Origin of the sequence: Variovorax guangxiensis, from assembly GCF_003952165.1 — a bacterium.
GTDB lineage: Bacteria > Pseudomonadota > Gammaproteobacteria > Burkholderiales > Burkholderiaceae_C > Variovorax > Variovorax guangxiensis.
The window spans coordinates 394,540-452,210 of the sequence record NZ_RXFT01000003.1; the positions used below are offsets into that span (position 1 = coordinate 394,540).

General features: G+C 69.2%; 29 protein-coding genes (2 of these 29 only partly in view). 13 read left to right on the forward strand and 16 right to left on the reverse strand.

Going from position 1 to position 57,671, the window contains the following annotated elements; translation table 11 throughout:
• The 4 genes from EJP67_RS10290 to tcuC form a co-directional block, all read left to right on the forward strand.
• Positions 1-311: the end of an alanyl-tRNA editing protein gene (locus tag EJP67_RS10290; protein WP_126021719.1), read on the forward strand. 463 nt of this gene lie to the left of the window's left edge; the window shows 311 of its 774 coding nt (coding positions 464-774); the start codon falls outside the window, past its left edge; its stop codon occupies positions 309-311.
• Between the two features lie 103 nt (positions 312-414).
• The gene (locus EJP67_RS10295) at positions 415-2,598 is read left to right on the forward strand and encodes a protein-disulfide reductase DsbD family protein (RefSeq protein ID WP_126021603.1); all 2,184 of its coding nucleotides are present in this window, start codon (positions 415-417) and stop codon (positions 2,596-2,598) included.
• A gap of 133 nt (positions 2,599-2,731) precedes the next feature.
• The gene (locus tag EJP67_RS10300) at positions 2,732-3,424 is read left to right on the forward strand and encodes a thioredoxin family protein (protein WP_184634398.1); all 693 of its coding nucleotides are present in this window, start codon (positions 2,732-2,734) and stop codon (positions 3,422-3,424) included.
• 132 nt (positions 3,425-3,556) lie between these two features.
• Positions 3,557-4,894, forward strand: coding sequence for an MFS transporter (gene tcuC / locus EJP67_RS10305; protein ID WP_126021604.1), 1,338 nt, complete (start codon positions 3,557-3,559; stop codon positions 4,892-4,894).
• A gap of 10 nt (positions 4,895-4,904) precedes the next feature.
• Here the strand turns inward: tcuC and EJP67_RS10310 are convergent, their stop codons facing one another.
• The 4 genes from EJP67_RS10310 to EJP67_RS10325 form a co-directional block, all read right to left on the reverse strand.
• Entirely contained in the window at positions 4,905-6,449 is a 1,545-nt protein-coding gene (locus EJP67_RS10310; protein WP_126021721.1) for a TPM domain-containing protein, read from the reverse strand.
• A gap of 44 nt (positions 6,450-6,493) precedes the next feature.
• Positions 6,494-7,921: an aldehyde dehydrogenase family protein gene (locus EJP67_RS10315; RefSeq protein ID WP_126021605.1), complete on the reverse strand. Its 1,428-nt coding sequence runs from the start codon at positions 7,919-7,921 to the stop codon at positions 6,494-6,496.
• A 28-nt stretch (positions 7,922-7,949) separates the two neighbouring features.
• Positions 7,950-8,966, reverse strand: coding sequence for an alpha/beta fold hydrolase (locus tag EJP67_RS10320; protein ID WP_126021606.1), 1,017 nt, complete (start codon positions 8,964-8,966; stop codon positions 7,950-7,952).
• Between the two features lie 188 nt (positions 8,967-9,154).
• Positions 9,155-9,877, reverse strand: a complete 723-nt coding sequence (locus tag EJP67_RS10325; RefSeq protein ID WP_240650583.1) for an SDR family oxidoreductase — start codon at positions 9,875-9,877, stop codon at positions 9,155-9,157.
• 85 nt (positions 9,878-9,962) lie between these two features.
• On the opposite strand from EJP67_RS10325, the gene EJP67_RS10330 reads away from it, so the two are divergent.
• From EJP67_RS10330 to EJP67_RS10340, 3 genes are all read left to right on the forward strand, one after another.
• Complete coding sequence (locus EJP67_RS10330) at positions 9,963-10,898, forward strand: LysR family transcriptional regulator (RefSeq protein ID WP_126021607.1); 936 nt, start codon at positions 9,963-9,965, stop codon at positions 10,896-10,898.
• Positions 10,899-10,931: 33 nt separating this feature from the next.
• Entirely contained in the window at positions 10,932-12,041 is a 1,110-nt protein-coding gene (gene hemE / locus EJP67_RS10335; RefSeq protein ID WP_126021608.1) for a uroporphyrinogen decarboxylase, read from the forward strand.
• 453 nt (positions 12,042-12,494) lie between these two features.
• A complete protein-coding gene (locus EJP67_RS10340; RefSeq protein ID WP_206169486.1) occupies positions 12,495-14,594 on the forward strand; it encodes a primosomal protein N' in 2,100 nt (699 codons plus the stop codon).
• Between the two features lie 34 nt (positions 14,595-14,628).
• Here EJP67_RS10340 and EJP67_RS10345 read toward each other — a convergent pair whose 3' ends face one another.
• Complete coding sequence (locus EJP67_RS10345) at positions 14,629-14,838, reverse strand: hypothetical protein (protein ID WP_126021610.1); 210 nt, start codon at positions 14,836-14,838, stop codon at positions 14,629-14,631.
• 238 nt (positions 14,839-15,076) lie between these two features.
• Here EJP67_RS10345 and EJP67_RS10350 point away from each other — a divergent pair, with 238 nt between their 5' ends.
• The gene (locus tag EJP67_RS10350; protein ID WP_240650585.1) at positions 15,077-15,763 is read left to right on the forward strand and encodes a hypothetical protein; all 687 of its coding nucleotides are present in this window, start codon (positions 15,077-15,079) and stop codon (positions 15,761-15,763) included.
• Here the strand turns inward: EJP67_RS10350 and EJP67_RS10355 are convergent.
• Positions 15,752-16,786, reverse strand: a complete 1,035-nt coding sequence (locus EJP67_RS10355; RefSeq protein ID WP_126021611.1) for an AEC family transporter — start codon at positions 16,784-16,786, stop codon at positions 15,752-15,754. The two genes, EJP67_RS10350 and EJP67_RS10355, sit on opposite strands and share 12 nt — an antisense overlap.
• Before the next feature lie 156 nt (positions 16,787-16,942).
• Between EJP67_RS10355 and EJP67_RS10360 the strand changes: the two genes are divergently transcribed.
• Genes EJP67_RS10360 through nadE form a run of 4 tightly spaced genes read left to right on the forward strand, consistent with a single transcriptional unit; the run spans position 16,943 to position 21,598 of the window.
• Positions 16,943-19,051 (forward strand): ATP-dependent helicase, encoded by a 2,109-nt coding sequence (locus EJP67_RS10360; protein ID WP_126021612.1) that lies wholly within the window; start codon positions 16,943-16,945, stop codon positions 19,049-19,051.
• Between the two features lie 14 nt (positions 19,052-19,065).
• Positions 19,066-19,551 carry a hypothetical protein gene (locus EJP67_RS10365; RefSeq protein WP_126021724.1) on the forward strand — a complete coding sequence of 162 codons (486 nt, stop codon included), beginning with the start codon at positions 19,066-19,068 and terminating at the stop codon, positions 19,549-19,551.
• Positions 19,548-20,735 (forward strand): phospholipase A, encoded by a 1,188-nt coding sequence (locus EJP67_RS10370; protein WP_126021613.1) that lies wholly within the window; start codon positions 19,548-19,550, stop codon positions 20,733-20,735. The genes EJP67_RS10365 and EJP67_RS10370 overlap by 4 nt, the downstream gene beginning before the upstream one ends.
• Positions 20,736-20,758: 23 nt before the next feature.
• On the forward strand, positions 20,759-21,598 hold the full coding sequence (gene nadE / locus EJP67_RS10375) for an ammonia-dependent NAD(+) synthetase (protein WP_126021614.1): 840 nt from the start codon (positions 20,759-20,761) through the stop codon (positions 21,596-21,598).
• Positions 21,599-21,622: 24 nt separating this feature from the next.
• On the opposite strand, the gene EJP67_RS10380 is transcribed toward nadE, so the two are convergent.
• From EJP67_RS10380 to EJP67_RS10415, 8 genes are all read right to left on the reverse strand, one after another.
• Complete coding sequence (locus EJP67_RS10380) at positions 21,623-22,891, reverse strand: tetratricopeptide repeat protein (RefSeq protein WP_126021615.1); 1,269 nt, start codon at positions 22,889-22,891, stop codon at positions 21,623-21,625.
• Positions 22,892-22,917: 26 nt separating this feature from the next.
• On the reverse strand, positions 22,918-24,297 hold the full coding sequence (locus EJP67_RS10385; RefSeq protein WP_240650587.1) for a beta-barrel domain-containing protein: 1,380 nt from the start codon (positions 24,295-24,297) through the stop codon (positions 22,918-22,920).
• Positions 24,278-26,401, reverse strand: coding sequence for a type I secretion system permease/ATPase (locus EJP67_RS10390; RefSeq protein WP_126021616.1), 2,124 nt, complete (start codon positions 26,399-26,401; stop codon positions 24,278-24,280). Before EJP67_RS10390 ends, EJP67_RS10385 begins: the two co-directional genes overlap by 20 nt.
• Complete coding sequence (locus tag EJP67_RS10395; RefSeq protein ID WP_240650588.1) at positions 26,398-27,825, reverse strand: TolC family outer membrane protein; 1,428 nt, start codon at positions 27,823-27,825, stop codon at positions 26,398-26,400. The genes EJP67_RS10390 and EJP67_RS10395 overlap by 4 nt, the downstream gene beginning before the upstream one ends.
• Complete coding sequence (locus EJP67_RS10400) at positions 27,822-29,357, reverse strand: tryptophan halogenase family protein (protein WP_126021617.1); 1,536 nt, start codon at positions 29,355-29,357, stop codon at positions 27,822-27,824. The genes EJP67_RS10395 and EJP67_RS10400 overlap by 4 nt, the downstream gene beginning before the upstream one ends.
• 74 nt (positions 29,358-29,431) lie before the next feature.
• A complete protein-coding gene (locus EJP67_RS10405) occupies positions 29,432-50,884 on the reverse strand; it encodes an Ig-like domain-containing protein (protein ID WP_126021618.1) in 21,453 nt (7,150 codons plus the stop codon).
• Between the two features lie 159 nt (positions 50,885-51,043).
• Positions 51,044-51,766, reverse strand: a complete 723-nt coding sequence (locus EJP67_RS10410) for a response regulator transcription factor (protein WP_165909598.1) — start codon at positions 51,764-51,766, stop codon at positions 51,044-51,046.
• Positions 51,767-52,091: 325 nt separating this feature from the next.
• Positions 52,092-54,032 (reverse strand): sensor histidine kinase, encoded by a 1,941-nt coding sequence (locus EJP67_RS10415; RefSeq protein WP_165909599.1) that lies wholly within the window; start codon positions 54,030-54,032, stop codon positions 52,092-52,094.
• A gap of 107 nt (positions 54,033-54,139) precedes the next feature.
• On the opposite strand from EJP67_RS10415, the gene EJP67_RS10420 reads away from it, so the two are divergent.
• Complete coding sequence (locus EJP67_RS10420; protein ID WP_240650589.1) at positions 54,140-54,880, forward strand: response regulator transcription factor; 741 nt, start codon at positions 54,140-54,142, stop codon at positions 54,878-54,880.
• A 38-nt stretch (positions 54,881-54,918) separates the two neighbouring features.
• Here the strand turns inward: EJP67_RS10420 and EJP67_RS10425 are convergent, their stop codons facing one another.
• Both EJP67_RS10425 and EJP67_RS10430 read right to left on the reverse strand, forming a co-directional pair.
• Positions 54,919-56,280: a sigma-54-dependent transcriptional regulator gene (locus EJP67_RS10425; protein WP_126021621.1), complete on the reverse strand. Its 1,362-nt coding sequence runs from the start codon at positions 56,278-56,280 to the stop codon at positions 54,919-54,921.
• Positions 56,281-56,287: 7 nt separating this feature from the next.
• Positions 56,288-57,671: the 3' portion of a sensor histidine kinase gene (locus tag EJP67_RS10430; RefSeq protein ID WP_126021622.1), read on the reverse strand. 479 nt of this gene lie beyond the right edge of the window; only the last 1,384 of its 1,863 coding nucleotides appear in the window; its start codon lies off the right edge, out of view — the gene reads right to left on this strand; it ends in the stop codon at positions 56,288-56,290.

Sequence of the window (57,671 nt, forward strand, 5' to 3'; positions counted from 1 at the left end):
TGGCCCGGCTGGTCGAGGCGGCCCATCCGCTGACGGTCGGCGCCATCACCGACGAGGAGCTCGACGCCAACCCGGCGCTGGTCAAGAGCATGAGCGTGCAGCCGCCGCGCGGCACGGGCACGGTGCGCACCATCCGCATCGGCGGAACCGGCGACGGCGAGACGGCTATCGACTTCCAGCCCTGCGGCGGCACGCATGTTGCAAACACCGCCGAGATCGGGGCGGTGGTGGTCACCAAGATAGAGAAGAAGAGCGCCAACAGCCGACGCGTGGTGCTGGGCTGGGGCTCGCAAGCCGCCACGGCGGCCTGAACCAAGCCCCGGAACTTCGCCCCCACCGATTGCTCCGACTGACGGCATGATCTTCCCGCGCATCCAATTCGCTACGCTTCTGATAGCAACAGCCGCAGCCAGCATGCCGGCGCTTGCGCAGTCGACGCCCGAACTGGCGTCCAAACCGGGCGCGGTGGTCACCACCCCCCACGTGCGCGCCGAACTCGTCGCCCATGCTCCCGACGGCGTGACACCCGGCGCCCCGGTCTGGGTCGGTCTGCAGATCGCGCACCAGCCCGAGTGGCACACCTACTGGAAAAACGCGGGCGACTCCGGCCTGCCCACCGAGATGACGTGGACGCTGCCGGCGGGCGTCTCGACCGGCGAGATCGCATGGCCAGCGCCGAAGAAGATCCCGGTCGGCAGCCTCGCCAACTACGGCTACGAGAACACCGTGCTGCTGCCGGTGCCGCTGGAGGTTTCCACGCTCTACAAGCCGCCGGTGGCGCTGGGCGGCACGCCGGCGATGGACATCCAGCTCAAGGCCTCCTGGCTGGTCTGCCGCAAGGAATGCATTCCCGAGGAAGGCACCTTCGCGCTGTCCCTGCCGCTGCGGGGCTCGACCGCGCTGCACAAGGCCGAGTTCGACACCGCCCTCGCCGCCCGCCCGCAGCCGCTGGCCAGGCCGGGCGCCATCGAGGTCGAAGGCCACAGCCTGAAGGTGCGGCTTGAGGGCCTGCCCGCCGCCGCGCAGGGCAAGACGCTGGAGTTCTTTCCCGAGACGCCCGAGGTGATCCGCACCGCGGCCGTCTCCGGCAAGGACTGGACCCAATCCTGGCAAGGCGACACCTGGACCGCCACGATGCCGCTGGCCGATCAGCGCAGTGCCAGCCCCACCGTCATGCCGGTGGTGGTGACGCTGCCCGAGGCCGACCGGCAGGCCGGCCAGCCGGTGGCATGGCGCGCCGAGGCGCCGGTTTCGGGCGCCTGGCCTGCGGCCGCCGCGCCGCGGGCAGCCGAGGTTTCACCAGCGCTGCAGGCCGCGCTCGCGGCCAATGCCGCGAATGCCGGTGCGGCAAAGGTCGCCGAACTGCCCGCCCCGTCTTCCACCACCTTCCTGGCCGCGCTGCTGGGCGCCCTGTTCGGCGGCCTGCTGCTGAACCTGATGCCCTGCGTGTTCCCGATCCTCGCGATCAAGGTGCTGGGCTTCGCGCGGCAGGCCGGCAACGCCAGCGCGCACCGCAAGGCGGGGCTGGCCTACACGGGCGGCGTGATGCTGTCATTCCTCGCGCTGGGCGGCGGCATGCTGGCGCTGCGCGCGGCCGGCGCCGGGCTGGGCTGGGGCTTCCAGCTGCAGTCGCCGGGCGTGGTGGCTGCTCTTGCCGCACTTTTCACGCTGATCGGGCTGAACCTCGCGGGCGTGTTCGAGTTCGGCCGCGCCGCGCCCTCTTCGGTGTGCAGCGCGCAGGCCAGGCATCCGCTGGCCAACGACTTCCTTTCGGGCGTGCTCGCCGTGGTCATCGCATCGCCCTGCTCCGCGCCGTTCATGGGGGCCTCGCTCGGTTTCGCCATCGGCCTGCCGGCGGCGCAGGCGCTGCTGCTGTTCGTGGCGCTGGGCTTCGGGCTGGCGCTGCCGTACCTGGTGGCCGGTTTCGTGCCTGCCGTTGCCTACCTGCTGCCCAAGCCCGGCCCGTGGATGGGCACGCTGCGCCGCCTGCTGGCCTTCCCGATGTTCGCCACCGTGGCCTGGCTGGTGTGGGTGCTCGGCCAGCAAAGCGGCATCGACGGCGCGGGCACGCTGCTGGCGCTGCTGGTGTGCATGGCCGCCATCGTCTGGGCGCTCACGCTGCGCGGGCGCACGCGGCTCGTGATCGCGGGCGTGCTGATCGCCTTCACCGCCGTGCTCACCGCCGCCATCGGCCGCAACGTGCTGCAGGTGGTGGAGCCCGCGAAGCTGGCATCGGCCGCCACGAAGGACGGGGCCGGTCAGCGCTGGCAGCCCTGGTCCGCCGAGCGCGTGGCGCAGTTGTCGGATGCGGGCCGGCCGGTCTTCATCGACTTCACCGCCGCATGGTGCGTGACCTGCCAGTACAACAAGAAGAGCACCCTGTCCGACGAGCAGGTGCTGGCCGACTTCGACGCCAAGAAGGTCGCGATGCTGCGCGCCGACTGGACCCGCCGCGACCCCGCCATCACCGCCGCGCTCACCGCGCTGGGCCGCAGCGGCGTGCCGGTGTACGTGCTGCAGGCGCCGGGCAAGCCGCCGGTCGTGCTGACGGAGATCCTGGGCAAGGACGAGGTCCGCGCCGCTATCGCCGCCCTCTGACGCCGCCCTTTGACGCCGCCCTTTGACGCCGCGCTTTGACCACCAGCGTGACATGGGTTGTCACAAGCACTTGAAGAAACCGTTCTAAGCTGCAGTTGTTGTTTGGAATTTTGTCTTGGAGTTCAAGCTGGCCATGTCTCTCTCGCCAACCGCCGACTCGCGTTCCTTCCGCGCCGCGCGCAACGCCCGCGCCGCCCTGAGCCGGGCCTCCCGCCGTGCCGTCGTCGCCGCCGCCGTGGCGCTGGGCGCCACCTTCCTGATGGGCGGCAATGCCGCCGCAGCGCCCGCCGTGGGCCAGCAGGCGCCCGATTTCGTGGCCGTCGACACCACCGGCGCCAAGCACAAGCTGTCCGACTTCGCCGGCAAGTTCGTGGTGCTCGAATGGACCAACCCCGGCTGCCCCTTCGTGCGCAAGCACTACGGCAGCGGCAACATGCCCGCCACGCAGAAGGCCGCCACCGACAAGGGCGTGGTGTGGCTGGCCATCAATTCCACCGAGCGCGCCGCCACCGACTACCTCAAGCCCGAGGCGCTCGACGCCTGGATGAAGTCGCAGAAGGCCGCGCCCACCGCCGTGCTGATGGACGAGGACGGCCTCATCGGCCAGGTCTACGGCGCGCGCACCACGCCGCACATCTTCATCATCGACCCCAAGGGCACGCTGGTGTACGCGGGCGGCATCGACAGCATCGCCTCGGCGCGGGTGGACGACATCAAGACCGCGACCAACTACGTGAACCAGGCCCTGGGCGAGGCCTTCGGCGGCAGGCCGATCTCGGCTGCCGCCACGCGGCCCTACGGCTGCTCGATCAAGTACAAGACCTGACGGCCGGGCAATTGGCCACACCCGCCGCGCGGCGAGTGACAGCTACCTGACCGCCGCAGTCAGGTAGCGGTCGGGGAGCCGCTACTACCCTTGGGCGAGCACATCGCCAGTACTGCCCAAGGGGACAACAAGATGAATCCTGCGCCCAGCGCCGCGCAAAAGGGCAACGCTGCCCGCGCCTCCACCGCTTCCTCCTCCAAGTTCGCCACCGTCCTGCGCGTGACCGGCGGCAACTTCATGGAGATGTTCGACTTCTTCCTGTTCGGCTTCTACGCCACGCAGATCTCGAAGGCCTTCTTCCCGTCGGGCAACGAGTACGCCTCGCTGATGCTGACCTTCATGACCTTCGGCGCCGGCTTCCTGATGCGGCCGCTGGGCGCGATCTTCCTGGGCGCCTACGTCGACCGCGTGGGCCGCCGCCAGGGCCTGATCGTCACGCTCGCGCTGATGGCGCTGGGCACGCTGCTGATCGCCTGCGTGCCGGCCTACGCGACCATCGGCCTCGCGGCCCCGGTGCTGGTGCTGATCGGGCGGCTGCTGCAGGGCTTCTCGGCCGGCGTGGAGCTCGGCGGCGTGTCGGTGTACCTGTCGGAGATGGCGACGCCGGGCCACAAGGGCTTCTACGTGAGCTGGCAGTCGGCCAGCCAGCAGGTGGCCATCGTCGTGGCTGCCGCGCTGGGCTACTGGCTCAACGTGACCTTCACGCCGCAGGAGATCGGCGACTTCTACTGGCGCATTCCCTTCTTCGTGGGCTGCCTGATCGTGCCGGTGCTCTTCATCATCCGCCGCTCGCTGCAGGAGACCGAGGAATTCATGGCGCGCAAGCACCGCCCCGACGCGCGCGAGATCTTCCGCTCGATGGTCGCCAACTGGGGCCTCGTCATCGCCGGGATGATGCTGGTGTCGATGACCACCGTGTCGTTCTACCTGATCACCGTCTACACGCCCACCTTCGGCAAGGCCGTGCTGCACCTGAGCACTACCGACGCGCTGATCGTCACGCTGTGCGTGGCCATCTCCAACTTCTTCTGGCTGCCGGTCATGGGCGCGCTGTCCGACCGCGTGGGCCGCAAGCCGCTGCTGATCGTGTTCACGGTGCTGACCATCCTCACGGCCTACCCGGCCCTCAAGTGGCTGGTGGGCGCGCCGAGCTTCGCGCGCATGCTCGAAGTGGAGCTGTGGCTGTCGTTCCTGTACGCGAGCTACAACGGCGCGATGGTGGTCGCGCTCACCGAGGTGATGCCGGTCAACGTGCGCACCGCCGGCTTCTCGCTGGCCTACAGCCTGGCCACCGCGATCTTCGGCGGCTTCACGCCGGCCATCGCCACGGGGCTTATCGAGATGACCGGCGACAAGGGTGCGCCGGGCCTGTGGATGACGGGCGCCGCAGTGTGCGGCCTGATCGCCACGCTGGTGCTGTACCGCCGCAACGTGAATCCGGCGGACGCCGGGCGCGTACCGGTGGTCTGATCGACGGCTACTACCAGCTGCCCGAGGCGCCGCCTCCGCTGCTGGAGCCGCCTCCGCCGGACGAGGAACTGCCCGACGACGAACTACTGCTGCTGCTCGAGGAACTGCTCGACGAGCCGCTGCTCCAGCCGCTGTCCGAGCTGTCGTCGTCGCCGTCCCCCGAGCCCGTGCCGAAGATCGGGAAGACGAACATGAACAGCAGCGCGACGACGGTCGCAATGGCCACCGGAATCCACATTTCGCCGGGGAAGGGTCCGGGCCTGGTGATCGCGACCGCCGCGCCGGCCACGCCCAGCACGGCGACCCAGCGGACCACGAAGCCCAGCACGCTGCCGTCGCGCCAGGTATTGCGGATGCCGAAGACGATGACCGTGACCAGAAGGCCCGCGCCGCCGATCGCCAGCGCCCACAGGAAGCCCGGCCAGAACACCTCGCCGCCGACCATGAAGCCGATGCAGGTCAAGGCGGCAATCACCGCGGCGATGCCGCCGAGCACATAGGCCACCTCCTTCACGCGCGCGCACAGATAGCCGAGCCCGTAGAGGAAGAGCGCCGGAATGGCCAGGAAGCCCGCCATCAATGGATTCAGCAGCAGGGCTGCCCCGCCCAGCGGACCCGCGCCGACCAGGCCGAGCACGAGCCGCCAGTCGCGCGGCTTGCGCGGCTCTTCGGGCTCGATGTCCTGCAGCGCCTCGGCCCAGGGCTCGGGCCGCTGGAGGCGGCGCCCGCGCTTGCCCGAACGCTTGCCCCGCACAGGGGGCCGCGAGGTGCGTCGCCGCGTGGGGACGAGCGGCCCCGCGCCCAGTCCATGCCATGCACCCACGCCGATGCTCCACAGCATCACGCCGAGGAAGGCCTTCCCCTCCGGCGTGAGGCCTCCGCCGGATTCCTTCGGCTCGCGCACGGCTTCCTCATCCACCGGCAGCGGCGCGGACGAGGTGTCCGATGCGAGCGTGTCGGGCCATGACTGCGCCGCTGCCGCCGGCGCGCCGATCAACTGCGAGAGCGCACGCACCGCCGCCTGCAGGCCGGCCGCGTAGTCGCCATTGCGAAAGCGCGGCGCCATCTCCCGGTCGATGATGGCGGCGGCCTGGATGTCGGTGATCGCGCCCTCCAGGCCCGTGCCCACCTCGATGCGCATCCTGCGGTCCTTCAGCGCGACGAGCACCAGCACGCCGTCGTCCTCGTCCTTGCGGCCCAGCTTCCAGCGCGCGAACACGCGCATGGCGTATTGCTCGATCGCCTCCTGGCCCGTCGTCGGCACGATCAGCACCGCGAGCTGCGCCTGCGTGCTGCTCTCGAGCTCCGAGATGTCGTTGCGCAGCGCGTCGGCATCGCCCGCGCTCAGCGTGTTCGTGAGATCGACCACGCGCGTCTTCATCGGCGGCACGGGCACGAGGCTCGCCTTGGTTTGTGCGAAGGCCGGGCAGGCGCAGATCGCGATGTACAGGCAGAGAGCGAAGCCGAGCCACGCCCAGGACTTCGGTCGCCTCTTGCCGGCGCTCGCCTGCACTGATCGGGCGAACGCAAAGGGCACGGAATCTGTCAGGAGCATGGGGCAGGATAACGCCTGCCCCACCCGCGCCACCTGGCGCGATCTCAGCCTGGCTGCACGATGGCCACGCTCTTCGGCTCCAGGAAAGCCTCCATGCCGAAGAGCCCGAACTCCCTGCCGATGCCCGACTGCTTCACGCCTCCGAAGGGCGCGCTCAGTTCGGGCGTGACGCGGTTGACCAGCACCGTGCCGACGCGCAGCCGCGAAGCCACATCCAGCGCGCGTTGCTGCTGCGAGGAGAAGACATACGCCTGCAGCCCGTACGGCGAGTCGTTCGCGATCGCCACCGCCTCGTCCTCGCCGTCGTAGCCGATCACCGAGAGCACCGGCCCGAAGATCTCCTCGCGCGCGATGTCCATGTCGTTGCGCACGTTCGCGAACACGGTGGGGCGCACGAACCAGCCCTTGTCGAAGCCATCCGGGCGCCCTTCACCGCCGGCCACCAGCGTCGCGCCCTGCTCGAGCCCGCGTCGGATGTAGTGCTGCACGCGTTCGAACTGCGCCTTGCTCGCCAGCGGCCCGACCGCCGTGGCGGGGTCGCGCGGATCGCCCACGCGCATGGCCGCTGCCGCCGCGCGCAGGCCCTCGATGGCCTGCGCCATCTGCGTGTTCGGGATCAGCAGGCGCGTGCCCGCCACGCAGGCCTGGCCGTTGTTCATGAAGGCCGCGCCCAGCGCCATGGGCAGCACCGCCGGCAGGTCGGCATCGTCCAGCACCAAGGTGGCCGACTTGCCCGAGAGCGCGAGGCTCACGCGCTTGAGCGTGTCCAGGCCCGCGCGTGCGATGAGCTTGCCGGTGGCCGTGGAGCCGGTGAACGAAATCTTGGCGATGGCCGGATGGGTGGCGATCTCGTCGCCCACGTCGCCGCCGCGCCCGAGCAGCACGTTGACCGCACCGGCCGGCAGTCCCGCCTCGTGCAGCGCCTCGGTCACGACCTGTGCCTGCAGCGGACTGAACTCGCTGGGCTTGATCACCGATGCGCAGCCCGCGGCGATGGCCGAGGCCAGCTTGCTGCAGATGCTCCCGGCGGTGCTGTTCCAGGGCGCGATGAGGCCGGCGACGCCGACCGGCTCCATGCGCACGATGGCGTCGCCCATGCGGCGCTCGAACTCGTAGCCCTCCAGCATCCGCGCCGTGTCGGCAAAGCATTGCGAGGCGTAGTTGCTGACCCATCGCGAGCGGGCCAGCGGACCGCCGTACTCCTCGATGGTGGCTTCGCAGATCTGCTCGGTGCGCGCGAGCACGGCGGCTTCGAGGCGCCTGAGCATGTCGATCCGCTGCGCCTTGGTACTGGCCGCCAATACTGGCTGCGCCCGGCTCGCGGCCTCGATCGCGCGCTTCGCGTCGTCGCGGTTTGCCAGCGTCACGGTGCCGATAGGCTGGCCGGTGGCCGGGCTGACGATCTCCAGCCGCTCGCTGCCCTGCACGGGCACGAAGGCGCCGTCGATGTAGGCCTGATGGATGTTCCACATGGCGATTGCTCCTGAGCTCCAGGCTTCATCAGCCTCGCGCGGCGTCGATCACGGCCTTCGTGAAGGCCTCGGGCGCTTCCTGCGGCAGGTTGTGGCCGATGCCGCCGCTGACCAGCCGATGCTCGTAGCGCCCCGAGAACTTCTTCGCATAGGCGCTGGGCTCCGGATGCGGCGCGCCGTTGGCGTCGCCTTCGAGCGTGATGGTGGGCACGCCGATCACCGGCGCCTTGGCGAGCCGGTCCTCCAGCGCCTGGTACTTCGCCTCGCCTTCGACGAGGCCGAGTCGCCAGCGGTAGTTGTGGACCGTGATCGCCACGTGGTCGGGGTTGTCCAGCGCCACGGCGCTGCGGTCGAAGGTGGCCGTGTCGAAGTTCCACTTGGGCGACGCCGTCTGCCAGATCAGCTTGGCGAAGTCGTGGCGGTTCTTCTCGTAGCCCGCGCGGCCGCGCTCGGTCGCGAAGTAGTACTGGTACCACCACTGCAGCTCGGCCTGCGGCGGCAGCGGCACCTTGCCAGCCTCCTGGCTGCCGATGAGGTAGCCGCTCACCGACACCAGCGCCTTCACGCGCTGCGGCCACAGCGCGGCCATGATGCAGGCCGTGCGCGCGCCCCAGTCGCAGCCGGCGACGGTGGCGACCTGGATCTTCAGCGCGTCCATCAGCGCGATGATGTCCACCGCGACCACCGACTGCTGCCCGTTGCGCGGCGTGTCCGCCGACAGGAAGCGCGTGGTGCCGTAGCCGCGCAGGTACGGCACGATGACCCGGAAGCCCGCCGCCGCGAGCGCCGGAGCCACGTCGACGAACATGTGGATGTCGTAGGGCCAGCCGTGCAGCAGGATCACCGGCGCGCCGTCGGCCGGGCCCGCTTCGTAGTAGCCGATGCTGAGCGTGCCGGCATCGATGCTCTTGAGCGGCTCGAGGCGCCGGGGCGCACCGGCGGCCTGGGCGAAGGCCGGCGTGAGCGCAGCGAGTTGGGCTGCCGCGGCGCCGAGAGCGGCGGCGGCGAGGAAGGTTCTGCGGGGCAGTTGGAGCGACGAAGTCATGGGGCTTTCCTGGATGGCTGGAGGTTGTGGTGGAAGGTCGATGGATCCGACTTTCGCGCCTCGAACCGCCGTTCGCCCGGTCCTGCGTATCGCTCTGTATCCGCCCCCGTTTTTTCAACAAAACTTTTCGATGCCCGCCCCATGAATGCCCCGGCTCAGGAACTTTCGGGTGCTGCCAGCGCTTCGACTCACACCAGCCGCAGCCCCCCATCGCACTCGACGACCGTCCCCGTGGTGTAGCCGTTCTCGATCAGGAACTGGATCGCATGCGCCACGTCCTGCGGCCGCCCCACTCGGCCGACGGGCAGCATCTCGACCTGCTGGCGGAACAGGTCGTCCTTCATCGCGGCGGGCACGCGGTTCCACCAGGGCGTGTCGACCAGGCCTGGCGACACCGCATTCACGCGGCTGGGCCGCAGCTCGCGCGCCAGGCTGCCCACCATCGCCTCGATGGCGCCGTTGATAGCCGCCAGCCCCGAGGTGCCGGGCAGGGAGTTGCGCGCGGAGATCGCCGTCACGAAGGTCAGGCTGCCGCCCTTGCGCAGCACGCGCGCGCCGGCCTGCGCCGCTTCGAGCTGCGGCCAGAACTTGGCCTCGAAGCCGCGGCGCAGCGATTGCAGGTCGAGCTTCGCGAATTCGCCCGCGCCCTCGCCGCCGCTGAGCGTCAGCACCAGGTGGTCGACGGGGCCGGTGTTGTCGAAGAAGGCATCGAGCGCGCCGCGATCGCAGGCGTCGAAGGCCGCGCCGCTCACGTTCGCGCCCATGCCGGCGATCGCCTCCTGCAGCTTGCCGTTGTCGCGGCCGGTCGCGATCACGCGCGCGCCGGTGGCCGCCATGCGCCGCACGGTCTCGAGGCCCACGCCCGACGAGCCCCCGACCACCACCACTGTCTGCTGCTGTTCCAAAGCCATGACGACTCCTTTTTTGAATGTCCGATGAAAGAAAGACAAGCTCAGGTTAGGGAGCGCGGCACTATCATTCAAATCGTTTGAATCCATGGAATACATCAACGAAAGTGATTTCAGGCGGCTCGACCTGAACCTGCTGCTGGTGTTCCACGCGCTGCTGCACGAACGCAGCGTCACGCGCGCGGCGCAGCGCCTGTTCATCGGCCAGCCCGCACTGAGCGGCGCGCTCAAGCGCCTGCGCGCCGCGCTGGGTGACGAGCTCTTCGTTCGCACCTCGCACGGCATGACGCCCACGCCACGCGCGCTGGAGCTCGCGCGCGTCATCGAGCCGCTGCTGCTGTCGCTGCAGCAGGCGCTGCATGCGCGGCCGGCGTTCGACCCGGCCAGGGCCGAGCGCGTGTTCCGCGTCGGCCTGAGCGACGCGCTCGAAGTGGCGCTGATGCCGCGGCTGATGCAGCGGCTGGCCGAGGAAGCACCGGGCGTGCGGCTGGTGGCGCGCGCAGCCGAGCGCACCAATGCGCCGGCCATGCTCGACGCGGCCGAGATCGAACTGGCGGTGGGCGTGTTCACCGACTGCGCCGCATGGCACCGGCAGCGCGCGCTGTTCGGCTGGCACTTCGTCTGCGTCTACAACCCCGCGCTGGTGAAGGTGCGCGGCAAGCGCATCACGCTGCAGGAGTACCTGCGCCACCCTCATCTGCTGACCTCGTTCAGCGCCGACCTCAGCGGCCTCGTCGACGAGCTGCTGCGCGAGCAGGGCCACACGCGCAAAGTCGTCTTCTCCAGCCGCAACTTCGCGACCAGTCCCTTCATCGTGCGGCAGATGCCCGCCATCACCACCGTGCCCACATTCGCCGCCTCCACCTGGCGCGACGAACTCGGGCTGGCCGTGAGCCCGCTGCCCTTCGAGTCGCCGGCCTACGAGGTGTCGCTGCTGTGGGCGGCCGCGCACGACGGCGATCCGGGGTTGCAGTGGCTGGGCGGGCTCATGGCCGATGTGTTCGGCGGCAAATCGGACGCCTGAGGGGCCAGGACACACCCCTGCGACAATCGCCCGATGCCCTTCGCCCCCCTGCAAAACGACACTTTCCTGCGAGCCTGCTGGCGCCAGGCCACCGACCACACGCCCGTCTGGCTGATGCGCCAGGCCGGCCGCTACCTGCCGGAGTACGTGGCCACCCGCGCCAAGGCGGGCAGCTTCATGGGGCTGGCCACCAACACCGGCTACGCGACCGAGGTCACGCTGCAGCCGCTGGAGCGCTATCCGCTGGACGCTGCCATTCTTTTCTCCGACATCCTGACGGTGCCCGACGCGATGGGCCTCGGCCTGTCGTTCGAGGCCGGCGAGGGCCCGCGCTTCGCGCGCCCGGTGCGCGACGAGGCGGCGGTGGGGGCGCTGGAGGTGCCCGACATGGAAAAGCTGCGCTATGTGTTCGACGCCGTGGCCTCGATCCGCAAGGCTCTGAACGGCCGGGTGCCGCTGATCGGCTTCACGGGCAGCCCGTGGACGCTGGCCTGCTACATGGTGGAAGGCGCGGGCTCCAGCGACTACCGGCTGGTCAAGAGCATGCTCTACGGCCGCCCCGACCTGATGCACCGCATCCTCGCGGTCAACGCCGACTCGGTGGCCGCGTATCTCAACGCCCAGATCGACGCTGGCGCGCAGGCCGTGATGGTGTTCGACAGCTGGGGCGGCGTGCTGGCCGACGGCGCCTTCCAGGAATTCAGCCTCGCCTACACCGCCCGCGTACTGGCCGGCCTCAAGCGCACCGGCGCCGACGGCCAGCCGGTGCCGCGCATCGTCTTCACCAAGGGCGGCGGCCTGTGGCTGGACGACATGCGCGCGCTCGACTGCGAGGTGCTGGGCGTGGACTGGACCGTCAACCTGGGCGCCGCGCGCCGCAGGGTCGCAGAGGGCACGGACGGCACGGCCAAGGCGCTGCAGGGCAACATCGACCCGAACGTGCTGTTCGCGCCGCCCGCGCAGATCGAGGCCGAAGTGGCCAAGGTGCTGGAAGCCTTCGGCAAGCCGCATGCCGACCGCACGACCCAGGGCCCGACGCACATCTTCAACCTGGGCCACGGCATCAGCCAGTTCACGCCGCCGGAGCACGTGGCGGCGCTGGTGGCCGCGGTGCACGCGAAGTCGCGGGCGATGCGTGGCTGAAATTGTTATCGGCCTGAACCGGTCGGCGCAGGCGCAGCAGCCTTGAGAAGTCGGCCCGCGGCCGTTTGTCAAGCGCAAAAACGGTATATGCATCCGCACTTATGCACAAAACACGTGTTGCAGTGCGCAAGATTTCCGGGTTACCCATCTTCCTTGCTTCCAAAGAGATAGCAAAGCTAAGTCGTTGATTTATATAGAGTTTGAACTTTGCTTTTTTTCCGGGCAATCCAGCCGGAGCCTTGATTTTCAAGGCTTGGCAGCGAGTCCAGCCCGCTTGTCAACAAAGTTATCCACAGGAACTCTGGATGAGGCCCAAAGCGCTGAAAAATCAACGACTTAAGCGCCCTTGCTCGAAGACTTTTTAACAAACCGCCCCAAGAAGGACTTCCCATCTCCACCGCCGGACTGCCTCTCGACGAGCCCCTCCAGCCGACGAACGGCGCCCCGCCGGCGCTGCCGTGGCGGCTCGACATCGCCGTGCAGACGCCCGCGCACGCCGCGCTCGGCGACCTGCTGAGCTACGCCGGCGCCGAGCCCCTGCCGCCCGGCACGCTGGTGCGGGTGCCGCTGGGCAAGCGGGAGGTGCTGGGCGTGGTCTGGAACGAGCCGGTATCGCTCGTGGGCGCCGAGCCCGACATGGCACTCAAGCCGGTGGGCGCGGCGCTCGACGCGCTCGCACCGCTGGGAGAGGGCTGGCGCGACCTCGTGGCTTTCGCCGCGCGCTACTACCAGCGCTCCATCGGCGAGATCGCGCTGGCCGCCCTGCCGCCGCAGCTGCGCGACCTGTCGACGGCGCAGCTCGCACGCCGGCTCAAGCGCAAGAGCGCGGCCGGGCCGGTCGCGCAGACGGCCGAGTCGTCGAACCCGGTGGCGCTGAGCGCCGAGCAGACCGCCGTGCTGGCACGCATCGAGGAGGGAACAGGCACCTTCCTGCTGGCCGGCAGCACCGGCAGCGGCAAGACGGAGGTGTACCTGCGCTGCGTGGCCGACCTGCTCGCGCGCGAGCCCGGGGCTCAGGCGCTGGTGATGGTGCCCGAGATCAACCTCACGCCGCAGCTCGAGGCCCGCTTCAAGGCGCGCTTCGGCGAGGAGGCGGTGGTGTCGCTGCACAGCGGCATGACCAACCCGCAGCGCCTGGCGAGCTGGCTCGCGGCGCACAGCGGCGCGGCGCGCATCGTGCTGGGCACGCGCATGGCGGTGTTCGCGTCGATACCGGCGTTGAAGCTCATCGTGGTCGACGAGGAACACGACCCCAGCTACAAGCAGCAGGAAGGCGCGCGCTATTCCGCGCGCGACCTCGCCGTGTGGCGCGGCCAGCGCGAAAAGGCCCGGGTGATCCTGGGCTCGGCCACGCCCTCGCTCGAAAGCTGGCACCAGAGCCGCCCCGCCGAGGGCGAAGACCCCGGCGGGCGCTATGTGCGGCTGGCCATGCCCTCGCGCATCGGCGCGGGCGAGCTGCCGGCCGTGCGGCTGGTCGACATGAACCTGCAGCCGCCGAAGACGGTGATCTCGGGCGCGCTGCTCGACGCCATCGGCCAGCGCATCGCGCGCGGCGAGCAGAGCATGATCTTCCTCAACCGGCGCGGCTATGCGCCGGTGCTGGCGTGCGGCGACTGCGGCTGGAAGAGCGAATGCCCGCACTGCAGCGCATACCGCGTGTTCCACAAGATCGACCGCACGCTGCGCTGCCACCACTGCGGCTTCACCGAGCGCGTGCCGCGCGCCTGCCCGGCCTGCGGCAACCCCGACATCGCGCCCGTGGGCCGCGGCACCGAGCGGCTCGAGGAGCATCTGGCAGAGCTGTTCTCGTCGGTGAAGCGGCCCGACGGCGGCGCGGTTCGCATCGCGCGCATCGACGCCGACAGCACCAAGAAGCAGGGCGCGCTCGAATCTCAGCTCGCGGCCGTGCACGCGGGCGAGGTCGACGTGCTGGTGGGCACGCAGATGATCGCCAAGGGCCACGACTTCCGCCGCATCACGCTGGTGGCGGCGGTGAACCCCGACGGCGCGCTGTTCTCCAGCGACTTCCGCGCGCCGGAGCGCCTCTTCAGCCTGCTGATGCAGTCGGCCGGCCGCGCGGGCCGCGACGCCGCGTACCTCGCAGCGCAGGGCGCAACGGCCGAGATGTGGATCCAGACGCACCACGCGCAGCACCCGCTCTTCATGGCGCTGCGCAGGCACGACTACACCGCCTTCGCCGCGCAGCAGCTCGACGAGCGCCGCGCCGCCGGCATGCCGCCCTTCGCGTTCCAGGCGCTGCTGCGGGCCGACGCGCGCGAACAGTCGGTGGCGCAGGGTTTCCTGAACACGGCGGCCGACCAGGCCGAGTCGCTGCCGGGCGCGGACGTGGTCACACGCTATCCGGCGGTGCCGCTGGCGATACAGCGCGTGGCGAACGTGGAGCGCGCGCAGATGCTGATCGAAAGCCCCTCGCGCGCCGCGCTGCAGAAGCTGCTTGCGGCGTGGCAGCCGCTGCTGCACGAACTGAGGCGAACGCCGCAGGGCAAGGGCGTGATCCGCTGGCTGATCGACGTCGATCCGCACAGCATCTGAGCGTGCGGGCGCGGTCGGCCCTCAGACCGCGGTTTCAGTGGTAGCCGGTCGGCTCCTTGCCCATGTCCACGTAGCGAAGCTCGTTGTGCCTGCGCCGCGCGACGCTCACGGGCCATGCGAACACCACAAGGCTCAGCGCGGCGAGCGCGATCGCCGTGGCGGTGCCGAACTTGCCGGCATGCCAGAACCAGCCGACCGCCGAGAGCCAGGCCAGCCACAGAAGGATGCGAACCAGAATTGCCATCGCGCGCCCCATTCACATCTTTGACTTGGAAGCACTGTAGCAGCGCACCTGCAAACCCAAGCATTCATCTGAAGTGGTAGCGAATAGCTATGTCTTACGACATGCCCGGAACTACCGCAAATTTGTGAAAAAAGAGTTGACGACGCACCCCGGCGCTGCTCAAGCTGTAAAGACGCGAACCCGCCGCGGATTGCGAACTCCAAACTGCCTCGCTCACTGGTTGCAAAGGTAGGTCACCGTGAAACCGCCGTTCCTCCCTGGTTGGTCCCTCTCGCTGGCATCGGGCCTCGCCGGCCTCGTCCTTGCCTTCGCCGTGCCATCGGCCCCGGCCGCCGAGCTGGAACTGCAGGGCAGCCGCCTCGTGGTGTCGGGCATGCTCGACGGCACCATGATCAAGGAGTTCACCGAGCAGCTCGGCAGCGGAACAGTCCATACCGTGGTCTTCGAGGACTCTTTCGGCGGTACCGCCGAAGCAGCCGGCGCATTCGCCGACGCCATCCGCGCGAGCGGCGTGCAGACCGAGGTGCGCGGCCAGTGCATGGCGGCGTGCGCCTACGCCTTCCTGGCCGGCAGGACCCACCGCTTCGGCTACGGCCTGCAGGTCAACGGCATCCTGCTGCCTGTGGCGCAGCGCCCCACCCCCGCCGAGCTGGCAATACGCTGGCGCGGCGACGAGGCCCACAAGACGCTGGCCGAGTTCACGCCCACGTCGGCTTCCGCCAAGGCCATGGAGACCAGCGCGGCGCCAGCGGCGGCCAGGGACAACTGGCAGCCCGACCACGGCGTGCTCTTCACCGCGAGCCCCACGCTCTTCGGCCGCGTCTACAACACCTATTACTGCGACGGCACGCAGGGCCGCGATTTCTCGAAGTGCGAGCGGCTCGCCGATGCCGACCCCTTCAAGCTCGGCGTGCTAACCCCGTAGCGCGCTCACGGCGAGCGGGAAGCTCGGGAAGGCAATCACCGTCGTCCACAGGATGATGCGGGCGATACGCCCGTTGTCCGCGCCGAAGCGCTCGGCCAGCATCGACACGTTGCTCGCGCTCGGCAGCGCCGCGACCAGCACGATGGTGACGAGCGCCGGCTGCGAAAGCGGCAGCCCCAGCGCGATGGCGCCCAGCCCCAGGGCCCACACCAGCAGCGGATGCGCGAGCAGCTTCACCGCCACCACCGGCAGCACGTCGCTCCAGGGGGCCTTGAGCGCCTTGGCTGCCCCCATGCGGCCGGTGGCGCCCATGGCCTCGGCCACCGCCGCGCTGGCGTCGTGCTCGCGCGCCAGCAGCGCCGAGCGGGCCAGCACCGCGCCGATGGTGAAGAGCGCCACCGGCGAGGCCGCGTCGGCCAGCATGGCGATGGTGCGCTCGACGGGCCCCGGCAGCGGCCAGCGCGCGGCCGACAGGAGCACGCCCAGCAGGATCGACCACGGCATCGGGTTCACGAGAATTCCGCGCAGCGCCTTGCGCGCGGCCAGCGTGGCGCCGTGCCGCCCGGCGCCACCGGCCCCGTCGAGCCGCGACAGCGCGATGCACAGCGACGAAGTGACGACCAGGTCGAACGCGATCGTGATGATGATCGGCCCCGCCGCCTGCGCGCCGAGGATGGCCACCAGCAGCGGCACGCCCATGAAACCGGTGTTCGGAAACGCTGCCACCAGCGCGCCGAACGCGGCGTCGTTCCAGCCCACGCGCGCGTTGCGTGTGAAGGCCACGACGCCCGCAACCACCGCCAGCGCGCAGATGCCCCAAACCAGTGCGACGCTGCCGTCCAGCAGCTGCCCGATGGGCGTGCCCGCGCCGAAGCGCAGCAGCATGCACGGCAGCGCGAAATACAGCACGAAGGTGTTGAGGCCGGGAATGGCGTCCAGCGGCAGGATGCGTGCGCGCGCAGCGCCGTAGCCGGCCGCGATCAGCGCGAAGAAAGGGAAAGTAACAAGGAATACAGGCAGCACGCCCCATTGTCGTTGCCCACCGCCGGTTGGCCGGATCGGCGCCGCCGGCCTACAACCCCGGTGGGGCCGGCCCCGTATCATTGGCCGCTTTGCGCCAGCCGTTCCCCACGGCGTTTTTCTCGGCTCTCCCGGTTCCCTCGGTTCTCTTTTTCTCCCATGTCTCACGGACTCAATCCCGCGCAGCTCGAAGCGGTCAACTACATGAGCGGTCCCTGCCTGGTGCTCGCGGGCGCGGGCTCGGGCAAGACGCGGGTCATCACCCACAAGATCGGCCGGCTGATCCAGTCGGGCATCGAGCCGCAGCGCATCGCGGCCATCACCTTCACCAACAAGGCCGCGGCCGAAATGCGCGAGCGCGCGAAAGACCTCATCGGCAAGGACGCGCGCAAGGTGGTGGTGTGCACCTTCCATGCACTGGGCGTGCGCATGATGCGCGAGGACGGCGGCGTGCTGGGCCTGAAGAACGCGTTCAGCATCCTCGACGCCGACGACGTGACGAAGATCCTGAAGGACGCCGGCGGCACCACCGACGCGGCCACCGCCCGCATCTGGCAGTGGACCATCAGCAAGTGGAAGAACATGGGCCTGACCTCGGCGCAGGCCGAGGCGCAGGCCGCCGACGACAACGAGCGCATCACCGCGAAGATCATGGCCCGCTACGAGGAGCGCCTGCTGGCCTACCAGAGCGTGGACTTCGACGACCTCATCGGCATGCCGCTGAAGCTGCTCTACGAATTCCCGGAAGTGCGCGCCAAGTGGCAGGCGATGATGGGCCACATCCTGGTCGACGAATACCAGGACACCAACGCCACGCAGTACGACGTGCTCAGGGCCCTGGCCGGCGAGCGCGGCCACTTCACCGCGGTGGGCGACGACGACCAGTCCATCTACGGCTGGCGCGGCGCCACGCTGGACAACCTGCGCAAGCTGCCGGTCGACTACCCGGCGCTCAAGGTCATCAAGCTGGAGCAGAACTACCGCTCCACCAGCGCCATCCTGCGCGCGGCGAACAACGTGATCGGGCCCAATCCCAAGCTCTTTCCGAAGACGCTGTTCTCCGAGCTCGGCGAAGGCGAGCCGGTGCGCATCGTCGACGCCGACAGCGAGGTGCACGAGGCCGAGCGCGCGGTGGCGCGCATCGTGAGCATCCGCGCGGGCGAGGCCACCACGCAGGGCAAGCAGTACAAGGAGTACCGCGACTTCGCCATCCTCTACCGCGCCAATCACCAGGCGCGCGTGTTCGAGCAGGCGCTGCGCAAGGCGCAGATCCCGTACAAGGTCTCCGGCGGCCAGAGCTTCTTCGACCGTGCCGAGATCAAGGACCTGTGCGGCTGGTTCCGCCTGTGGGTCAACAACGACGACGACCCCGCGTTCCTGCGCGCCATCACCACGCCCAAGCGCGGCATCGGCCACACCACGCTCGCCAGCCTCGGCACCTTCGCGAGCCAGTACAAGCTGAGCCTGTTCGAGGCGCTCTTCAGCCCCTCGCTGCCCAGCGTGATGCCCAAGCGCACGCTGGAAGGCATCCACGAGTTCGGCCGCTACATCAACGACCTCGAATACCGCGCGCGCCGCACCATGGGCGCGGAAGACTCGCGCACCTTCATGCTCGACTGGCTCAAGGAGATCGACTACGAGAAGCACCTGTACGACGGCGAGGACAGCGAAGCCGCCGCGGCCTCTCGCTGGACCAACGTGCTGGAGTTCGTCGACTGGATGTCGCAGCGCGCCGGCGGCACGCTCGACGACGCCTCGGGCGCCGACAGCGGCGGCATCGAGAGCGAGCGCAAGAGCCTGCTCGAGGTGGCGCAGACCATCTCGCTGCTGTCCACCATCAGCGAGCGCGAGCAGGACCAGGACGTGGTCACGCTCTCCACGCTGCACGCCTCCAAGGGCCTCGAATGGCCGCACGTGATGCTCATCGGCGTGAGCGAGGGCCTGCTGCCCTTCAAGCTCGACGACGACAACGGCCGCCAGCAGCAGGTTAGCGAAGACACGCTGCAGCGCCTGCAGGAAGAGCGCCGCCTGATGTACGTGGGCATCACCCGCGCGCAGCGCAGCCTGGCCGTGAGCTGGACCAAGAAGCGCAAGCAGGGCCGCGAGATGGTGCCCTGCGTGCCCAGCCGCTTCATTGCCGAGATGGGCCTGGACAAGACCACCACCAAGGAAGACCCGCGCGAGAAGCTCAAGGCACTGCGCGCCGAGTTCGCGCGCAAGGCGCAGGACAGCGCTGCCAAGGCCGCCGCCGCCGCGGCGGGGTCATGACGACGATGAAGACGATGACGACGAAGAAGACCACCGCAACCGCCGCGCTGCTGGCCGGCGCGCTCATCGCGCTGGCCGGCTGCGCCTCGATGCGCGGCGGCAGCGCCGACTGCCCCGCGGACGCTCGCGACCTGCCGCTGGAATCGCTCTACGGCAAATGGGAAGCGCGCTTCGACAACCTGCCCGCCGTGGCCGTCGTGCAGCTGGGCAAGCACCCCGACTACGACGGCGTGCGCGGCACCATCACGCGCAACGGCGCCAACGCGGCGAAGGCCACGGTCGCGCAGCTCGCGGGCGACGTGGACGACGAAGGCGCGCTTTCCATCGACGAGTCGCAGGACGGCCGCGCCATCAGCGGCGTGTGGTCGGGCAAGCTGCAGACCGGATCGTGCGGTCGCGAATTCAGGGGCACGTGGCGCAATGCGGCCGACGAGAGCACGCACCCGTTCGTGCTCAGCAAGACGGCGCCGCCGGCGTCACAGGAAGGAAAGAAGCAATGACGAAGACGACCACCATCTCGCCGCGATCTCGCTTCAGGTTCAACACGCTCGCGGCCGTGGCCGCATGCCTCGGCGGCGCGGCGGGCATGGCCCATGCGCAGGCGGTGGACAAGCCCGCGAGCCCGCTGGCGGATTCGCAGCTCACCTGGCAACAGTGCGCCGCGCTGGGCGCCAACAACGAGGCGCGACTGGCCTGCTTCGACCGATGGGCGCAGCAGCAGACGCTGCCCGCCGCGGCGGTGCCGGCCGCCCCGCCGGTGCTCGCGAGCACGCAGCCGCCGGTCGATGGAACGGTTCCCGCCACGCGCGTGGTCTCGGTGGCCACCACCGAGGGCTGCCGCGACCGTCAGTACTCGGCGCTCTCGCGCTTCTGGGAACTGGAGAACGCCACCGACTGCGGCACCTTCGGCTTTCGCGGCTATCGCCCGCTCAACGTGTCGGCATCGGCCGCCACCAGGAAGCCCGACACGCCCACCTCGCCTTCGGCCGGCCACACCGCCGACCCGGTGGCCTATCAGGCCAACGAGATGCGCATCGGCCTGTCGGTGCGCACCAAGCTCGCGCAGGGCATGCTCACGCAGAACGACCCAGTCAAGAAGGACTCGCTGTGGTTCGCCTACAGCCAGCAGTCGACCTGGCAACTCTTCAACGGCTCCATCTCGCGCCCCTTCCGCACCACCGACCACGAGCCCGAGCTGATGTACGTCTACCCGACCGACTTCAAGCTGCCGGGCGGCTGGCGCTGGCGCTATTCGGGGCTGGGCATCGTGCACCAGTCGAACGGCCAGAGCCTGCCGCTGTCGCGCAGCTGGAACCGCGTGTACCTGATGGGCGGCGCCGAGCTGGACGACCGCTTCACCATCACCGGCCGCATCTGGAAGCGCATCTCCGAGAGCGCCGCGAAGGACGACAACCCCGACATCGCCGACTACTACGGCCGCGCCGAGATCACCGGCCGCTGGAACCTCAACCGCGACAACCAGCTCGCCGTGACCGTGCGCAACAACCTGCGCGACAGCGGCCGAGGCTCGATCCGCCTCGAGTGGCTCAAGGCCATCGGCGATCCGACCAAGAGCAACCTGCGCTTCCACACGCAGCTGTTCTCGGGCTACGGCGACACGCTGGTGGACTACAACCGCAAGCGCACCGTGCTGAGCATCGGCCTCAGCCTTGTGGACTTCTGATCCCCTTCACACGAGCAAACCCCATGAGTGCAGATCTGTCCCCCGTCGACGACACGCAGCGCGAAATCATCGCGGCGCTGCATGTCGCGCCCGTCTTCGACGCAGCCCGCGAACTGGAGCGGCGCGTCGACTTTCTCGCGGACTACCTGAAGCAGACCGGCCTGAAGACGCTGGTGCTGGGCATCAGCGGCGGCGTCGATTCGCTGACCGCCGGCTGCCTCGCGCAGCGCGCGGTCGAGAAGCTGCGCGCCACCGGCTACGACGCGAGCTTCATCGCGATGCGGCTGCCCTACGGCGTGCAGAAGGACGAGGCCGAGGCGCAGGCCTCGCTCGTGGTGATGAAGCCCGACCGCACGGTCACGGTAGACATCCGCCCCGCCGCCGATGCCATGCTCGCGGCGCTGAAGGCAGGCGACCTGAAGTTCCGCGACGCGGCGCACGAAGACTTCGTGCTTGGCAACATCAAGGCGCGCCAGCGCATGATCGCGCAGTTCGCGGTGGCGGGCGCGCACGACGGCATCGTCATCGGCACCGACCATGCGGCCGAGGCGCTGATGGGCTTCTTCACCAAGTTCGGCGACGGCGCGGCCGACATCACGCCGCTGACCGGCCTCAACAAGCGCCGCGTGCGCGCCGTGGCCCAGTTGCTGGGCGCGCCCGACGCGCTGGTCTACAAGGTGCCCACGGCCGACCTCGAATCGCTGGTGCCTGGCAAGCCCGACGAGGACGCCTTCGGCGTGACCTACGAGCAGATCGACGACTTCCTCGAAGGCAAGCCGGTGTCGGCCGAGGCGCGGCGCATCATCCTCGCTACGCATCGCAAGAGCGCGCACAAGCGCGCGCTGCCGGTCGAGCCGTTCTGACGGCTTCCGCCTTGCCGCGCAGGCTCAGCGCGTGACGACCTTCCAGCGCCCGGCCGATATCTCCGCCGCGTAGGGCGCGGGAATGCTGGCCTCGTAGCCGTTGTCGCGCACGACGGCGTCGTAGCTGCAGACGGCCTGGCCGGCGGCGTCGAACAGGGTCCAGCGGACCTGCGTGCCGTCGGGCGCCTCGTGCACCACCTGCATCGAGGGCGCGCCGATGTTGGCGCCCACGTGGGCGTAGCGCGCGTCCACGGTCATGGGCACATGGGGCGGAAAGGGCTGGTTGCCCGGCAGGTCGAACCACTCGTCGTGCATGAGCAGGCTGCGCTGGGCGACCTTCCACACCCGGTGCCGCAAAAAATGCTGGTCTGCATAACGCGACGAAAAAGGCCGGCTGCGCAGGTACGCGCGCATGTCGCCCGCCATGTCCCAGAGCACGCCCGCGCACGCGCCCCACATGCCGGCGAGCATCAGTTCGGTGTGCGAGTGATAGTCGCGCATCACGTGGAACCAGCGGTCGGACGCGCACCACGCGCGCACCGCCGCCTGGTCGCGCGTGGACAGCAGCGAATCGGCATCGCGGAACTGCACCCGGTCGACCGCGGGATCGTCGAGCGCGAGGAAGCGCCACATGGTCCCCGGCAGGTCCTGGCCGCCGATGGAGCGCACGTCGATCACCGCGGCGCCCTCTCGCATCAGCCGGCCGCAGACGTCGGCCGGCACCGAGTCGTCGACGTAGAAGCGGCACAGCCACGCCGGGAAGAACTCGCGCGCGGCCCGCACGTTGAGCACCGCCATCTCGCAGTAGCGCGGGTCGCCGCCGAAGAGACTGAAGGCGATGAGGTTGCGATGGCGGTTGCGCTCGTCGAAGCAGCGCGGCGCAGGCAGGCCCACCGTGGCGGCGGCCTGCTCCTTGTCGGCCTCCAGCATCTTCAGGCGCAGCGACTCGGAGCCGAACCTGCGCACCTCGTCGCGCTTGCCGAGCTGCCCGGCCGCCTCGGCCAGGCCGTCGCAGGTATTGGCGGTCCCGAGTTCGCCGACGATACGCAGGTAGAGGTGGTAGGCCTGCTGCGGCTGGCCGAGCCGCAGCAGGCACAGCGCCACGTCGGCCAGCGGCTGCGGGCTGTGCGTGGCCTCCCACGCCTGCGCCGCGAAGCCCCGCGCCTTCTCGTAGTCTCCCTGCGCAAAGGCCGCGCGGAACCGCGTACCCAGCGCATCGAGCGCCTGCTGCGTGCTCGCCGGCCTGCGCGCCGGAACCGGTGCCTTCGTCCTGGTCGTGCCCTTCCTGGCCATTGTCGCCCTCCTGTTGTCGCTTGGCTTCAGCGCTCGCGAAGCGCTTCGCGTGCCTTGTTGAGCGGCTTGATCAGGTAGTCGAGCACCGATTTGCTGCCGGTGTGGATGTCCACCGAGGCGATCATCCCGGGCACGATCGGGAAGCTCCTGCCGCTCCTGTTCATCAGGTGGTCGGCATCGGTGCGGATGTACACGCGGTAGTAGTACACGTCGCGCTTCACGTCGTCCTGGATGGTGTCGGGCGAGATCGTCGTCACCTTGCCCGGCAGGCCTCCGAAGATGGCGTAGTCGTAGGCCGTGACCTTCACCGTCGCCTCCTGCCCCGGATGGATGAAGGCCACGTCGCGCGGCGAGATGCGCGCCTCCACCAGCAGCTTCTCGTCGAGCGGCACGATCTCCATGAGCTTGCCGCCCGGCGGCAGCACGCCGCCCACCGTTGTCAACGCGGTGTCCTTGACGATGCCGCGCACAGGCGAAACGAAGGTCAGGCGCGTGAGCGAATCGGAGCGCCCGCGCGTCACCGAGCGCTGCGCCTCGATCTCGGCGTTGGCCCTGGCGAGCTCCTCGCGCGCCTTCACGTAGTACTGGCTGCGGATGTCGACCGCCTTGCTCTCGGCCTCGTTGATCTGGCGCTTCAGCCGCAGCACCTCCACGTCGCTCGCGGCGCCGCGCGACACCAGCGGCTCGGTCAGCGCGAGCTCGCTGCGCATCAGGGCCAGCGCCTGCGTCACGCCGGCGAGGCTGCTGGAGAGCTGCTCGCGGCGCGAACGGTAGAGCGCGGTCTCGGTGCGCACGAGGTCGGGGTCGGCCCGCACCTCGGGCGGGAACTCCAGCGGCGTGCCGCCCACCTCCGCCGTCAGCCGCGCCGACATGGCCAGCGCCGCGCGCACGCGGGACGCGCTCTCCTGCACGGTCGATTCGGTCTTGGTCCGGTCAAGCTGCGCGAGCACCTGCCCTTCCTCGACGATGTCGCCCTCGCGCACCTTCAGGTCGACCAGGATGCCGCCTTCCAGCGACTGCACCATCTGCTCCTTCGACGAGGGCACCACCTTGCCGGTGCCGGTCGACACCTCGTCGAGCTCGAAGCACCAAGCCCACGCCAGCAGCGCGAGCAGCGCCGCGCTGACGATCCAGACGATCAGCGACGAACGCGGCAGCGGCGGCTCCGGCGGCGAGTAGCGCGCGGCGGTGGACGCCACCGGATACCGGGCCGGCGGCTTGTTCGGCGCAGCCGTGCCTGCCGGTGCGGCGGGCGTGGCCGGGGCCGGCCGCGCGGGCAGCTCGGCGACCGTCTTCTGCGCGGCCTGCGCCGCGTGCACCGCCTGTGCCCTCTGCGCGGCGTCGGCCACCACTACCGCACCGCCGCCCGCATGGGGGCGGCCTGTTTCAGGCGTTGCTGTTGCCATGGGAAAGCTCTCCAATCACACGGTCCCTCGGACCATCCATCACCACGCGTCCGCCATCGACCACGATGATCCGGTCCACCCAGTGCAGCACCGGCATGCGGTGCGTCGCCACCACCAGCGTGCGAGGCGCCAGCCAGTCGCCCAGCGAATCGATGACCTGGCGTTCGGTCACTTCGTCGAAGTGCGCGGTGGGCTCGTCCAGCAGCACGACCGAAGGCTGGCGTATCAGCGTGCGCGCGAGCAGCAGCGCCTGCCGCTGGCCACCCGAGAGGCCGAGGCCGCCTTCGTGGACCATCTCGGCCAGCCCTTCGGGGCGCGACTGCACGAAGGGCAAGGCGCCGGCCATGGCGAGGGCCTCCAGCACCTGCTCGTCGGTCGCCAGTGGCATGCCCATGGTGATGTTCTCGCGGATCGAGCCGTGGAAGAGCCGTGCGTTCTGTGTGAGCAGCCCCACGTCGCGGCGCAGGTCGGACGGATCGATCAGCGAGATGTCGAGCGAATCCAGCGACACGTTGCCGCGCTGCGGCGCCTGCAGGCCGGCCAGCAGCTGCAGCAGCGTGGATTTGCCGGCGCCCATGCGTCCCAGCAGCGCGATCTTCTCGCCGGGCTGTATCTGCAGCTGCGCGGCCGCGAACGCCGGGCTCCTGTCGTCCTTGCCGTAGCGGAATTCGATGCCCGTGACGTTGTAGCGCCCCTGCAGTGCCGCCGCATGCACCAGCCGCGCGCGCTCGGGCTGATCAACGGGGCGCTGCATGAGCTGGTCGAGCCCGGCGCGCGCCACCTTGGCCTGCTGCCAGCGCGCGAACACGCCCGAGAGCTGCGCGAGCGGCGCGATCATGCGCGATGCGAGGATCGACGAACCGACCAGCGCGCCGGTGGTCATTTCGCCTCTCATCACGAGGAAGCAGCCCGCCAGCAGCACCACGGCGTAGACGATGGTCTGCAACTCCTGCGTCCAGGTCATGAGCAATCCCGTGAGAAATCGCTGGCGCATGCTGACGCCGGCCGAGACATCGTTGGCGTGGTTCCACTGGTTCTGGAAGCGCGGCTCCGCACGCAGGAGCTTGATGTCTTCCAGGCCCTCGACGGCCTCGACCAGCAGCGCGTTGCGCAGCGCCGATTCGCGCATGCCCTCGCTGGCCAGCCGCGCGAGCGGCTTCTGAATCAGCAGCCCCGGAATCACCAGCAGCGGCACGGCCGCCAGCGCCACCAGCGCGAGCGGCCCGGCCACCAGCCACAGCACGACCAGGAAGAGCACGAAGAACGGCAGGTCGGCCACGGCGCCGATCGTGGTGGAAGTGAGCAGCTCACGCACCTGCTCGACCTCGCGCACCTGCGCGATGAAGGAGCCTGTGGACTTGGAGCGTGCATCGGTGCGCACCCGCAGCGCGTGGCCGAAGACGATGTCGGACACCTTGAGGTCGGCCCGCTTGCCGATCACGTCGGAGATGTGCGTGCGCGACATGCGCAGCAGGAACTCGAAGGCCACGGCGAGCATGACGCCGCCGAACAGTACCCAGAGCGATGATTCCGACTGAGCGGGCACCACGCGGTCGTAGATCTGCATCGAGAAGATCGTCGAGGCCAGTGCCAGCACGTTGGCGAAAACCGAGGCCAGCACGATGTCGCCGTAGCGGCGCCAGTCGCGCAGCGCGATGGCCCAGAACCAGTTGGAACGGTAGGGCTTGACGTAGCCGTCCACGCGCGCGTCGGGAACCGCGGTGTTGGGTCGCAGGATGGCGGAGCGCCTTGCGCGCCGCTGCAGCTCCTCGGCGGACAGCGCGGTTTCGAGCCCGTGGTCGCCGCCGAGCAGCACGCCCAGCTTGCCGTTGCCATCGGCCGCCCGCACCACGCCGACTTCGCCGTTGTCGAACTCCACCACCAGCGGCAGCCGCCATGGGTCGAGCTGCGCGCTGGAAAAGGCATCGAGGCGCAACGAGAGGCCCAGGTGCCGCGCCATGTGCTCGAGCAGCGTGTCCATCGGTGCGCCGCGCTCCCAGGCCAGCGAGACGCGCACGCGTTCCTGCGAGGCGCCGATGCCGTAGTGGCGTGCGACATAGAGCATGGCGTCGAGCCAGCTGGTGTACTGCGGAGGCAGTTTCATGGAAGCAGTTCCATTCCCTGGACGGTGGTGTTGTCGAGACCGTAGAAGGCGCGACCCTGCCCGGTCGCGCCGATGTAGCCGATGCGGCTTTCCCAGAGGTCGTGCAGCACGGCCTCCTGGTCGGCCGCGGCCTGGTGGATCTCCTGCTCGGCGTTGAGCAGGTCGAGGATGGAGCGTGTGCCCAGCGTGTACTGCTCGCGGTAGAGGTCGCGCGCCTCGCCGATGCTGCGGCGGCGTTCGGCCAGCACGCCCAGCCGCGCCTGCGCGCCGGCGACCTGCTCGCGGAAGCTGCGCATCTGGTCGCCCGCATTCAGCCGGGCGGTATCGATGCGCATGCGCGCGGCCTCCTCGGCGGCGGTGGCCGAGCGCACCTGCGCATCCATCGCGCCGCCCTGGAAGATCGCGCTGGAGAGGTTGAACATCACCGTGTGGTGCATGCCGTTGCGCTCCATCGTGGCGGGATTGACGCCGCCCATGGCCTTGTTGGCGGAGACGTCGAGGCTCAGCGTCGGATAGCGCTGCGCCTTCGCGATCTCGAGCTGGGCGGCGGCCACGCGCCGGTCGGCCTCGGCGGTCAGCACGTCGGGAAGCAGGCTGGCGTCCGGCGCCTGGTCGATGCGCAGCTCGCTGGCCAGCTGTTGCGGAAGCGGCGCGACCAGCGCCGGGGCCGCACCACCCAGCAGCGTCGCCAGGCGCTCGCGCGACTGCGCGAGCAGCGACTTCACCTGCAGCAAGTTGGCGCGCGCACTCTCGACGCGCGACTCCGCCTGCAGCGGATCGGCCTTGGTGCTCAGGCCCGACTTCGCGCGCAGCCGCGCGGTTTCGAGCACCTTCTCGACGGCCTTGACCTGCTCCTGCGCGATCGCGGCGAGCGACTGATAGCGGTGCGCCCTGACCACGGCCTCGGCGGTCTGCTGCGCGACGGCGTCGATCTGCCGCAGCACGATGGCCTGCTGGCGCCGCACCTGCGCCTCGGACTGGTCCACCGCCCCCGAGACCTTGCCGAAGTCGTAGAGCATCTGCGACAGCGAGGCACTCGCCAGAACACCGTTGCCGCGGCCTCGGCCCGCGCCCGAGCCGCCGCTGTTGTTGAGGCCGGCGCCCATGCCCAGCTTCACCTGCGGGTAGTAGCCGGCGCGCGCCACCTCGACGCCGCCCGACTGCTGCGCCAGCGTGGCGATGGCATCGGCGATCGAGGGATGGCGCGCCACAGCGCGGCGCACGGCATCGGCCAGCTCCAGGGGTTTGGAGTCCTGCGGGGCCGGGGAGGCCTGCGACTGGGACGACAGCGCCCCCAGCTCCCGTGCCAGCGCGCTCGGCGCGAGCCGCCGCGACGCCTTCAGTTCGACGAATTCCTGCGCCGCCGCGGGCAGGCCCGCAAGGGCCAGCCATGCGGCTGCGCAGAGGTGTGTGCCTGGTTTCACGCGGATCGGTCCCCCTTCGAAGAAAAGTCGCCGGCTGCGCCGAGCTCGCGCATCCGGGTGATGTAGGCCGCCACGCGCGCACGGCTGGCGGACGGCAGGCCCTGCAGTTCGGCTGCGGCTGCTTCGCGCGGCACCACGCCCAGCGGCGCGGCCACGAAGAGCCAGTTGAGGGCGTGGAAGATTCCCTGCCATCCGTTGATTGCGTAGTTCTGCACGTCCACCATCCGCGGCGTGCGCTGCTGGAAGCACGCCCACAGCTCCGCGTAGCTGGGCGGCAGCGGCAGTTCCGCCACATCGCGCCAGAAGGCGGTGTCGCGCCGCGGGCAGTCGTAGTGCATGCGCAGGAAGTCGCGGATGCCCGACCAGCACCGCGCATTGGCTTCATTGAAGTCGTCGATCAGGTGCCCCGCCACCACGCCGTCGCCGGCCGCGACGATGCGCTCGAAGTTGCGCAGCTGCTCCAGCATCTGGCCGATGGATGTCGCTTCCAGCGGCTCGACGAAGCCCGAGGCCAGCCCCACTGCCATGACGTTGCCGACCCAGACCTGTTCGAAATGGCCCGGCTCGAACCTGAGCGTGCGCATCGGCTCGATCCCTGGGCCGATGCGGCGATGGATCTCCTCGACGACCTGTGCCTCGTCGGCATGCGCGCTACTGAAGACGTACCCGGCGCCCACGCGTTCCACCAGCGGTATCTGCCACATCCAGCCCGCGGGCATCGCGATCGCCCGCGTGACCAGCGAAGGATTCGGCTGCGGGTGCGGCATGTGGAAGGGCACGGCGCGATCGAGAAGCAGGTACCCGGAGAACGAGCGCCAGCGCACGCCCAGCTTGCCGCCGATGCCCAGCCGCGCCAGCCCGGACGCATCGACCAGCAGGTCGAGCCCGACGGTCTCCTCGGCGCCTTCGAGCCGCACCGCCCGCGCCATGCCCTGCGCGTCGCAAACGAGTTCCTCGACGCGGGCCTGCTGGTGCACCACGCCGCGCGAGACGGCCACGCGGCGCAGGTAGTCGGCAAGCTTGTGGCTGTCGAAATGGAAGGACGCCGACAGGCCCGAGCTCGCGCCGAGCTGGAGCATCGCCGCCGCCTGCTGCTGCGACGCATTGATCGCGATCGACGCGAAGCCCGGTATGTAGCGGTGAAGCTCCATGCCCTCGTGCACCATGCCCGAGAGCAGCGGATGGAAGCCGGCTTCCATCCAGTCGATTTCCTGCAGGCCGGGCCGGCCGAAGAGGTGGTAGTAGCGGTCGTCGTCTTCCCCTGTGCGCCAGCCTTCGTAGCAGAAACCCAGCTTGAAGGCGGCGCCGGTCTCGCGCACGAATTCGTTGAGCCCGATGCCGTTGCGGCGCAGCGCATCGATCAGGTTGAGCAGGCCGCCCTCGCCGACGCCGACGATGCCGATGGCAGGCGACTCGATCACGCGCACCTCGACCTGCGGCGCGAACAGGCGGCGCAGCGTGAGTGCAGAGAACCAGCCTGCGGTCCCGCCGCCGATGACGACGGCGCGGGAGATGTTGCGAAGATTCAGCATATGCGTGGTTTCATGGGCTCGTCCGGAGAAGAAGGGCGCGCAGGGAGCGCCCTTCCCCCATCCGGCAAGAAGCCTCAGGCCAGCACGAGCTGGTGGTTGGCCAGCAGCGTCGCGAGGTCGGTGGTCACGCCGTTGAGCGTGATCAGCTGCGTCGCCGAATAGGCGGCGCCCGATCCGTCGCGATCGATGTACAGCGTGGTATTGCCGCCGCTGACGTCCACGCGGAGGTAGTTGCCGATGGTCTCGCCCGCGTCGATCGTGGCCACGCCGTTGATGTAGCGCGCCGCGCCATCGGCATCCGCCTGATAGCCCACCAGCAGTTCCCGAAGGTCGATGCGGTCCGCGTTCGCCGTGGCCTCGAAGGTCCCGACCGTGAACGAGTTCGCCGAGTCGGCACCGTTGCCGCCGGTGGCATCGCTGGAGGCGAGCAGCTTGTAGAGCAGCGTGTCGCGGCCTCCGCCCGTGAGGTTGAAGACATCGTTGCCGCCACGCCCCTCGAACTGGTTGTCTGCCGCGTTGTCGGTGAAGACGTCCGCGCCGCTTCCACCGGCAAGGCCCTCGATATCGCGGAAACTCGCAGTGCCGAAGCCGGTGTTCTGCGCGCCGCCCTTGCTCAGGTCGATCGTCAGCGCCGTGCTGCCGGCGAGCTTGTAGTCGACGACGTCGAGGCCGCCGGTGTTGCTCCAGGCCCTGACGCCAGACACCGTCACCGTGCCCCCGCCGCCCTCGTACTTGTCGTTGCCGAGCGTGGCGAAGAAGGTGTCGTTGTAGCCGGTACCGACGATGCCGTTGCCGATGTCGGCATTGGCGACGTTGGTCCCGGACTCGGCGGTCAGCACGAAGGCGTGGTTGGCCGCGCCGGTCTTCAGGCCGGTCCAGGCGTTGTTGACGTTCTCGATCGTGTTGCCGCCGAGGCTGTCCGCGCCTCCCACGTCCGCCGCCTTGCCGTTGACGATGCGCAGGAGTGCGAGGGTGTAGGTCTCGCTCGCATCGAGCCCGTAGAAATCGACGATCGCCGAGCTGTCGTTGGTCTGGTTGCCGGACTGCGGGTTGACCATCTGCGTGCTCACCAGCTTGCCCTTCGAATCGAAGAGCTGCACCGTGTTTCCGTACAGCGCGTTGATGCCCTGCGCATCCAGGATGCGGAAGTGCAGCGACGTGCCGTCGGCCACCGTGTTGGTATTGGTGATGAACTTCGTGGTGCCCAGCTGCGTGAATGCAAGCAGGTCCCTGTCCCCGTCCCAGTCGATGTCCACCGCCACGGCGCCGGTGACCAGGTTGCTGTTCGCCACGCTGCCGTTCCAGAAGCCAATCTCGCTCTGCCCGCCGAGCAGGTTGGTGGTGTCGAACTTGACCTGACTCGCCGAACTCGTGTTCGTGTAGAGATTGATCGGTCCCGACATGCCATAGATCGTCTGGCCACCGGTAGGGCCGAAGCCTGGCAGTTCGATGGCATCCATCTTGCCGTCGCCGTTCCAGTCCACCGCGATCGAAGGTCCGCCTTGCAGTCGCTTCATCGCCGGGGTGGTGCCATTCCAGCCGAAGTAGGAGTCGTTGAGCAGGTACATGCCCGACGGCTGTTCGCCGACACCGGCATATTTCGAGCCGTAGTCCATCTTCAGCTTGCCGGCGCCATCGTTGAAGAGGATGCGGCTCTGGTACTGCGCATCGGTCGTGGTGCCGTAGCCTCGGCTGAGGAACAGGTCCATGTAGCCGTCGCCGTTGAAGTCGGCCCAGGTCATGGAGATGCCGTTGCCGTAGCCCGGATCGTCGTCCGCGCGCTGGAAGGTCTTCTCGATGATCTGCGTGTTCTCCCACGTGCCATCGCCCTTGTTGGTGGCGACGACCAGGCGGTACTGGTTCGTGCTCCTGGCCACGTAGGCGTTGGTGCCGGGGTCGTCGTACGGCCCGCCGAGCTTCGTGGTGCCAGCGGTCGCGTGATAGACCAGGTCGATCTTGCCGTCGTTGTTCAGGTCGACGCCCGACAGTTCCATGTCGAAGGTGGCGTTGTAGTAGTTGCTCGAATACGGCGCGCTCGAGCTGGACGCCTTGGCGTCGGTGTAGCCGCCATCCTTCACCATGCCCAGGATGCTGCCGTCCATGTTCAGCACGATCTGCGAGTCGTAGCCGCCGCCGCTGGTGGCGTCGTTCGGCGTCTGGTCGCCGTAGGCCATGTCGACGAAACCGTCGCCGGTCTTGTCGAAGGCCACCACGCCGCCGAACCAGCTGTAGGTGTTCGCGCTGCCGGCCGTGAGCTTGTCGCCGCCTGCCGCAGACGGTGCGCCCACCTGCAGCGCCGTGTACCTGCTGCCATCGAAGATGAACGCCTGCTGGCCGTCGTCGTAGGTGCTGTCTTCCGCGAACAGGTCCATGTACCCGTCGCGGTTGAAGTCCATGAACGTGGCGTTCTGTACGTAGTTGCGTCCGGCATAGGGGCTGCCGTAGTTGCTGAAGAGGGAGGTCTGCTTGAAGCTGCCCAGCGACGCGCTGTCGCTCCCGTTGGCGTCGAGCATCGTCTGGTTGCTGTGGATGCGCCACATGCCGTTTTCTCCCAGCGTGTACGCGGTCGCCTTCTGGTTCGGATCGCTGGACACCGACCCGACGGTCACCGTCGGCGCCGCGGCGACGATGAGTTCGCCGGTGGTCGCGTCGTCGGTGACCTGGGCTCCGGCAGCGTTCCTTACCACTGCGCGGACGTCGTAGGTTCCCACCGCGACGGCGGAGGAGACCTGCACATACCAGGTCTCGTGCTGCGAATCGACCACCACCGAACCATCGGCCGAGCTGTAGGTCTTGCCGGCGATCGTGACCTCGAGATACTGGCCGTTGACCAGCTTGAAGGGGATGCCGCCCGAGACGAGCGGCGTGGTGTCGACGGTCGTCTGGCGGTTGACCGTGACGGCGTAGTCGACGGTCAGGCTGAAATTGCCGGACAGGCTGCCCTGGGTGCCTGCGGCGGTCGCCACGGCGGCGCGATAGGTGTGGGTCGAGCCGTCCGCGAGAACACCGAGGTCGTAGGTCCAGGCGGTGCCGCTCACCGCCGCCGTTCCCAGCAGCGTGGAGCCTTCGTAGACATTCACGGTGTCGCCGGTGCCGAGCGCCGCCGTCAGCGTACCCGTGAGCACCGGGTTCGCGTCGTCGGTGGTGGTGCCGCTGCCGAAGGTACCCCTGGATGAGCCCGCATCGTCGATGTAGCCGGTTATCTTCGCTTCGGTGGCCGGCACCTTCGTGTCGACCGTGAAGCTCAGCGGCGCCGATTTCGGGCCTTCGTTGCCGGCGCTATCGACGTTGCTCACCGTCAGGCTGTGAGCGCCGTCGGCCAGCTTCTTGTCGGCGTCGGGCGTGAAGCTCCACTTGCCGGAGCCGTCCGCCGTCGCGGAGCCGATCAGCGTTCCGTTGTCGTAGACCTTCACCACGCCGTTGGGCTCGGCACCGCTGCCGCCAAGGTCGGGGCGCGCGTCGTTGGTTGCACCGCCGGAGGTGATGCCGCCGACGACGGGGGCCACGTCATCGACGGCGCGGTCGATGGAAGGCGCGGTCGAGGGAGCGACCGTATCGACGGTGAAGGCGAGCGCTGCCGACGCAGGGCCTTCGTTGCCGGCCGCATCCACGTTGCGCGCCGTCAGGCTGTGGGCGCCGTCGACCAGCTCCTTGCCGGCTTCGGGCGTGAAGCTCCACTTGCCGGAGCTGTCCGCCGTGGTGGAGCCGATCAGCTTGCCGTTGTCGTAGATGTTCACCATGCCGTTGGGCTCGGTTCCCGCTCCCTTCAGTTCGGGGCGGGCGTCGTTGGTCATGCCCCCGGACGCGATGGCGCCGGTGACCGGTGCGACGTCGTCGACGGCGCGATCGATGGAAGGCGCGCCCGTCGGCGCGATCGTGTCGACCGTGAAGACCACCGCCGTCGATTGCGAGCCCTCGTTGCCCGCCGCATCGACGTTCCTCGCCGTGAGCCTGTGCAGGCCATCGGCGAGCTCCTTGCCCGCCGCGGGCGTGAAGCTCCAGTTGCCCGATGCGTCCGCCGTCGCGGTACCGATCAGCGTACCGTTGTCGTAGATGTGGACGATGCCGTTCGGCTCCGCGCCCGAGCCCTTCAGCTCGGGACGTGCATCGTTGGTCGTGCCGCGCGATGCGATGGCGCCCGTGACCGGCGCGACGTCGTCCATGGCGCTGTCGATGGAAGGCGTCGTCGCGGGCGCGGTCCGGTCGACGGTGAGCGTGAACTCCGCCGAAGCGCTGCCCTGGTTGCCCGCCGCGTCCTCCACGCGGGCGGTGTAGCGGTAGGTGTTGCCGTCATCAAGGCCCTTGTCCTCGAAGCTCCAGGCGTTGCCGCTCACAGCGGCGACGCCGATGCGCGTGCCGTTGCGGTAGACCGCCACCACCTCGTTGGCCGCGAGCGGCGCCGAGAGCGTGCCGTTGAGCTGGGGCGTCGCATCGTTGGTCGTGGTGCCGGATGCGAAGTTGCCCGTCTGCGGATCGCGGTCGTCGGTGAAGTCGGTAATGGCCACCTTCTGGACGGGCGCCGTCAGGTCGACCGTGATGGAATGGGCCAGGCTCTCCGCCCCCTGGTTGCCGCCGGCACTCACGACTCGTGCGGTGTACTTGTAGGTCGCGCCGTCCGTGAGGCCCTTGTCGAAGAAACGCCAGCTGGTGTTTGTCACCGTCGCGGTACCGATCACGGCACCGTTGCGCAGCACCTCGACCACCTCGCCCGTGTTCAGGGCGGCGGAGATCGAACCGATGAGCACCGGGTCGGCGTCGTTGGTCGTCCCGCCGTCGGCCACTGCGCCGCGGTCCGGTTCGACGTTGTCCTGCACACGCACGATCTGCGCCGTCTGCGTGACCGTGGAGGTGATGACGGTGAAGCGCAGGCTGTTCGAGGCGGCGCCGGCGTTGCCGGCCATGTCGATGACCCTGGCCTCGTAGGTGTAGGTGGTGCCGTTCGAAAGGCCGATGTCGTCGAAGACCCAGTCGGTACCGTTGACGGTCGCGTTGCCCACGTACACGCCGTTGCGGAACACGCGCAGTTGCTCCGATCTGGCCAGCACGGCGGAGAGGGTGCCCTCCAGCCTGGGCGAATCGTCGTTGGTGCTTCCGTTGGCAGGAATGCTGCCCGAGATTGGGTCGGCGTTGTCGATGGCGCGCGAGAGCGTCACGGTCTGCGACGGTGTCACCGTGTCGATGATGAAGACCATCGGCGCCGACTTCGGCCCTTCGTTGCCGGCCGCGTCGACACTGCTCACCCTGAGGCTGTGTACGCCCTCGGCCAGCTCCTTGCCGGATGCGGGCTCGAAGCTCCACTTTCCGGAGGCATCGGCCTTGGTGCTTCCAATCAGCACGCCGTTGTCGTAGACGTTCACCGTGCCGTTGGGTTCGGCGCCCGAACCCTTGAGCTCCGGACGCGCGTCGTTGCTCGTGTCGCCCTGGGCGATCGGGCCCTGGACCGGATCGACGTTGTCGGTGACGCTGTCGATCGCCGGTGCGGCCGATGGGGCGACGGCGTCCACCGTCAGCGTGAAGTTCGCCGAGGTGGTGCCCCGGGTGCCGGCAGCGCTCGCGATGGCCGCGGTGTAGGTGTGCGTGCTTCCGTCGGCCAGCGTCGGCAGCTTGAACTCCCACGCGGTGCCGTTCACGGCAGCGGTGCCAAGCAGCACGCCCCCTTCGAGGATCTGCACGACCTCGCCGGTCTTCAGGCCCGAGACGGTGCCCTTGAGCACCGGCGTAGTGTCGTTCGTGCTGGTGCCGCTGGCGTAGTCGCCGGCATTCGGGTCGACGTCGTCGGCGTAGGCGGTGATGGCCACCGCATTGCCGGCGGTCGGCGTCGAGGTGTCGATGGCTACGGTGCGGGCATCGAGCGCCGCGAGGTTGCCGGCGGTATCGACCACGCGCACCCTGTACTCGTGGCTGCCGTCGGTGAGCACCCGGCCGTCGACGTAGCTCCAGTTGCCGCCGCTGACGATCAGGTTGGCCCAGGTGGCGCCGCCGTCGACGCTGATCTGCGCGGTTTCGTCGGAAGCCAGCGTGCCGGTCAGCCTGCCGTTGAGGGTCAGGCTCGTGTCGCTGGTGATGAAGTCGCCCGCGACGCCGGTGTCGGTGCTGATCGACGCGATGTCGATGGCGATGCCCGCCGAGTGCTGGGTGTCGATCACCACGCGCTGGCTGCTCGACTTGCCGGCATTGCCGGCGGCATCGACGACGCGCGCCTGGAAGACGTGGTCGCCCGCCGCGAGCGGCACGGCGGTGTTGTCCAGCCGGTAGGTGTTGCCCGAGACCAGCGTCGCATCGCGCCAGCTCGTGCCGTTGTCGAGCGAGACCTGCACCTTCTCGCCGGTGCCGGCCGCGGTGTCCAGCGTCACCGTCACGACGAGGGTGGTGTCGCTGGTGATGAAGTCGTTCGCGCTGGCGCCGGTGTCGTCGCTGATGGCGGTGATCGTTGCCGCCTGCGTCGGCGCGGTGGTGCCGACCGTGAAGGCCAGCGGCGCCGACCTCGGTCCCTCGTTGCCGGCCGCATCGACGCTGCTCGCGCTCAGGCTGTGCGCGCCGTTGGCCAGCGGCTTGCCGGCTTCTGGCGTGAAGCTCCACTTGCCCGAGCCATCGGCGACCGCGGTGCCGATGAGCATGTCGTTGTCGTAGACCTTCACCGTGCCGTTGGGCTCGGCCCCTGCCCCCTTCATCTGGGGACGGGTTTCGTTGGTCGTGCTGCCGGAGGTGATGGGGCCGACGACCGGTGCCGTTGCATCCATGACGCTGTCGATCGAAGGTGCCGCGGCGGGCGCGGTCCGGTCGATGGTCAGCGTGAAGGCGGCCGAGGCCTGGCCTTCGTTGCCTGCCGCATCCTCGACCTTGGCGGTGTAGCTATAAGTGGCGCCGTCGGAGAGGCCCGCATCCTGGAAGCTCCAGGTCGTGGCGCCGGCCATGGTGGCGGTGCCGATGCGCTTGCCGTCCCTGTAGATCACCACGGCCTCGCCCGCCGCGAGTGCAGCGTTCAGCGTGCCGTTGAGCTGCGGCGTGGTGTCGTTGGTGATGCTGCCCGAGGCGAAGCTGCCCTGCTGCGGGGCCTGGTCGTCGGTATAGCCGGTGATAGCCGCCGCCTGGCTCGGCGCGACGAGGTCGAGCGTGATCGCGTAGGCCGCGCTCTTCGCGCCCTCGTTGCCGCCGGAATTGACGACGCGCGCGGCGTAGCTGTAGGTCGTTCCGTCGGAAAGGCCCGTGTCGCGGAAGCTCCAGGTCGTGCCCGTCACGGCGGCGTTGCCGACCACCTTGCCGTCGCGCAGTACCTCGACCACGTCGCCCGCGTTCAGCACGGTGGAGATCGAGCCGCCGAGCGTCGGCGCGGTGTCGTTGGTCGTGCCCCCATCGGGCACGTTGCCCTTCACCGGGGCGGCCTGGTCGTCCACCCGAAGGATCTGGACGGTCTGCGTGACGCCCGAGGTGTTGACCGTGAAGCGCAGGCTGTTGGAGGCGGCTCCGGCATTGCCGGCCGCGTCCATGACCCTCGCCTCGTAGGTGTAGGCGGTGCCGCTGGCGAGGCCCGCGTCCTCGAAGGTCCAGGCGGTGCCGGTGACCTTCGCGATGCCGGCGAGCAGGCCGTTGCGGAACACGTGCAGCCGCTCGGTGCCGCTCAGCGGCGCCGAGAGAGTGCCCTCCAGCGTCGGCGTGTCGTCGTTGGTGGTGCCGTTGGCGGGAATGTCGCCGGAGACCGGGTCGACGTTGTCGATGGCACGCACCAGCTTCACCGTCGCCGCGGGCGCGGCAGTGTCGATGCGGATCGCATGCGCGTTCGATTCGGCGCCGGGGTTGGAAGCCGCGTCCTGCACGCGGGCCGTGTAGACGTAGGTGCTCCCGTCGGAGAGGCCGCTGTCGGCATAGCTCCAGTGCGTGGCGTCCGTCATGGACGCGAAGCCGATCTCCTTGCCGTCGCGCAGCACGACGACCTTCTCGCCGGCCTGCAGCGCGGCCGAGATGGTGCCGGTGACCTGCGGCGCGGTGTCGTTGGTGTAGCCGTCGTTCGGCACCGAGCCCTGTTGCGGATCGACGTCGTCGTTCACGGCCGTGATGCTGGCCTTGGTGGACGGACCCGAAAGCTTCAGCGTGATGACGTAGGGCGAGGAGGCGGTGCCGCCGCCGCCCGCGGCGTCCTCGACGCGCACGGTGTAGCTGTAGCTCGAGGCGTTGGCGAGGCCGCTGGTGTCGGTGTAGGACCAGCTCGTGCCCGAGATCGAGGCGGTGCCGATCCTGACGCCGTCGCGATAGACGGCAACGAACTCATTGCCGGCCAGGCTGCCCGACACGGTGCCTCTGAGCTCCGGCTGGGAGTCGTTGGTGGTGCCGCCGCTGGCGACGTCGCCCTGCACCGGGTCCGCGTTGTCGAACACGGTCGAGATCGTGGCCGCCTGCGTCGGCACCGAGGTGTCGACGGTGATGGCGTAGCTGCCCGAGACGGCGCCCCGGTTGCCGGCCGCGTCCTCGACGCGCGCGGTGTAGGTGTAGGTGCGGCCGTCGCTCAGGCCGGTGTCGTCGAAGCTCCAGTGGGTGGCGTCGGTCATCTTCGCAGTGCCGATGACGGCACCGTCGCGCAGCACGACGACCTTCTCGCCGGCCTGCAGCGGTGCCGAAACGGTGCCCGCCACCTGCGGCGCGGCGTCGTCGGTGAAGCCGCCGTCGGCCACGGCGCCCTGCAGCGCGCCGCGGTCGTCGTTGATCGCGACGATCGCCGTCGATTGCGAGGGCGCGAGGGTGTCGACCGTGAACGCCAGCGCCGCGGACTGCGGGCCTTCGTTGCCGGCCGCATCGACGCTGCTCGTCGTGAGGCTGTGGGCGCCGTTGGCGAGCTCCTTGCCGGCCTCGGGGGTGAAGCTCCACTTGCCGGCGGCGTCCGCCGTCGCGGTGCCGATCAGCGTGCCGTTGTCGTAGATCCTGACGGTGCCGTCGGGCTCTGCGCCGGAGCCCTTGAGTTCGGGGCGCGCGTCGTTGGTGGTGCCGCCCTGGGCGATGGACCCGGTGACCGGTGCCACGTCGTCCAGGAAGCTCTCGACGACCGGTACCGTGGTGGGTGCGCGCTGGTCGATCGTGAGCGCGAAGGCCGCCGACGCTCCGCTCTGGTTGCCCGCGGCATCCTCGATGCGGGCCGTGTAGCTGTAGCTCTTGCCGTCGACGAGGCCGGCGTCCTGGAAGGTCCAGGCGGAGCCGCCGGACAGGGTGGCGGTGCCCAGGCGCACGCCGTCGCGGTAGACCACCACGGTGTCGCCGGCATTGAGCGTTCCGCCGATCGTGCCGTTCAGCAGCGGCGAGGTGTCGTTGATGGTGCTGCCCGACGCGAAGGTGCCAGTCTGGGGTGCCTGGTCGTCGGCGCAGCTGACGATCGCGACCGACTGCGAGGGCGCGGCGGTGTTCACGGCCAGCGAGAAGTCGGCCGAGGCCGTGCCCTTGTTGCCCGCCGCATCGGCGATCACGGCGACGTAGGTGTGCCTGCTGCCGTTGGCCAGCGTCGGCAATGCGAAGGTCCAGGCGGTGCCGTTCACGGCGGCCGTGCCCAGCAGCGCCGAGCCTTCGAAGATCTGCACGACGTCGCCCGCTTTCAGGCCCGAGACGGTGCCCTTGAGCACCGGCGTGGTGTCGTTCGTGCTGGTGCCGCTGCCGTAGTCGCCCAGGTTGGGCGCGACATCGTCGGTGTAGGCCGTGATGTCGACGGCATTGCCGGTGGTGGGACCGCTTGTGTCGACGACCACGAGCTGCGAGCTCGGCTGGGTCGTGTTGCCGGCCGCATCCACCACGCGCGTCAACACGGTGTAGCTGCCGTCGGCCAGCGGGACGGCCGTGTTGTCGAACTGGTAGCTGCCGCCGCCCGAGGGGGTCGCGTCGTTCCAGGTCTTGCCGTTGTCCAGCGAGACCTGCACCTTGGCGCCGGCCTCCACGGCCGAGTCGACCTTGATGGTGAACACCAGGGTGCGGTCGCTGGTGACGAAATCGCTGCCGCTCGAGCCGGTGTCGTCGCCGATGGCGGCGAGCGTGGCCTTGGTGGTGGGCGCAGTGGTGTCCACGTTGACGGTGAAGGAGCCCGACTGCGGGCTCTCGTTGCCCACAGGGTCGACGGCCGTGGCACCCAGGCGGTGCGTGCCCTCGATCAGCGGCGTGGTCGGCGTGAAGCTCCAGCTGCCGTCGGCCTTGACGGTCGTGCTGCCGAGGACGCTGCCGTTGTCGTAGACCTTGATCACGTCGCCCGGCGTGGCGCCGCTGCCCGTGAGCGTCGGCGTGGCGTCGTCGGTGGGACCGCCGTTGGCGATCGGACCCTGCACCAGGCCGACGTCGTCGGCGGCGCCGGCGATGGACGGCACCTCGGGCGCGGTGGTGTCGATGGTCAGCGCGATGGTGGCGTCGCCCTGCTTGCCCGCGGCGTTCACCGCGGTGGCGGTGTAGCTGTGCGTGCCTTCCTTCTGCAGGGGCAGCGTGAAGCGCCAGTTGCCGCCTGCGTCCGCAGTGGTGGAGCCGAGGACGGTCGAACCTTCCTTGACGGTCACGATCGCGCCGGCCGTGGCCTTGCCCACGAGCGAGGGCGTGGTGTCGTCGGTACGCGCGCCGGGCGCGAGATTGCCCTTGATGCCGCCCTGGTCGTCGGCGATCTGCTCGATGCTGACGACGACGTCGCTCGGGTCGACCGTGAAGTCGAGCACCGCGCTGGCGGCGCTGGTGTTGCCAGCGGCGTCGGTGACGGTGTGCGTGATGCGGTGCGTGCCGCGCCCCAGCGGCGTGCTGGGCGTGATGCTCCAGGCGCCGTCGGTGGCGGCGGTGAAGCTGCCGATGAGCGCGCCGCCGTCGTACAGGCGCACGGTGTCGCCGGCCTTCAGGCCGCCGCCGCTGAAGGTGGGCGTGGTGTCGTCGGTGGTGGCGCCGGCCGCGATAGCGCCCTGCACCGGGCCCTGGTCGTCGGAGGCGACGGCCGTGTCGGGCGTGGCGGGAGCCGTGGTGTCGAGCACGACCGGATAGAGGCCCGTGCGCGGGCTCGCCTGGCCCGCGCCATCGACCGCCTGTGCGCTCAGGTTCTTGACGCCGTCGCCGCTCAGCGGACTGGTGGTGACGCTCCAGGTGCCGTTGGAAGCCACGCTGGTGGAGCCCACGGCCACGCCGTCGGCATACACGGTGACCACGGTGCCGGCCGTGCCGGTGCCGTTGAGCGTGAGCGTGGTGTCGTCGGTGCTGGCGTCGCGGGCGACGTTGCCCGTGACGCTGCCCCTGTCGTCGATCACGCCGATGATGGCCGGCGCCGCGGGCGGATCGCCCACCAGCGTGAAGGTCGATGCCGGCGTGGCGGCGCCGATGTTGCCCGCCGCGTCCACGGCGCGCGCCGTGAGGCTGTGCGCGCCCAGGGCCAGCGGCAGGTCGGGCGTGAAGCGCCAGCTGCCGTCGGCGTTCACCGCCGTGCTGCCGATGAGCGCGCCGTTGTCGTAGACGTTGATGACCGACACCTGCGCCGGGTCGGTCTTGCCGGTGTACTCGGGCTTGCTGTCGTCGGTCTTCGCCCCGGCGGCCAGGGGGCCCTGCACCGGGCCCACGTCGTCCAGCACCTGGATGAGGGACGAGTCGAGCGCGGGCGGCGGCGTCAGGTCGACGGTGAGCCTGAAGTCGTTGGAGCGCGGGCTCTCGTTGCCTGCCGCGTCGGTCAGCGTGTAGCCGATGCTGTGCGCGCCCTCGGCGAGCGGGGACACGGGCGTGAGCGTGCCGGTGGTCGGGTCGTAGGTGGCTGCGACCTTGTTGCCGTCGACGTACAGCGACGGCGTCAGGCCGGCTGCGATGGAGGCGATCTTGAACCCCGGCGTGGTGTCGTCGGTGAAGGTCGCGGTGCTGGCCGCGTTCTGGACCGCGCCTGCGTCGTCGACGTAGCCGGCCACGGCGTCCGGGCGCACCGGCGCCGTGGTGTCGACGTTGACAACGAAGGCGGCCGAGTGCTGGCTCTGGTTGCCCACCGGATCTGTGGCCGTGACGGTGAGCTTGTGCTCGCCCTCGCCCAGCGGCGAGGTCGGGCTGGCCGTGGTGAAGCTCCAGCGTCCGTCGGACTGCACCGTGGTGCTGCCGATGGCGCTGCCGTTGTCGAAGACGGTGATGAGGTCGCCCGGCGTCGCACCGCTTCCACTGAGCGTGGGTCGGGTGTCATCGCTTGCGGCGCCGCTGGCAAGCGCGCCCTGCACCGAACCGGTGTCGTCGACGACCGAGGCGATCACCGGAACGGCCGGCGGCGTGGTGTCGATGGTCAGCGAGAACGAGGTCTCGCTGCTCGTGCCTGCGGCGTTCACCGCCGTGGCCTTGTAGCTGTGCGCGCCTTCGGCCTGCGTGGGCAGCACGAGGTTCCAGTTGCCTGACCCATCCGCCGTGGTGGAGGCGATGGCCTTGGAGCCTTCCTTGATGGTCACGACGGCGCCCGCCGTGGCGGTGCCGACGACCGTAGGCGTGACATCGTCGGTGAAGCCGGCGGGACGCGTCTTGATCTGCTGCCCCTGCCGGGTCTCCCCCGCCTTGGTGACGATCACCGACACCGCCGCGGTGTCGACGATGAAGCCCAGCGGCGCGCTGGCTGCGCTGGTGTTGCCGGCCGCGTCGCTGATGGTGTGCGTGATGCTGTGCGCGCCCTGCCCCAGCCCCGTCGGCGTGAATGCCCAGCTGCCATCGGCCTTGACCGTGGCGCTGCCGATCAGCGCGGCGCCGTCGTACACCCTGACGATGTCGCCAGGCGTCGCGCCGCTGCCTGCGAAAGTGGGCGTCGCGTCGTCGGTGGAACCGCCGTCGCCGATCGCGCCCTGCACCGGGCCCACGTCGTCGGTGGCCGAGACGCTGGCCGGGGTGGCCGGTACCGTGGTGTCCAGGATCGCACTGTCGGTCGCCGCCGGCCTGGAGGTGTTGCCGGCGAGGTCCTGGCTGATCGCGCTGACGCGGATCGTCGCACCCTCGGCCGGGTTGGGGAACGAGACGTTGGCGAAACCGTTGGAGACGTCCGCAGCGCTCAGCTTGACGCTGAACATGTGGGTGCCGTCGGTGAGGCTGATTTCATCGCCCACCGCGGCACCGGACACGAGGGTGACCTTCACAGTCACGTCGGCCTTCTTCTCGCTGGCGTTGATAAAGCCGTCGTTGTTGGCGTCCTCGACGATTGCGATGGAAATGACGGGCGCGACGCTGTCCACCGTGGCCGTGGCGGCCTGGCTGGTGTTGCCGGTGGCGTCGGTGGCGACCACGCGCAGCTGCGTGCCGTGCGGCAGCGGGGCTGTGGGCGAGATGCTGTATTCGCCGTTGCTGCCGGCGGTCGCGCTGCCGATGAGGTTGCCGGTGTCGTCCCTCACGGTGACGACCGAGCCTGCTTCCGCCGTGCCGGCGACCGTGCCGCCCGAGGTGGGCTTGACGGTTGGCGCGTCTGGGGCCTTGCTGTCGACCTTGGCCGTGGCGGGCGTGCTGGTGTTGCCGGCCGCATCGGTGGCGGTCACGCTCAGCGCTGTGTCGTGCGCCAGTGGCATCGCGGGCTTGACGACGTAGTTGCCGTTGCCGTCGGCCGTTGCGCTGCCGACGCTGTTGCCGGAGCCGTCCTTGACGAGGACGAGCGAGCCCGCCTCCGCCGTGCCGGTGATGGTGCTGCCGCTCGTGGGCTTCACGGTAGGCGCGTTCGGGGCGGCGCTGTCGACCGTGGCAGTGGCCGCAGGGCCGGTGTTGCCCGCTGCGTCGGTGGCCGAGACGCCGAGCATCGTTCCGTGCGGCACGGGGGTCGCGGGCTTCACGGTGTAGTTGCCGTTGGCGTCCGCTGTCGCGCTGCCGATCGGCTTGCCGGCACTGTCCTTGACGGTAACCAGCGAGCCGGATTCGGCCGTGCCGGTGATCGACGCGCCGTTGGTCGGGGCGACCGTGGGCCTGCCCGGGGCAACGGCATCCACGGTGGCGGTGGCCGCAGCGCTGGCGTTGCCGGCTGCATCGGTAGCTACCGCGGTGATCTTCGCGCCGTCTTCCAGCGGCTTGGCGGGGGTGACGCTGTAGGTGCCGTCGGTGGCGACAGTCGCGCTTCCGACCACCTTGCCTGCGCCGTCCTTGACCGTGACCACCGAGCCGGCCTCGGCGCGGCCGGTGATCGGGTCGCCGTGGGTGGGGTCGATCGTCGGCGCGTCGGGCGCCTTCGCGTCGACCTTGGCCGTTGCAGGCGAGCTGATGTTGCCGGCCGCGTCGGTCGCGGTGACCTGCAGCACGGTGTCGTGCGCGGGAGCGGTCGCGGGCTTGACGCTGTAGTTGCCGCTGCCGTCGGCCGTCGCGCTGCCGATGGTGTTGCCCGCGCCGTCCGTCACGGTGACGAGCGAGCCGGCCTGGGCCGTGCCGGTGATCGTGGTGCCGTTCGTCGGGTTGACGGCCGGCGCCGACGGAGACACGGCATTGACGGTCGTCCTGGCTTCAGGGCTGCTGTTGCCGGCGGCGTCCGTCGCGGCCACGTGCAGGACCGTGCCGTGGGCGGGAGGCGTCGTCGGCTTGAAGCTGTACGCACCACCGGTCGTGGCGGTCGTGCTGCCGATGAGCTTGCCCGCGTCGTCCGTGATGGTGACCACTGAGCCGGCCTCGGCCTTGCCGGTGACGAGGCTCCCGTTGGTCGGATCGACGGTGGGCCTGGCCGGCGGATCGTTGTCGACCGTGGCCGTGGCGGGCTGGCTGGCGTTGCCGGCCGCGTCGGTCGCGACCACGCTGATCTTCACGCCGTCCTGCAGCGAGCGGGCCGGCGTGACGGCGTATTCGCCGTTGCTGCCCGCGGTCGCGCTGCCGACGAGGTTGCCGGTGCCGTCCCTGACGGTGACCAGCGAGCCTGCTTCGGCCGTGCCGGCAATGGTGCTGCCCGAGGTCGGCTTGACCGTGGGTGCATCGGGGGCCTTGTTGTCGACCTTGGCCGTGGCGGGTGCGCTGCTGTTGCCGGCCGCGTCGGTGGCAGTCACGCTCAGCGCGGTGTCGTGCGCCGGCGGCGTTGCAGGCTTGACGGCGTAGTTGCCGTTGCCGTCCGCCGTCGCGCTGCCGATGAGATTGCCCGCGGCGTCCTTGACGGTCACGACGGAGCCTGCTTCGGCCGTGCCGGCGATGGTGTCGCCGCTCGTGGGCTTCACGGTGGGTGCGTTCGGGGCTGCGCTGTCGACCGTGGCCGTGGCCGCCGGGCCGGTGTTGCCGGCCGCGTCGGTGGCCGAGACGCCGAGGGTCGTGCCATGCGCCAGAGGGGTCGCGGGCTTGATGGCGTAGTTGCCGTTGCCATCGGCCGTGGCGCTGCCGATCGGCTTGCCGGCCTGGTCCTGCACCGTGACGACGGAGCCGGCTTCGGCCTTGCCGGTAATGGTGCTGCCGTTGGTCGGCTCGACCGTGGGCCTGCCCGGGGCGACCGCATCCACGGTGGCGGTGGCCGCAGCGCTGGCGTTGCCTGCAGCGTCGGTAGCCACCACGGTGATCTTCGCGCCGTCTTCCAGCGGCTTGGCGGGGGTGACGCTGTAGGTGCCGTCGGTGGCGGCGGTCGCGCTTCCTACCACCTTGCCTGCGCCGTCCTTGACAGTGACCACCGAGCCGGCCTCGGCGCGGCCGGTGATCGGGTCGCCGTGGGTGGGGTCGATCGTCGGCGCGTCGGGCGCCTTCGCGTCGACCTTGGCCGTCGCAGGCGAGCTGATGTTGCCGGCCGCGTCGGTCGCGGTGACCTGCAGCACGGTGTCGTGCGCGGGAGCGGTCGCGGGCTTGACGCTGTAGTTGCCGCTGCCGTCCGCCGTCGCGCTGCCGATGGCGTTGCCCGCACCGTCCTTCACGGTGACGAGCGAACCCGCCTCGGCCGTGCCGGTGACGGTGTTGCCGTTGGTGGGCTTCACGATCGGTGCGGCAGGAGCGACGCTGTCGACCGCCGCTCGTGTTTCGGGGCTGACGTTGCCCGCGGCATCGGTCGCGGTCACGCGCATCACCGTACCGTTCGGCAGGGTAGCCGACGGCTTGATGCTGTAGGTGCCGTCGTTGCCGGCGGTCGCGCTGCCGATGAGCTTGCCCGCGTCGTCGGTGATCCGGACGACGGAGCCGACTTCCGCGGTACCCGTGACGACGCCGCCTTGCGAAGGATCGACCTTCGGTGCCGCAGGCAGCACGCGATCGACGGTGGTCCTGGCTTCGGGGCTGGCATTGCCGGCAGCGTCGGTGGCGACAGCGCGCAGCACTGTGCCGTGCGCCGGAACGGCGGCGGGCTTGATGCTGTAGGCGCCGTTGGGCGCGGCGATCGCGCTGCCGATGAGCTTGTCGGTGTCATCGGTGACGCGGACCACCGAGCCGGCCTCGGCCGTGCCGGTGATCATGTTGCCGTTGCTCGGCTCGATGATCGGCGCGGGGGGTGGGACGCTGTCGACCGTCGCCGTGGCTTCCGGGCTCGCGTTGCCTGCCGCATTGGTGGTCACGACGTGCAGCACCGTGCCATTCGGCGGAGTGACGGCTGGCGTGAGGCTGTAGGCACCGAGCGAATCGGCCGTGGTGCTGCCGATCAGCTTGCCTGCGTCGTCCCTGACGGTGACCACCGAACCGGGTTCCGCCGTGCCGGTGATGGGGCTGCCATCGGTCGGGTTGATGGTGGCCGCCGGCAGCGCCGTGCGGTCGACCGTGGCCCGTGCCTCGGGGCTGGTGTTGCCAGCGGCATCGGTGGAGGCAACGTGCAGCACGGTGCCGTGCGCCGGCGGCGTCGCCGGCGTCACGGTGTAGGTGCCGTTGGATTCGGCGGTGGCGCTGCCGATGAGGTTGCCCGCGTCGTCCTTCACCGTGACGATCGAGCCGGCCTCGGCCTTGCCCGAGATGCGGTTTCCGTTGGTCGGGCTGATGGTCGGCGTGACGGGTACGACGCCGTCCACCGTGCCGCGTGCTTCGGAACTCGCGTTGCCGGCCGCGTCGGTGGCGAAGGCGCGCAGCACGGTGCCGTCGGCCAGGACGAACGCGGGCTTGATGCTGTAGGCACCGTTCGCGGCCGCCGTCGTGCTGCCGATGACGTTACCGGCGCCGTCGCGGACCGTGACGACGGAAAGGGCCTCGGCGAAGCCCGAGATCAGCTTGCCGTTGGTCGGATCGATCGAGGGCTGCCCGGGCGGCACGGCATCGACCGTGGCGTTCGCGCTCGGGCCGGTGTTGCCGGCGGCATCGGTGGCGCTGACGTGCAGCACCGTACCGTCGGAGGGCGGCACGGCAGGTCGGATGGCGTAGGCACCGCCGCCGTCTGCGGTCGCGCTGCCGATGAGCTTGCCGGCGCCGTCCTTGACGGTGACCACCGAGCCGGCCTCGGCCGTGCCGGTGATCAGGCTGCCGTTCGTCGGCTTGACCGTGGGCGCGTCGGGCGCCTGGCCGTCGACCGTGGCGCGCGCGGGCTGGCTGGTGTTGCCGGCCGCATCGGTGGCAGTGACGTTCAGCTGCGTGTCGTGGGCCAGCGGTGTCGTCGGCTTGATGCTGTAGTTGCCGTTGGCATCGGCCGTCGCGCTGCCGATCGGCGTGCCGGCGCCGTCCTTGGCGGCGACCACCGAGCCGGCCTCGGCCGTGCCCGTGATCGAGCCGCCGTTCGTCGGGTCGACCTTGGGCGCGGCGGGCAGCTCGCTGTCGACCGTGGCCCGTGTCTCGGGGCTGGTGTTGCCGGCGGCGTCCGTGGCGACGGCGCGCAGCACGGTGTTGTGCGAGGGGACGGTCGCGGGCTTGATGCTGTAGCGGCCGTTCGAATCGACAGCCGCGCTGCCGACGAGGTTACCGGCGCCATCGCGGATGGTGACGATCGAGCCCAGTTCGGCCGAACCGGCGATCAAGCTGCCGTTGGTCGCATCGACGGAAGGTTTGGCAGGCGGCGTGCCGTCAACCGTGATGGTGACGGGCTGGCTGGCGTTGCCCGCCCGGTCGGTCGCCACGGCGGTGATGGTCGTGCCATCCGCCAAGGGCGTTGCGGGAGTGATGCTGAACTTGCCGTTCGCATCGGCCGTCGTGCTGCCGATGAGCTTGCCGGCGCCGTCCTTCGCGGTGACCACCGAGCCTGCTTCGGACGTACCGGTGATCGCACCGCCGTTGCTCGGATTGACCTTGGGCGCGTCGGGCGCCTTGCCGTCGACGGTGCTGCGCGCAGGCTGGCTCGTGTTACCGGCCGCATCGGTGGCGGTGACGTTCAGTTCCGTGTCGTGCGGCAGCTGTGTCGTCGGCTTGATGCTGTAGTTGCCGTTGGCATCGGCCGTCGCGCTGCCGATCGGCTTGCCGGCGCCGTCCTTGACGGTCACCAGCGAGCCGGCCTCGGCCGTGCCCGTGATAGAGCCGCCGTTCGTCGGGTCGACCTTGGGCGCGGCGGGCAGTTCGCTGTCGACCGTGGCACGTGCCTCAGGGCTGGCGTTGCCGGCCGCGTCGGTGGCAACAGCGCGCAGCACCGTGTTGTGCGAGGGGACGGTTGCAGGCCTGATGCCGTAGCGGCCGTTCGAATCGGCGACCGCGCTGCCGACGAGAGTGCCGGCGCCGTCGCGGATGGTGACGATCGCGCCCTGCTCGGCCGTGCCGGTGATCAGGCTGCCGTTGGTCGCATCGATGGAGGGCCTGGCCGGCGGCGTGCTGTCCACCGTGGTGGTGACGGGCTGGCTGGCGTTGCCTGCCCGGTCGGTCGCCACGGCGGTGATGGTGGTGCCATCCGCAGCAGGCGTCGTGGGGACGATGCTGAACTTGCCGTTCGCATCGGCGGTCGCGCTGCCGATCACCTTGCCTGCCGCGTCCTTGACGGTCACCACCGCGCCGGATTCGGCCGTGCCGGCGATACGGCTGCCGTCGGTGGGATTGACGACCGGTGCGAGCGGCGCCGTGCCGTCGACCACCATCGTGGTGGGGGAACTCGCATTGCCGGCGGCGTCGGTGGCGACGACGCCGACCTGAGCACCATCAGCCAGCGGCGTGGCAGGCGTGACACTGAACTTGCCGTTCGCATCGGCGGTCGCGCTGCCGACCAGCTTGCCCGCACCGTCCTTGACGGTGACGAGCGAGCTGACCTCGGCCGCGCCGCTGATGGTGCGGCCGGAACTCGGATCGACGGTGGGCGCCGAAGGCGGCAGGCTGTCGACGGTGGTCCTGGCTTCGGGGCTGTCGTTGCCCGCGGGGTCGGTCGCGACGACGCGCAGCACGGTGTTGTGCGACGGCACGGCCGTGGGGTTGATGCTGTAGCGGCCGTTCGAGTCGGCAGTAGCGCTGCCGAGCAAGGTGCCTGCGCCGTCCCTGACGGTGACGACGGAGCCGGGCTCGGCGCTGCCGGTGATCAGGCTGCCGGCGGTCGGATCGACCGTGGGCCTTGCCGGAGGAACGCCGTCGACCGTGGTCCTGGTTTCGGGGCCAGTATTGCCGGCGGCATCGGTCGCGGTAACGCGCAGCACCGCGCCGTCGGCAGGCGGCGTCTTCGGCACCACGCTGTAGAAGCCGTTGGAGCCGACCGTCGCGCTGCCGATGGCATTGCCGGAAACATCCCTGACGGTGACGACCGAGCCAGGCTCCGCACGGCCCGTAATCGCACTGCCGTGCGTCGGATCGACCGAGGGCGCGGCCGGCGGCACGCGGTCCACTGTGGCCAGGCCTTCGGCACTCACGTTGCCGACGGCGTCCGCGGCGGTGACGTGCAATACCGTGCCGTCCGCCAGTTGTGCCGCGGGTGCGACGCTGAACTTGCCGGCGGCGTCGGCGGTGGTGCTGCCGATGAGCTTGCCCGTTGCGTCCTTGACCGTGACGACGGAGTTGGCCTCGGCCGTGCCTGCGACCACGCTGCCGTTCGTCGCGTTGACCAGTGGCGCGTCCGGCGGCCTGCTGTCGACCGTGGTGGTCGCGGGCCGGCCCACGTTGCCGGCGAGGTCCTTCGCGACGACGTAGATCACGGTGCCGTCCGACGGCGGGTTCGCGGGAACGAGGGAGTAGGTGCCGTCGGCCGCGGTGGTCGTGCTGCCGATGAGGTTGCCCTTGCTGTCCGTGACGGTGACCATGGAGTCGGGCTCGGAGGTGCCCGTGATCGGGCTGCCCTTCGTCAGGTTGACCGTGGGCGTCGGCGGCGTGCCGTCGACGACGGCCGTGGCGGGCTTGCTGGTGTTGCCGGCGGCATCGGAGGCGACGACCTTGATCACCACGCCGTTGGCCGGCGGCCTGGTCGGCGTGAAGCTGTACACACCATTGGACGCGGCGGTCGTGCTGCCGATGAGGACGCCCTTGTCGTCGGTGATCGTGACCACCGCGCCGGCCTCCGCTGTGCCGGTGATGGGGCTGCCGTCGGTCGGGTTCACCTTGGGCGTGGCGGGCGGCGTCGCATCGATGGTGGCGGTGGCCGGCTGGCTCGCGTTGCCGGCGGGGTCGATCGCCACGACGCTGATCGTCGCGCCGTCCGCGGGAGGCGTCGTGGGGGTGACGCTGAACGCGCCGTTGGAAGCGGCGGTCGCGCTGCCGATGACCTTGCCCGAGCCGTCCTTGACGGTGACGACCGCGCCGGCCTCGGCGGTACCCGTGATCGTGCTGCCGTTGGACGGATGGACCGTGGGTGATGACGGCGCGGTGCTGTCGGCGGCGGTAGTGGCGGGTGCGCTGGCGTTGCCGGCGGCGTCGGTGGCCACGACGTTGATGGCGGTGCGGTCGGCCAGCGGCGTCGGCGGCTTGATGACGTAGCTGCCGTCCTGGGCCGCCGTGGTGCGGCCGATCACGTTGCCGCGTCCGTCGGTGGCGGTGACCACGGCGCCGGGCTCGGCGCTCCCGGCGATGGTCGTGCCGTTGGTGGGAACGATGGTGGGGACCGGGGGCGCCACGCTGTCGACGGTCGTGCGCGCCTCGGGGCTGGTGTTTCCGGCCGAGTCCACCGCGACGACGCGGATCTCCGTGCCGTGCGGCGGAGGCGAGGACGGCTGGACCACGTAGCGGCCATCGGCCTCGACGGTCGCGCTGCCGATTTCCTTGCCCGTGTTGTCGGTGACGCGGACGGTGGTGCCCGGCTGGGCCGTGCCGGTGATCAGCCTGGCATTGGTCGGGTTGACGGTGGGCCGGCCCGGCGGCGATGCGTCGGAGGGGGACGTGAGCGACGTGGAAGGCGAAGGTATGAGCGCCATCGCCGAACCAGCGCCCGCCCCACCACCTCCTCCGCCTCCGCCTCCTGCAGCACCGGCGACTGCCAGTCCGCCGCCCAGCAGCCAGGGCAGCACGCCGAAGTTGAAGTCCTGCTCCAGCAGCAGGGGCTCGATGGCGTCGATGCCCGAATAGTCGAGCGCCAGTTCACCCTGGCCTTCGCCGAAGCCGGTCAGCCACAGGCCGCCCTTCTCGTCGTCGAGCACGAGGTCGCTCTTGTGGCCATCGAACGACGAGAAGAACTCGCGGATGGTGACGACCTCGCCCGAGATGGAGGTGATGACCAGGTCGTTGCCGACACGGCGCATTCCCTTGACCTGCTCCCTGGACAGCCCTATCCGGACGACCGCCGCTTCCTTCAGGAACACCTCGTTCACCGAGACGGGGGTGCCGTCTCCACTGCGCTTGCTGACTACCTTCAACGAAATCATTTACTGCTCCCTGATTTTTCGATCGACAAGTGAATTCCCGGGAGCTCCGGCTATGTTGCTCGGATGCATCCCGAAAAGTAAAAAAAGCTAAAAAGGCGGCCGACGCTCGAACTACAAGCGCCGGCCAAAAAATTGCCTGCGATTCAGGCAACCCTCAATTCATCTGAGGAACATCGGCGAGACCGTGTGCAGCTTGTATCCCTGACCGAATACGGCGCGCAGCATCAATCCATTGGCCGGTTCTATATTGAGTTTTCTACGGATCTTGAAAACGCAGACATCCAATGCGCGGGAGCGCAGGCCGACGGTATCCCGCCAGAAAAGGCCATAGAGCTGCTCCCGGCTCAAGAGGCAATCCCTGTTCCTGAACAATTCGAGGGCCAGGTCGAATTCGCGGGGCTGCAGGTACATTTCCCGCCCCTCGTGAAAGACCCGGCGCTCGCTGATCTGGAAGCGATAGCCCCGGTAGATCAGGAGTTCGTTTCTTGTCGCGCCGTGAGCGGCGAGGGTGGTCCGGTTCAGCAGGCCTTGCACCTTGGCCCTGACCTCGTTCAGGTCGAAAGGATGAAGGACGAAATCGAAATTCCTTTCGCCCGATATCTCGCGGTCGATGCGCTGCAATGCGGAAGTGCTGTCGCTATTGACCGCGAACAGTATCGGCACGTCGATCAGCGCGCGAATCGAATCCAGCCAATGGGCGCTGGCGTCGGCGGGCAACGGCAGCAGGACCAGCCCGGAGCGCTGCCCAGCCTGGAGGGAGCCGATGAAATCGCCCAGCAGATCGAAGGCGGCGGCGGGGGACGGCTCACGCGTCTGCGGCAGACAGATCAGCTGGGATTTGTCCAGGCTCAGGACCTGGGCGCGAGACTCCGGCGAAATCATTCCAAACTCTCCGTTCATCAATGGATGTCATGGAGAGGCGCATCGCCGAATCCCCATGACCTTTCGGGCTGGGGAATGTATCTATTTACAATCAGATCAGACAATGTTCGTCATTGACTACAAATGACGAACATTGATCAATTCAAGCATGCATAAATTAAGAACTTTTGTGTAGCGCCTGGAAGAAAATCACAAAGTCGCCCTAGGCGCCGTAAAACTTCTTGTCCGCGGCAGAAGTCAATGCTCATTGATGACGATAAATGTCATTGAATGGTGACAAGGACACTGAAAACGTTTTCTTTCCAATATCGAAAAATTCACGTTTTCAACCCAACAGCCCCGCCTGTCCGATCGAGCCCTTGCCTCCTTGGCGCTGCGGCTCGAGCGGCACAGTCAACCGAAAGACCGTGCCCTCGGCATCGCTGGAGAGCAATGCCACGTCGCCGCCATGCTGGCGGGCGATGGTCCGCGAGATGTGGAGCCCCAGTCCCGAACCAGGTACCTGGCTGGAGGTGGCGCCCCGGAAATAGCGCTCGAAGAGGCTGCTTCTTTCGGCGTCGGGAATCGGCTCTCCCCGATTGCAGACCGTCACGCTGAAGAAACCTGCACCGGATTCGCAACGCACGCTAACCGCCGAATCCGGGGGCGAGTACTTGAGCGCGTTCTGGATCAGATTTCGGATCGCCATTTCGATCCTTGCCGGGTCGCCCACGCACATCGCCCGCTCCGGGACCGTCTCCACGCTCAGGCGCACGTTTTCTTCGGGCAGCCCGACGCCGCGAACGCTTTCGATCACGTCGCGCAGGTCGAAGCTGCGTGCGGCGGGCCTCGACGGACCGACCTCCAGCGCATCGTCCTGCAGGATGTTCTCGATCAGCACGGCAAGGCGACGGGTGGCCTTGCGGATCTTGCCCACGGCGCGCTTCACGGCCTCGTCCCGGCCGGACGGCGACAGTTCCAGGGCGTGGGCCACCGCGTCGACGACGGCCAGCGGCGTGCGGAACTCGTGCGAGACGACGGCGACGAATTCGCGCTGGCGCACCCTGTCTTCCAGCGCCGTCTTGGCGACCTTCATCGAGTCGAAGGCGCGCTTGCGCTCCGCGCGCAGCGCCAGCTCCGCCTGCCTTGAACGGCTGGCCACCGCGAAGTTGAGCATCGCCAGGTTCGCGAGCTGCAGCATGGGAATCCAGGACTCGAGGATGAAGGGGTGCTTCATGGTCACGAGTCCCAGAAGCACCAGCAGGTAGAAGGTCCAGGACAGGTTCACGCAGGTGAAGACGATGGCCGCCAGCAGGTATTGGAACGCCCGGTGGCGGATCATCAGCCAGACGACGAACCCGAGGTTGAAGAAGCCGACAGTGATCTGGAGGTAGGCCGCCACATGGATGGCGGCGTCGAAACCGCACGCAGAAAGAATCGCCATCGCGGCGAAGGCCACCGCCGCGGCCTTCATGAACCAGGCGGCCCGCGGCGAGTAGCTGTCGTAGTCGAAGAACCGCCACGCGAATACGGCCGCAATCGCCATCAGCGCGCACGAACTCGTGTCCACGAAACGGTCGGCCACCTGCGGCGCATCGGGAAAAGCCAGCGAGCTCGCGCAGCCCAGCATCGAGGCGACGGCCACGAACATCGAGACCAGGAAGAGCGCGTAGACCGGGTAGATGCCGTTGCGCAGCCAGACCCAGAAGATCAGGTTCATCAGCACCATCACGCCGATGGCACCGGCGAACGCCGAGAGGAAAGCCATCCGGCTCGCCTCCGCCCGCTCCAGCCCGGCCCGTTGCCAGACGTGCAGGCACAGGGGAGCCAGGCCATGCGTCTTCACCCGCACGTAATAGGTTTCGGGCGATGAGCCCACCACGACGGGGAAGGCCATCATGCTGCTGCGGATGACCCGGTCGACGAAGGGCTGCTGGTCGCCCAGCCGCTCGACCGAAATCCTGCCGGAGGCATCGCGCCGGTAGACCTCCACGTCGTCGACCCAGTTGGGGAATATCTGGATGGCCCATTGCGAAAGCGTGCCGGGCTCCTGCTGCAAGGAAAACCTGATCCAGTAAATCTCGCCTGCCCGAAGTCGGCCGAGGCGGGTATCTCCGGCTATAAACTCCACGCCGCCGCGGGCTGAAATAATGTCCTCGATGGAAGTATTTCCGGATGTATCAATGAATATTTCCTCTTGGCCGAGCAACGAGACGGGTTCTTTCAGCCCTTGATCGCTGCGAAGCACAAGAGCATGTGAACAAAGCGAAATCAGCCACAGTGCCATCCCCGCGATCAAAACAAGACATCTATTTCTTTTCATGTTGTTGATATTGTCCGGCGAATCTTCGGCGCCAGCAGCGCGTCGCAGCCGAGACCGAGGAGAGGTGCATCATGAATATTCCGAACTCCAATACCGATAAAAAGATAACCGTCTACCTGATCGAGGACGAAGAAGACCTTCAGGAAGCACTGGTCTACAGCCTCGAGCAACTGGGTTTCAAGGCCTCGGGCTTCTCGACGGCGGCGGAGTTCTACAGGGCCTACGCGGTCAATCGATGCGACGTGGTAGTGATCGACATCGAGCTGCCGGACGAGAACGGTTTTTCGATCGCCCAGCACCTGCGTTCCGCCAGCAATGTTGGGATCGTCTTCGCAACCGCGCGCGGCGACCTCAGCGACCGGGTACGCGGTCTGCGCGGCGGCGCGGATGCCTATTTCGTGAAGCCGGTGCATGCCGAGGAGCTCGCGGCCTCGATCGAAGCCATCTACCGACGCATCAAGGCAGCCGAGGCGAGCGCCGGCCGGGCGCTGCAGCCGCATCAACCCGAGACGCCGCGCGGCACGGGGCGCTGGGTGCTCAAGGAAGGCGACTGGATCCTGTACGCCCCCGATGGCCGGGGGCTGCGCCTCACGATGTCGGAGCGCGCCATCGTCACCAGCCTGTTCAAGCAGCGCAACAAGCCCGTCGACCGGACGCAGCTCGCAGCCGCGCTGGGCGGCGGCGATCTCGAGAACTTCGACCTGCAGCGCGTCGATGCCGTGGTCAGCCGGCTGCGGCGCAAGGCGACGGCGGCGGGCATTTCACTGCCGCTGCATGCCGTGAGAGGCACCGGCTACCAATTCCAGACCTGAGCTCAAGAGCGGGCCGCCCGCAGGACGCGGCTGCAGCCCTACTTGAACTCGTCGACCGTCAGCCCGAGCTTGCGCACCTTGTCGTGCAACGTCTGCCGCGCGATGCCCAGGGCGGCGGCCGTGGCGGGCTGGTCGCCGCGCTGGCGCCGCAGTTCCTCGACGATCACCGCGCGCTCGAACGATTCCACCTGCTGCGGCAGACCCCGCGGCAAAGCCGGCACACCTTGCGCGCTGCCATGCGTCTGCGTCAGGCGCTCCCCCAGGAGCCCCAGCACGAAACGGTCGGCCACGTTGCGCAGCTCGCGCACATTCCCGGGCCAGGCGTAGGCCATCAGGTCGGCCAGCTGCGCGTTGCTCAGCAGCGGCGCGGGCCGGTCGTAGCGGGTCGCGGCCTGGAGCGTGAAATGCTCGAACAGCAGCGGGATATCTTCCCGGCGCTCGCGCAGCGGCGGCAGCTCGATGAAGGCCACGCCCAGGCGGTAATACAGGTCGGCCCTGAACTTCTGCTGGTCGCTCATGGCCTTGAGGTCATCCTTGCTCGCGGCCACCACGCGGCAGTCGAAGGGAATGGTCTTGTTGGAGCCGATGCGCTCGATGCTGCGCTCCTGCAGCGCGCGCAGCAGCTTGATCTGCACCGCCATCGGCATGCTCTCGATCTCGTCGAGAAAGAGCGTGCCGCCGCTGGCGTATTCGAACTTGCCCACGCGCATGCGGCTCGCGCCGGTGAAGGCGCCGGCCTCGTGGCCGAAGAGCTCGCTCTCGGCCAGCGACTCGGGCAGCCCGCCGCAGTTCAGCGGCACGAAATGCTGGCGCCGGCGCGCGCTGTGGTCGTGCAGGCAGCGCGCGACCAGCTCCTTGCCGGTGCCGGTCTCGCCATAGACCAGCACGTCGGCCGACGTTTCGGCAAGCGTCTTCACGGTCTGGCGCACCTGCTGCATCTGCGCCGAACGGCCTATCAGCACCGACTGGATGCCCTGCCAGTTCTCCAGCGCGTCGCGCAATGCGCGCACCTGCAGGCTGAGCTGCCGCCGCTCGATGGCATGGCGAACGATGGCCACCAGCCGTTCGGAACTGAAGGGTTTCTCGATGAAGTCGTAGGCGCCCTCGCGCATGGCCTGCACGGCCATCGCGATGTGGCCGTGGCCGGTGACCAGGATCACCGGCAGCTCGGGGTCGACGCCGCGCAGCTCGGGCAGCCACTCGGTGCCGCTCAGGCCCGGCAGGCGCACGTCGCTGATGACGACCGCCGGCACGCCGAACGTGATGTGCGCCCGGGCGCGCTCGGCGCTCGGGAAGGACTCGACTTCGAAACCGGCCAGGGTCAGCACCTGGGTGGTGCTGACGCGGACGTCTTCGTCGTCCTCGATCAGCATCACCCGGATGGCAGGGGCTTCGCTCACTTGGGGATCACTCCTGTTGTGCAATGGAAAGGGCGTCGGCAACCGGCGGGTTGCTGCTGCTGTCGTGGATCACGGCAATCGCCGCCGGCAGGTCGACGACGAAGCATGCCCCGCCGCCGTCCAGGTTGGCCGCGCGCAGCGTGCCGTCCATGGACCGCACCAATTGTGCCGAGATCACGAGCCCCAGTCCCAGCCCCGACCCCGCCGCCTTGCCGGTGACGAAGGGTTCGAACAGCCGCTGCAGGATGTCCGGGCCAATGCCCGGGCCGGTGTCGGTCACCGACAGCAGCACACGGCCCTCCTTCGGCCGTGCTTCCAGGCGCAGCTTGCGTACCGGCGCGTCCTGCATCGCGTCGATGGCGTTGCGCATCAGGTTGGCGAGCACGCTGCCGAGCGCGGCCTCCTCCGCCATCACGCTCAGCGCGGGCGGCTGCACGTCGACCTCGATGGTGACGCGCTGCTTGCGCGAAGCCTCGGCCACGATCACCTGCGCGTCGGCGATCGCGTGCGACAACAGCACCGGCGCCAGCGGCAGCTCGCTCTTGTAGGCGAAGGTGCGCAGCTGCGAGGTCAGCCGCGCGAGCCGGTCGACCATGCCGCGGATGCGCTCGAGGTTGCCGCGAACGTCTTCGAGCCGGTTCTTGTCGAGCAGGATGGCGGCGCTTTCCGAGAGCGTGCGCATCGCGGTGAGCGGCTGGTTGAGCTCGTGCACCACGCCGGCCGACATCTGCCCCAGCGCCGCCATCTTGCCGGCATGCACCAGCTCGCCCTGCGCCGCGCGAAGCTGCGCGGTGCGCGCGGCCACGGTCGATTCGAGCGTGTCGTGCGCCGCCTGCAGCGCGGCCTGGTTGGCCAGCTTCTGGCGCACGGCGCGGCGCCGCTGCCACAGCGCCACGGCCACCAGCAGCAGCACCGTCATCGCGAGGCCGGCGGTGATGGCCGCGTTGCGCGCTGCCACATGCAGCGGCGCGAGGTTGTCGAGCACCACCAGCTGCCACGGCGCGCCGCGCAGGGTTCGGGCCGAGGCGAGCTGATCGACGCCGTCGAGCGAGATCACCTGCACGTCGCGGTCGAGCGACTCCTTCTGCGTCCACTGCAGCGGCTGCAGCGCGGCCTCGCCGTAGGGCCGCGAGCGCAGCACCTCGGCGCGCTGCAGTGCGTCCAGCGGCAGCAGCGGCCTGAACTTGATGTCCTCGCGCGTCGAGAGAATGACCACGCCGCGCTGGTCGATCAGCGCCACGTCGCCCGGCAGCTTGCGCCAGGCGCGCTCGGCTTCCTCGAGGTTGATCTTCACCGCCACCACGCCGCGCGAGGCCTGCCCGCGTCGCAAGGCATACGACAGGTAGTAGCCCGGCTTCTTGCTGGTGATGCCCACGCCGTAGAAGCGGCCC

Bases quoted from the DNA above. Each gene is read 5' to 3' on its own strand.
- EJP67_RS10295 (WP_126021603.1), top strand. From the start codon at position 415: ATGCCGGCGCTTGCGCAGTCGACGCCCGAACTGGCGTCCAAACCGGGC.
- EJP67_RS10300 (WP_184634398.1), top strand. From the start codon at position 2,732: ATGTCTCTCTCGCCAACCGCCGACTCGCGTTCCTTCCGCGCCGCGCGC.
- tcuC (WP_126021604.1), top strand. From the start codon at position 3,557: ATGAATCCTGCGCCCAGCGCCGCGCAAAAGGGCAACGCTGCCCGCGCC.
- EJP67_RS10310 (WP_126021721.1), bottom strand. From the start codon at position 6,449: ATGCTCCTGACAGATTCCGTGCCCTTTGCGTTCGCCCGATCAGTGCAG.
- EJP67_RS10315 (WP_126021605.1), bottom strand. From the start codon at position 7,921: ATGTGGAACATCCATCAGGCCTACATCGACGGCGCCTTCGTGCCCGTG.
- EJP67_RS10320 (WP_126021606.1), bottom strand. From the start codon at position 8,966: ATGACTTCGTCGCTCCAACTGCCCCGCAGAACCTTCCTCGCCGCCGCC.
- EJP67_RS10325 (WP_240650583.1), bottom strand. From the start codon at position 9,877: ATGGCTTTGGAACAGCAGCAGACAGTGGTGGTGGTCGGGGGCTCGTCG.
- EJP67_RS10330 (WP_126021607.1), top strand. From the start codon at position 9,963: ATGGAATACATCAACGAAAGTGATTTCAGGCGGCTCGACCTGAACCTG.
- hemE (WP_126021608.1), top strand. From the start codon at position 10,932: ATGCCCTTCGCCCCCCTGCAAAACGACACTTTCCTGCGAGCCTGCTGG.
- EJP67_RS10345 (WP_126021610.1), bottom strand. From the start codon at position 14,838: ATGGCAATTCTGGTTCGCATCCTTCTGTGGCTGGCCTGGCTCTCGGCG.
- EJP67_RS10360 (WP_126021612.1), top strand. From the start codon at position 16,943: ATGTCTCACGGACTCAATCCCGCGCAGCTCGAAGCGGTCAACTACATG.
- EJP67_RS10365 (WP_126021724.1), top strand. From the start codon at position 19,066: ATGACGACGAAGAAGACCACCGCAACCGCCGCGCTGCTGGCCGGCGCG.
- EJP67_RS10370 (WP_126021613.1), top strand. From the start codon at position 19,548: ATGACGAAGACGACCACCATCTCGCCGCGATCTCGCTTCAGGTTCAAC.
- nadE (WP_126021614.1), top strand. From the start codon at position 20,759: ATGAGTGCAGATCTGTCCCCCGTCGACGACACGCAGCGCGAAATCATC.
- EJP67_RS10380 (WP_126021615.1), bottom strand. From the start codon at position 22,891: ATGGCCAGGAAGGGCACGACCAGGACGAAGGCACCGGTTCCGGCGCGC.
- EJP67_RS10385 (WP_240650587.1), bottom strand. From the start codon at position 24,297: ATGGCAACAGCAACGCCTGAAACAGGCCGCCCCCATGCGGGCGGCGGT.
- EJP67_RS10390 (WP_126021616.1), bottom strand. From the start codon at position 26,401: ATGAAACTGCCTCCGCAGTACACCAGCTGGCTCGACGCCATGCTCTAT.
- EJP67_RS10400 (WP_126021617.1), bottom strand. From the start codon at position 29,357: ATGCTGAATCTTCGCAACATCTCCCGCGCCGTCGTCATCGGCGGCGGG.
- EJP67_RS10405 (WP_126021618.1), bottom strand. From the start codon at position 50,884: ATGATTTCGTTGAAGGTAGTCAGCAAGCGCAGTGGAGACGGCACCCCC.
- EJP67_RS10410 (WP_165909598.1), bottom strand. From the start codon at position 51,766: ATGATTTCGCCGGAGTCTCGCGCCCAGGTCCTGAGCCTGGACAAATCC.
- EJP67_RS10415 (WP_165909599.1), bottom strand. From the start codon at position 54,032: ATGGCACTGTGGCTGATTTCGCTTTGTTCACATGCTCTTGTGCTTCGC.
- EJP67_RS10420 (WP_240650589.1), top strand. From the start codon at position 54,140: ATGAATATTCCGAACTCCAATACCGATAAAAAGATAACCGTCTACCTG.